The organism is Luteibacter aegosomaticola (assembly GCF_023078475.1).
Classification (GTDB): Bacteria; Pseudomonadota; Gammaproteobacteria; order Xanthomonadales; family Rhodanobacteraceae; genus Luteibacter; species Luteibacter aegosomaticola.
In genome coordinates this window covers 3,146,812-3,204,118 of the sequence record NZ_CP095741.1, presented here as the reverse complement: position 1 = coordinate 3,204,118, position 57,307 = coordinate 3,146,812, and the positions used below count along the sequence as shown (strand labels likewise).

Below are 57,307 nucleotides of genomic sequence, written 5' to 3'. Positions count from 1 at the left end.
CATCGGTATCCAGTGCTCCGAGCGTAACGGCAACCTCGTTGCTGCCACGCAGGTCACCGAAACCCAGCAGCTGATGCTCATCTCCGACCAGGGCACGCTCGTGCGCACCCGCGTGTCGGAAGTGGCTCAGGTTGGCCGTAACACCCAGGGCGTCACGCTGATCAAGCTGCCGAAGGACGAGACCCTCATTGGTGTCGTCCGCCTCGAAGCCGAGGAAGAAACCGAGGTGGAAGGCGAGGGCGAAATCACCAGCGGTGATGTGCCCGCCGGCGAGATCACGAGCGGGGAAGCCGCGGCAGATCTGCCGCCGGTGGAATCCGGCCCGGTCGACGGCGATAACGAGTAAAAGAAAAAACCCGCCGAAAGGCGGGTTTTTTTTAGCTGCGGCCCCGGATGCGCGCTCCTACAAAGGGGGTGTTCACGGCACCGTCGGGTGCCTGCGATTATCAGCCGTCGATCGCTTCGAGCATGGCTTCCGCGGCCGAAACCTTGAACTCACCCGGCGCCTCGACGTTCAGCACCTTCACGACGCCATCTTCCAGGTACATGGCAAAGCGCTTGGCGCGGATGCCCATGCCGTTCTTCGTGCCATCGAGCTCAAGACCCAGTGCCTTGGTAAAGGCCGCATTGCCATCAGCGAGCAGGTGCAGGTTCGCCGGGATGCCGCGCTCCTTGCCCCAGGCATCCATGACGAAGGCATCGTTCACCGAGACGCAGAACACCTTCACGCCGCGCTGGCTGAAATCATCCATGTGCTGGATGTAGCCCGGCAGATGCTTGTTCGAACACGTGGGCGTGAATGCGCCAGGTACCGCGAACAGCACGACCTTGCCGGTGCCCATGAGGTCGAGCGTGGAGGCGGTCTGGATGCCGTCCTGGAAGTAGGTGACGGTGGACTCGGGGATCTTGTCGCCGACAGCGATGGTCATAGGGGCCTGCCTCGTGTGGTGGGAATTCCCCGAGTGTAACGGCCCGGCTCCCCTTACGCCCCGGTAGGAGCCCACCCTGTGGGCGACGCCGTTCGCGGTAACGCCACAGGACATGGGGCGCAGGGCCTGGGCGGTGGGGCGAAAGATGTCGCCCACAGGGTGGACTCCTGCATGGCTTCGTTATAGGCCCCTTGAATCGGTCGCGGGCGCACCTATCTTTCATTCCAGACGGCCGCGGGGCCGAAAAACCTTATTGGAGTCAGACAGATGAACCAGGTTCGTCATGTAGCGTTTCGCCGTGCGCCGGTGTTTGGGAATGAACTGCGCCATGTGTTCGATCACTTCTTCGCGGGCGATGCCGCCGCGCCGGTCGCTGCCAGCGAGAATGCGTGGGCGCCGCGCGTCGATATCCGTGAAGAGGCCGGCCGCTTCCTGATCCTTGCCGATGTCCCGGGCGTGGCCCTGGATAGCATCGAGATCCAGATGGACAAGAACGTCCTTTCCATCAAGGGCGAGCGCACGGCCTACGCCAGCGAGGCCGAAGGCAAGTACGCCCGCGTTGAGCGCGTGGCAGGCACCTTCAAGCGCAGCTTCACGCTGCCCGAGAGTGCCGATGCCGAGGGCATCACGGCCTCCGGTGCCAACGGCGTGCTGGAAATCAGCATTCCGAAGAAGGCGGAAAGCGCACCGCGCCGCATCGCGATCAACGCCGCGGGCTGATTCGGTCTAAGCTTGGCTGCATGGCCCGCGGTGGTTTGGACCACCGCGGGCCTTTTCCATTTCATATTCAGACACAAGCCCGGCGGGAGAGCCTGTGGAGTTCAAGGATTACTACGAGATTCTTGGGGTAAAACCCGAAGCCACCGACGCCGAGATCAAGGCGGCGTATCGGAAGCTGGCGCGCAAGTACCACCCGGACAAGAACAAGGAAGCGGGTGCGGAAGAGAAGTTCAAAGCGGTGAATGAGGCCAACGAGGCCCTCAAGGATCCGGAGAAGCGTCGCCAGTACGATCAGTTCCGCGCTGGCGGCTACCGCCAGGGCGAGCAGTTCCGGCCGCCGCCGGGCTGGGGTCAGGGCGGCGGTGGCGGTTTCGATTTTGGCGACATGGGCGGTGGTGCCGGCCGCGGCGATTTCAGCGACTTTTTCGAAAGCCTGTTCGGCGGTGGCGGTGCCCGTGGCCGCTCGCAGCAGGCCCAGGCGCGCCGTGGGCGCGATATCAACGCGAAGATCGAGACCGACCTGCAGACGGCCTACAACGGCGGCAAGACGCGCGTGGTGCTGAACGATTCGTCGGGCGGCGAGCGCGTGCTCGAAGTGAAGATCCCGGCCGGCATCAGCAGTGGCCAGACCATCCGCCTTGGCGGGCAGGGGCATCCGGGTAGCGGCGGCGGTCCGTCGGGCGACCTGCTGCTGGAAATCGCCATTCGTGACGACGCGCGGTTCCGCCTCGATGGCCGTACCGTGACGCACACCCTGCCGATTTCGCCGTGGGAGGCCGCACTGGGCGCGACCGTGGCTGTGCCGACCCTGGGTGGAGCGGTGGACCTGCGTATCCCTGCCGGAACGCAATCCGGCCGCAAGCTGCGTCTGAAGGGGCGTGGCCTGCCGGGTAGTGAGCCGGGCGACCAGATCGTGGTGCTGGAAATTCGGGTCCCTGTGCCGGAAACCCATGAAGAACAAGCGGCTTACGCGGAATTCAAAGACGCATTCAAGGATTTCGATCCGCGCCGCTGATGGGGCTCGATGGGTGGCCCACGGCGGAGGAGCTCTGCCGTAGGAGCCCACCCTGTGGGCGACATCTTTCGCCTCACCGCCCAGGTCCTGCGGCGTTAACGCGAACGGCGTCGCCCACAGGGTGGGCTCCTACAGCGTTACGGCGAACGGCGTCGCCCACAGGGTGGGCTCCTACAGCGTTACGGCGAACGGTGTCGCCCACGGGGTGGGCTCCTGCGGCGAGCGTGCGTTCGGGAGAGGGGTCAGGCGGGCAGGTGGGTCTTGAGCGCTTTGACCAGCTCTTCTTCCTTGATCGGCTTGACCACGTAATCCCTCGCGCCCTGGCGGAGGCCCCATACCTTGTCGGTGTCCTGGTCCTTGGTGGTCACCAGGATGATGGGGATGTGCTTGGTGGTTTCTTCCTTGCTGATGGTGCGGGTGGCCTGGAACCCGTTGAGGTTCGGCATGACCACGTCCATCAGGATCAGGTCGGGAAGTTCGCGCTTGGCGGCTTCGACGCCGGCGGCGCCGTCTTCAGCCGTGAGCGCCTCATGGCCCAGCTTTTCAACGATGCGCTTGATGCCCAGGAGCTGCGACGGCGAATCGTCGACGATCAGGATACGAGCCATTAAGTGATTCCCCCGGGCTTTGCCCGATGATGTTCCTTTGATGCGGCCGCATTCCAGCGGCCGCCGCGTGTCTTTCGGCGACGTTAAACCGTCGCGCGTGTAGCCTTTGGCGATGGCCCATTCTACCGGCCCTCCGCCCTGTATCAATGGTGTGACGCCCGAAACCTGTCTGCGCAGGCACTTATCCGGCGATCTTCACCAGGGTTCGGCCGAAGGAGCCGCCGGAAAGCATGGTATCGAAGACGCTGGCGACATCGGCCAGGGCCACTTCCTTCGTGCAGATCGTGTCCAGGTGGCGCGGCTTCCAGTCACCACCCAGGCGGCGCCATACCTCATCGCGGATGTCGCGGGCCGTGCCGGCCGAAGCCACGCCCAGCACGCTGACGCCACGGATGATGAAGGGCATGACGGTAGTGGGCAGCTCAGGGCTGCCCGCCAGCCCGCAGATGGCGGCGTTGCCGTAAGGCGCGATGAGCGGGAGGAACCCGGCCAGCATGTTGCCGCCGACGTTATCCAGCATGCCGCCGTACTTCGCCGACTCCATGGGCTTGCCGCTGAAGGCGAGCTGGTGGCGATCGATGCATTCGGCCGCGCCGATGCCGCGCAGGACATCGAAGTGATCCGGTTTGCCGCTCACGGCGTGCACGGTGAAACCGGCGCGCGTGAAGATGTCGATGCCCAGCATGCCCACGCCGCCCGTGGCACCGGTGATGGCGATCGGGCCCATCTCCGGGCGTTGGCGGTTATCCAGCATGCGCAGCAGGGCCAGCGCTGCGGTGAAGCCCGCCGTGCCCAGGATCATCGCCTCGCGCGTGCTCAGCGTGGCGGGCAGGGGGATGGTGAGGGCGGCTGGCAGGAGGGCGTATTCCGCGTAGCCGCCATCGCGCGTCTCTGAGAGGCCGCTGCCGGTCGCCAGCACCTTATCGCCTTCGCGGAACGCCGGGTCGGCTGAGGCGACCACGGTGCCAGCCACGTCGATGCCACCGTTAAGCGGGTACTGGCGGAGAATCTTGCCCTTGCCGGTGCCGGCCAGCGCATCCTTGTAGTTCACCGAGGAGTACTCGGCCTTGACCAGGATCTCGCCGGGCGAAAGGGCGTCGGTGTCCATGGTTTCGATGGCGCCGCGGTAGCCGGCGTCGTCGTTGTGGATTCGGAAAGCCTTCATGGATGGCATCGGCTGCTTCTCCCGCCAGTTGCTGAGTTGTAGGAGCCCACCCTGTGGGCGACATCTTTCGCGATACCGTTGCAGGCCCTGTAGCACTGCCGCGAACGGCGTCGCCCACAGGGTGGGCTCCTACGGTGGGGCGTGCTTTATACCGACTCTTTGGTGATCCACTTGGGGGTGTAGGTGGATTCGTAGGTCTTCATCCAGTCGAAGACGGCGTCGATGCTGTCGCCGAACCAGACCTGGTCACGCTGCACGGACTTCACGAAGCCCTCGGCCACCATGTGGTCCATGCTCGCGGCCAGACCCTTGTAGAAGCCGAGCACGTCGAGGAAGGCGCAAGGGTAGGTGTGCAGGCCGAGCTGGGCCCAGGTGAGCATCTCGAACATTTCGTCCATGGTGCCGAAGCCGCCGGGCAGGGCGACGAAGGCATCGGAGAGTTCGTACATGCGCGTCTTGCGTTCGTGCATGGTCTCGACGACGTGCAGCTCGGACAGGCCGACGTGGGCCACTTCCTTCTCGACCAGCTGGCGCGGGATCACGCCGATGACCTTGCCGCCCGCGGCGATGACCGCATCGGCTACCGTCCCCATCAGGCCGACCTTGCCGCCGCCGTAGACGAGGGCGATGTTTTCCTTTGCGAGGCGGGTGCCGAAGGCTTTTGCCGCTTCGGTGTATTCCGGCCGTCCGCCGCTGCTCGAGCCGCAGTAGACGCAAAGGGCTTTGATATCACGCATGGTGCATTCTCCGATGTGCTTGTAGGAGCTCACCCTGTGAGCGACGCCGTACGCGAAAGAGCCGCAGGGCCTGCCGCGTCGTCGCGAGAGATGTCGCTCACAGGGTGAGCTCCTACAAAAACACCGTGCTAGAAACGAAAAAGCCCGCCCATGCTACTCGCATGGGCGGGCTTTGTTCACGCAGGCTTAGTTGCCCTTGTGGATGGCGCGCTTGTCGACCGAGAGGGCCGCTTCGTGCACCACTTCCGACAGCGCCGGGTGGGCGTGGACGATGCGGGCCAGATCTTCCGACGAGCCCTTGAACTCCATCGCCACGACGCACTCGTGGATCAGCTCGGAGACGACCGGACCAACCATGTGCACGCCAAGGATGCGGTCGGTTTCGGCGTGGGCGATCATCTTCACCTGGCCGATGCCTTCGTTCATGGCGACGGCGCGACCGTTGGCAGCGAACGGGAAGGCACCCGTCTTGTAGGGGATGCCTTCTTCCTTGAGCTGCTCTTCGGTCTTGCCAACCCAGGCGATTTCCGGCTCGGTGTAGATGACCCACGGCACGGTATCGAGGTTGACGTGGCCCGGCTTGCCGGCGATGAGCTCGGCCACCATGACGCCTTCTTCCGAACCCTTGTGGGCGAGCATCGGGCCGCGGACGGCATCGCCGATCGCCCAGACGCCATCGACGCCGGTGTGGTTGTGCTCGTCGACCACGATGCGGCCGCGCTCGTCGAGCTTCACGCCCGTGTCGTCGGCCAGCAGGCCGGCGGTGTAGGCGCGGCGGCCCACGGCCACCAGCAGCTTGTCGACGACCATGGACTGCGCGGCGCCGTCCTTGTCGGTGTAGCCGACGTGGACTTCATCGCCCTTCACTTCGGCCGAGGTGACCTTGGCGTTGACCTTGATATCGAGGCCCTGCTTGGCGAACTCGCGTGCGGCCATCTTGGCGATGTCCTGGTCGGCGACCTGCAGGAACTTCGGCAGGGCTTCGAGCACGGTGACTTCGGCGCCGAGGCGCTTCCACACGCTGCCCAGCTCCAGGCCGATGACGCCCGCGCCGATCACGCCCATGCGCTTCGGCACGGCGGTGAGATCAAGCGCGCCGGCGTTGTCGATGATGTGCTTGCCATCGAACTTGGCGAACGGCAGTTCGATGGGCACCGAGCCCGAGGCGAGGATGACGTTGGTCGCGGAGATCGTCTGCACCGAGCCATCGTTGCCGGTGACTTCGACGTTGTTGCCCTTCAGCAGCTTGCCCTTGCCGAAGAACGAGGTGATCTTGTTCGCCTTGAACAGCATCGTCACGCCGCCGGTGAACTGCTTGACGATCTTGTCCTTGCGGCCGATGAACGTGTCGATATCGATCTTCGGATTATCGACCGTGATGCCGTGATCCTTGAAGTTATGCGTCAGGTTGTGGAACTGCTTGGACGAATCCAGCAGCGCCTTCGACGGGATGCAACCGACGTTGAGGCAGGTGCCGCCGAGGGCTGCCTTGCCGTCCTTGCCGACGAAGGCGTCGACCACGGCGGTCTTCAGGCCCAGCTGCGCGGCGCGGATCGCGGCCACATAGCCCGCGGGGCCGGCACCGATGACGATGACGTCGAACTTCTCGCTCATAGCTCTTGCTCCGGATGTTGCTGGCGGTAGTTTTGCTACCACCCAATATGGGGTCGCTACATGAAAACGGGAGTCTTTCGACTCCCGCCTTCACATCTGGCGTTTAACCGGCCATCAGAGGCCGAGCAGCATCCGCTGCGGGTTTTCCAGCTGGTTCTTGATATCGACCAGGAACAGCACCGCGTCCTTGCCATCGATGATGCGATGGTCGTACGACAGGGCGAGGTACATCATCGGGGCGGCGATGACCTGGCCGTTCTCGACGATGGGGCGCTCCTTGATCGTGTGCATGCCCAGGATGGCGCTCTGCGGCGGGTTCACGATCGGGGTGGAGAGCAGCGAACCGAAGGTGCCGCCGTTGGTGATGGTGAAGGTGCCGCCCTGGAGGTCGTCCAGGCCAAGCTTGCCGTCACGCGCCTTCTTGGCGTAACCGATGATGCCCTTCTCGACATCCGCGAACGACATGTCCTGCACGTCGCGCAGCACCGGGGTCACGAGGCCCTTCTCGGTCGACACGGCGATCGAGATGTCCTGGTAGCCGTGGTAGATGATGTCCGAACCATCGACCGAGGCGTTGATGACCGGGTAGCGCTTCAGCGCTTCGGTCGCGGCCTTCACGAAGAAGCTCATGAAGCCCAGCTTCACGCCGTTGGCCTTTTCGAACTGCTCGCCCAGGGCCTTGCGCAGCTTCACCACCTCGGCGAGGTTCACTTCGTTGAACGAGGTGAGCATCGCGATCGAGTTCTTCGACTGCATCAGGCGCTCGGCGATGCGGGTGCGGATGCGGGTCATCGGCACGCGCTCTTCCGGACGCGAACCCGGGGTCGGCTTGGCAGCCGGGGCCGAAGCGGCGGCTGCCGGGGCGCTACCGCCCTTGCCGGCGTTGACCAGGTCTTCCTTGGTCACGCGGCCATCGCGGCCGGTACCTGCGACCTTGGACGGATCGATGTTTTCTTCGACGGCCACGCGGCGGCCGGCCGGCGAGAGCTCGTCCACGCCCTTCGGCGCGTCGGTCTTCTCGGCCTTGGGGGCTTCGGCAGCGGCAGCAGCCGGGGCAGCAGCCGGGGCAGCAGCGGCCGGGGCGGGCGCAGCAGCGGCGGCGCCTTCCTCGATCACGGCGATGACCTGGCTCGAGGTGACGGTGGAGCCTTCCTCGAACTTGATTTCCTTCAGCACGCCGTCGACCGGCGAGGGGACTTCGAGCACGACCTTGTCGGTTTCGAGGTCCAGCAGGTTTTCATCACGCTTGACCGCGTCGCCGGCCTTCTTGTGCCAGGTGGCGATGAGCGCGTCGGAGACCGACTCGGGCAGGACCGGGACTTTGACTTCGATGGACATGCTTGCCTTACTCCGCTGCGTGATCGGTGCCGACGGGCGCGACGAGCGCTTGCTCGACGAGGGCCGCCTGTTCGGCGAGGTAGGTATTGAGATGGCCCGGGGCCGGCGAGGGCGAGCGCGAGCGTCCAGCGTAGGACAGGCTCTGCTTCGACCCGATGCAGGCCTGCAGGTGGTGACGGATCTGGAACCATGCGCCCTGGTTCATCGGCTCTTCCTGGCACCAGACCACTTCCTTCGCGGAGGGGTACTTTTCCAGTTCGAGCGAGACTTCCGGACGCGGGAACGGGTACAGCTGCTCGACGCGCACGATGGCGACATCGGTGATGCCCTTCTTCTCGGCTTCTTCGAGCAGGTCGTAGTAGACCTTGCCCGAGCACAGCACGACGCGCTTGACCTTCTTGGCCTGCAGGTCGCGGTGCTCGCCGATCACCAGCTGGAACTTGCCGTTGGCCAGCTCATCCAGCGAGGACACGGCCAGCTTGTGGCGCAGCAGTGACTTCGGCGTCATGACGATCAGCGGCTTGCGTACCGGGCGCACCTGCTGGCGACGGATCATGTGGAACGCCTGCGCCGGCGTGGTCGGCACGCAGACCTGCATGTTGTCGAGCGCGCACAGCTGCAGGAAGCGCTCGAGGCGGGCGGAGGAATGCTCCGGGCCGGCGCCTTCCTGGCCGTGGGGCAGGAGCAGGGTGAGGCCGCAGAGGCGGTCCCACTTGGCTTCGCCCGAGCTGATGAACTGGTCGATCACGACCTGGGCGCCGTTGGCGAAATCGCCGAACTGGCCTTCCCAGATGGTGAGCTGGTCCGGCGAGGTGGTGGCTTCGCCGTACTCGAAGGCCATGACGGCTTCTTCGGAGAGCAGCGAATCGATCACGTCGACGCGGGCGTCCTTACGGACCGTGGCGAGCGGCATGTAGGTGTCATCGCTGTTCTGGTCGTGCAGCACCGCGTGGCGATGGAAGAACGTGCCGCGGCCGGCATCCTGGCCGACGATGCGCAGGTCGTTGCCTTCCTCGATCAGCGTGGCGTAGGCAAGGTTCTCGGCAAAGCCCCAGTCACCCGGGAGCTCGCCCGACGCCATCTTGCGGCGGTCGTCGTAGATCTTGGCGACACGGGCGTGCAGGGTGACGTTGGCCGGCACGTTGAGGATCGTGTCGAGCACCTTGGCGAGCTTCTCGCGCGGCACGCCGGTGTCCACGTCCATCGACAGCGAATTGCCGATGAAGCGGGTCCAGTCGACCGGGATGTCGCGGGTCGGGTTCGGATCGATCGAGATCAGCGAGGCGCCCTTTTCCAGGCGGCCACGGTAATCGTCGAGCATCTTCTGGCCGTCGTCGGCACTGATGGTCGAATCCTTCACGAGCGCCTGCGCGTAGAGATCACGCGTGGTCGGGCGCTTGCGGATGATCTGGTACATCAGCGGCTGCGTCGCTGCTGGCTCATCGGCCTCGTTGTGGCCGTGGCGGCGGTAGCAGACGAGGTCGATGACCACATCCTTTTTGAACTGCTTGCGGAACTCGTAGGCCAGGCGGGTGACCTGGATGACGGCTTCCGGATCGTCGCCGTTCACGTGGAACACCGGCGCGTTGACCATCTTGGCGAGGTCGGTGCAGTACAGGGTGGAGCGGGAGTCTTCACGCTTGGACGTCGTGAAGCCCACCTGGTTGTTCACCACCATGTGCAGTGTGCCGCCGATGGCGAAGCCACGGGCCTGCGACATCTGCAGCAGCTCCATGTTGACGCCCTGGCCCGCGAAGGCGGCGTCGCCGTGGATCAGCAGGGCCAGCGACTTCTCGAGCGCGGTATCGCGACGGCGGCCCTGGCGGGCGTGCACCGAGCCGGCGACCACCGGGTTGACGATTTCCAGGTGCGAAGGGTTGAACGCCAGCGCGACGTGCACGCCACCGTTCGGGGTTTTGACATCGGCCGAGAAGCCCATGTGGTACTTCACGTCGCCCGTGTGCATCGGGCTGTCGTCGTGCTCGAACTTGCCTTCGAACTCGTTGAAGAGCTGCGAGGGGGCCTTGCCGAGGATGTTGACGAGGACGTTCAGGCGGCCGCGATGGGCCATGCCGATGATGACTTCCTTGACGCCGTTGTCGCCGGCGGCGCGGACCACGTCATCCACCATGGGAATGAGGCTGTCGCCGCCTTCGAGCGAGAAGCGCTTCTGGCCGACGTACTTGGTGTGCAGGTAACGCTCGAGGCCTTCGGCCGCGGTGAGCGCTTCGAGCACGCGGACCTTCTCGCCCTTCTGCAGGCCCGGATTACCCGCAGCCTTTTCCAGGCGCGCGTAGATCCAGCTGCGCTGGTCGTAGTCGGAGATGTACATGAACTCGGCGCCGACGGTGCCGGTGTAGATCGCCTTGAGCTTCGCCCAGAAATCGCGCAGGGCCATGCGCTGGCCGCCACCGGCGAAGGTGCCGCAATCGAATTCGGTGTTCAGGTCGGCATCGGAAAGGCCGTGGAAGGCCAGGCCGAGATCGGGAGCGTCGACATCCGGGGCGGTGAGGCCGAGCGGGTCGAGCTTGGCGGCGAGGTGGCCGCGCGAGCGATAGGCGGTGAGCAGGCGGAGCACGCCGGCCTGCTTCTGCGCGTAAGCGTTGTCGGCCGGGGCGGCGACAGTGGCGCCAGCGGTGCGGCGCTGCTTCTGCGCGGCTTCGATGCGGGCAATGGCGCCGGAATGGGCGATATCACCGGCCTCGCGGCCCTTGAAGGATTTGAAATAGGCATCCCATTCGGCGGGAACGCTGCCGGAGTCGGAAAGCCACGCCTCGTAGATTTGCTCTACGTAATCGGCGTTGCCGCCGGCGAGTTGGGAAGATTCGGAAAACTCGCGGATCAGATTTGCGCTCACGTCACCACCGGCACACACGGAAAGGGCGGGCTGTCGCGGGTGGAGCGAAAGACGCGCCCGCGGCAAAGAATCCGTTAAGTATAGCCCCGTGACATTGCGCCGCGCCAAGCTTTTTGCCGTATGTCTGAGATATCAAATACCCAGTGGTCTTATCTCCCAGGCGGGCTCCGCGCGTTCCCAGACCTCATCAAAATAGGCCATTAATCGAGAGGTCTGGCCGAGGGCATCCAGGGACCCTTCGGCTTCGAACCGCGAAAACACGGGCCTGAACAGATAAGCCCCCGCGTCGTCGGCGGTGGTGAACGCCGAGCCGTAGTGGAGATGTGTCTCATCCGTTGGAACGCGGATCGATACGGCCGTGGGTAAACGCTGGCTGAGTGCGATCAGCCGGTGCCCGTCGCGGTGGGCCCGATTGGCATCATGGGTAAGGATGCGGATGCGGGCTGCCCGGCCACTGGTGGCCAGGCGGCGCAGTTCAGTGTGAACTTCGTCACTTTCCAGTACACCGGGGTCCATCACCGGCAGGTAGATCGACGCCCGGTAACGGGCGACCGAAAGGAGGCGGACATGGGCGGCGTCCAGACCGGCCCGGTCCTGCGCCACGAGAGCCATGTCCGCCGGGCCCGTCACCGGCGGCGGCCCTTGCGGATGCCGAGGTGGCCGTCGTTGACCAGGGCGAGCAGCACCGCCTTCGCAGCTGCCGGTGCCTTGTCGAAGGTCAGCTCGCGCTGGCCGGAGAGGGTTTCGGCCAGTTCGGTCGGGCACTCGTAAGCGGCGCCGCTCACATAAAGCGTGGCGTCCTTCTTGCCGCGGACCCAGGCAAGGCGGGCGAACGGATGGCGGACAAAGGTCGAACCGCCCTCGATCGCCTTATCCAGTGCCGCGGCCGTGGTCGCCTTCGGCGGCGGGACCGCGTCCTGGGCGTTGCGGTAGCGGGTGATGAAGCGGCCGAACCAGTCAGCGAGCAGGTCGCGGTCCAGCGCGGCCGCGAAGGGCAGGGCCGCACGCAGGCGGTTTAGCGCCGCCGAATCGATCTCGCCCGCGCGCTTGGCCGGGGCCAGGTCCGGGTCGGTGTAACGCAGTTCTTCCGGCATGCGCTCAGCCAGGAAGTCGGCGAGGTCACCGGTGAGCTCGGCCTGCGAGGGTGCGCGCATGCCCAGCGAAATCGTCATGCAATCGCCCAGGGCCACGCCGTCGTGCGGCACGCCCGGGGGCAGGTAAAGCATATCGCCCGGATCGAGCAGCCACTCATGGGTGGGCTCGAAGGTCTTCAGCTGCTTGAGTTCCACGTCATCGCGGAAATCCAGCGGGGCGTCCGGGTCGTTGCTGATCGCCCAGTGGCGCTGGCCGAGGCCCTGCAGCAGGAACACGTCGTACTGGTCGACGTGGGCGCCCACGCCGCCGCCGTCCTCGGCGTACGAGATCATGATGTCGTCAACGCGCCAGGTCGGCAGGAAGCTGAAGGTATCGAGCAGCGACGCCACGTCGGCATCCCACTTGTCGACGTCCTGGACCAGCAGGGTCCAGTCCCGCTTCGGGGTTTTGCCGAATTCGGCTTCAGTGAAGGGGCCGGTCTTCACCGTCCACTTGTCACGCTTCTCGTCATGAATGATGAGGCGAGCCAGCACGCCTTCCTCGCAGGCCAGGCCAGCCAGGTCGTTCGGCTCGATCGGCGCCTCGAAATTAGGGTAGGCATTGCGGATAAGTAGCGGCCGCTTCTGCCAGTAATCGCGCAGGAACTGCGTGGCACTCATGCCAAGGGGCTGCGAAGCCGAACCGCGGACTTCGATGGGGAAGGGCTTTTGGGTAGGGGTCTTGATGGCCATGGGCGGGATTGTAATCGCCCCGCGCTTGTAGCGTGCGACTCAAACGCCGCATCGCTATGACCTGCAGGGGCGCCGGGTGTGATCCCGGCGCCTTGTGGTCAGATCGCTTTTGCGAGCTTGTCGGCCAGGCCGATGTACGTTGCCGGGGTGAGCTCGGCGAGGGCCTTTTTCGCATCGGCCGGCATGTCCAGGCCGTCGATGAAGGCGCGCATCGAATCCTTCGTGATGCCCTGGCCGCGGGTGAGGGCCTTGAGCTGCTCGTACGGTTCCGGCAGGCCGTAACGGCGCATGACGGTCTGCACGGCTTCGGCGAGCACTTCCCAGCTGTTGTCGAGGTCGGCGGCGATGCGCTCGGCGTTGACGTTGAGTTTGCCCAGACCCTTGAGCAGCGATTCCAGTGCGACCAGCGAATGGCCGAACGCGGTGCCGAGGGCACGCAGCACGGTGGAGTCGGTGAGGTCACGCTGCCAGCGGCTGATCGGCAACTTCTCGGCGAAGTGGCCGAGCAGGGCGTTGGCGAGACCGAAGTTGCCTTCGGCGTTTTCGAAGTCGATCGGGTTGACCTTGTGCGGCATGGTCGAGGAGCCGACTTCACCGGCCTTCAGCGCCTGGCGGAAATAGCCGAGCGAGATGTAGCCCCAGATGTCGCGGGCGAGATCGATCAGGATGATGTTGATGCGACGAAGCACGTCAGCGAACTCGGCGATGCCGTCGTGCGGTTCGATCTGCGTGGTGTACGGGTTGAACGTGAGGCCCAGGCCTTCGACGAAGCCCGAGGCCAGCACCGGCCAGTCGACCGCCGGGTAGGAAATGACGTGCGCGTTGTAATTACCCACGGCGCCGTTGATCTTGCCCGGGATCTCGATGGCGACGAGCTGCTTGCGCTGGCGCTCCAGGCGCGCGACGACGTTGGCGAGTTCCTTGCCCATGGTGCTGGGCGAGGCGGTCTGGCCATGCGTGCGCGAGAGCAGCGAGAGGCCGGCATATTCATGCGCCTTGGCGCGCAGCACGCCGATGACCTGGTCGATGGCCGGGAGCAGCACGTCTTCGCGCGCATCACGCAACATCAGCGAGTAGGCGAGGTTGTTGATGTCTTCGCTGGTGCAGGCGAAGTGCACGAACTCCTTGGCCTGGGCCAGGGTCGGATCGTTGCCGATCTGTTCCTTGATGAAGTACTCGACGGCCTTGACGTCGTGATTGGTCGTGGCTTCGATCGCCTTGATCCGCTCACCGCCATCGACGGAGAAATCGTTGGCGATGGCTTCGAGCCGGGCGACCGACGCCGCCGGGAACTCAGGCAGCTCGACGATGCCCGGGTGGCGGGCCAGGGCCAGCAGCCAGTGGATTTCCACGTGCACGCGGCGGTGCATGAGGCCGAACTCGCTGAAGATGGGGCGCAGGGAGCCCGACTTGGAGGCGTAGCGGCCATCCAGCGGCGAAAGGGCGGTCAGCGTGGCGTGGGACATGGGCTTAGGTCCTGGGAAGCGAGAAGCGGGGCAGCCGATGATTATACCCGGGCGGGATGGATCCCGGCCGGCTGGCCCGAGGCGGGCTGGGGCGCGGTGACGAATGAACGGGAAAGGGTCTATCGTGAATGGGCTCCCACAACCCGGATTCCCCGCAATGACCAAGTTTCGTACCGAACGCGACAGCATGGGCGAGTTGAAGGTGCCCGCCAAAGCTCTTTACGGGGCGCAGACCCAGCGGGCCGTGGATAACTTCCCGGTCTCCGGCCTGACCATGCCGCGCGAGTTCATCCGGGCCCTGGGCCTGGTCAAGGCCGCAGCGGCCGAGGCCAATGTAAAGCTCGGCCAGCTCGACAAGGCCACCGCCAAGGCCATCCGCGCCGCGGCCGACAAGGTTGCCGCGGGCGAGGTGGATGAGCACTTCCCGATCGATGTGTTTCAGACCGGCTCGGGCACCAGCTCCAATATGAATGCCAACGAGGTGATCGCCCACCTCGCCGAGGCCGCTGGCGCCAAGGTGCATCCGAACGACCACGTCAACGCGGGCCAGAGCTCGAACGACGTGATCCCCACGGCAATCCTCGTCAGTGCCACCCTCGCCACCAGCGAGAAGCTGCTCCCGGCACTGAAGCACCTGCGCAAGACGATCGACACGCGCGCCAAGGAGCTGAAGAAGGTGGTGAAGACCGGCCGCACCCACCTGATGGATGCGATGCCGATCACCTTTGGCCAGGAGCTCTCGGGGTGGTCCGCGCAGATCCGCGATGCGGAGGAGCGCATCGGCGATACGCTCAAGCGCACCCGTCGCCTGCCGCAGGGTGGTAGCGCCGTCGGTACCGGCATCAACGCCGATCCGAAGTTCGGCCCGGCCGTCGCCACTGAGCTCGGCAAGCTCACCGGCGTGAAGTTCGAATCCTCGGACAACTACTTCTCCGGCATGGCTGCGCAGGATGCGCCCGTGGAACTTTCCGGCCAGCTCCGCGCCCTCGCGGTCGCGGTGATGAAGATCGCCAACGACCTGCGCTGGATGAACTCCGGCCCGCTCGCCGGTCTCGGTGAAATCGAACTGCCGGCGCTGCAGCCGGGCTCGTCGATCATGCCGGGCAAGGTGAATCCGGTGATTCCGGAAGCCGCCGCCATGGTCGCCGCGCAGGTGATCGGCAACGACGCCACCATCGCCATCGCCGGCCAGTCGGGCAACTTCCAGCTCAACGTCATGCTGCCGGTCATTGCGTACAACCTGCTGCAGTCGATCGAGATCCTGGCCAACGTCACTACGCTGCTCGCTGACAAGGCCATTGCGGGCTTCAAGGTCAACGAAGAGCACGTGCGCGAGGCGCTCGACAAGAACCCGATCCTGGTCACCGCGCTGAACCCGGTGATCGGCTACGAGAAGGGTGCCGCCACGGCCAAGCAGGCTTACAAGGAGAAGCGGCCGATCATGGAGGTGGCGCTGGAGACCACGGGTCTGTCGAAGGCGGAGCTGGCCAAGCTGCTGGATCCGGCCGCGCTCACGAAGGGCGGGATCCACGGTGGTGGCGGCGGCGGTGGCTGATCCGCTTCCGTAGGAGCGCGCACAATCTTACCTTGTGATTGCGAACGGTTCGCATTATCGTTCGTCGCGATTTTTCGCAATCCAGGGCTTACCCATGAAGGACCGTTTCGTCCGGCGGCAGCTTGCCGCCGCCACGATGCTTGCGCTTGCCGCGCACGCCGCCGCCGCGCAGGACAACGCCAGCGACGCTGCCCAGGACAAAGCTCGCAAGCTCGACACCATCATGGTTAGCGGCAGCGTCCTGGGTGCCTCCCGCGCTGACGATGTCAAAACCTATGCCGGCAGCCGCCAGGTTATCGACCGCGACGCGCTGGCTAAGGGTGCCAATCGCTCGCTTGACGATGCGCTCCAGCACGTCCCTGGGGTGAAGATCTTCGACGAAACCGGTACGGGGGTGCTGCCGCAGATCGCGTTGCGCGGCCTGTACGAAAGCCGCAGTGGCCGCGTGCAGGCGCTGCTCGACGGCATCCCGCTCTCGCTGGCGCCGTACGGACAGACCAGCCTCTCGCTGTTCCCCGTCACGATGAACCAGATCGACCGTATCGACATCGTGCGTGGTGGCGCGGCCGTGCAGTACGGCCCGAACAACGTAGGCGGCGTCATCAACTTCGTCAGCAAGCCCATCCCGGAGCAGTGGACCACCACGCTCGGCGAAAAGATCACCGCTTATGGCCGCGGGCAGATGCTGCGCGATACCTCGGTATCGACCGGCGGCTATCTCACGCCAAACTTCGGCATGCAGCTCGATGCGGATTACCTGAAGGGCGAGTACTTCCGCGACCACAGCGGCACTAACGTCAAGAACGTCCGCCTGCGCACCGAATGGTGGATCGCAGACGACAAGGTGCTCAAAGCCGATATCCAGCGTTACGTCGCGCACATGGACATGGCTGGCGCGCTCTCCGTGGCCGATTACCTCGACGACCCACGCCAGGCCACCCGCCCGCTGGATCACTTCCATGGCACGACCACGCGCGCCTCGCTCACCTACGAGCAGGATCTCGGTGCGTGGGCATGGTTCGATGCGTCCAAATTCAGCTGGTCGAACTTCAGCGCCGATAGCGAGCGCAACTTCATCGTCGGCATGCGCCGCTCATCGGCAGAAACGTGGCGCCCCGATCTTGCGCCGCAGCTGGAGCAGAGCGCGCCGCGCGGTTTCAAGGTGTATGGCACCCAGCCGCAGTTCAGCCTGGATATCGATGGCCCGGTGAGCCAGAAGTGGACCGTCGGTGCGCGCGCCGTGCGCGAGAACATTGATTTCCTCGTGGGTAATACCGGCCTCGACAATGGTGTCTACACGCTGGTCCGCGACTGGCAGTTCCGCGACCGCGCATGGGCCGGCTATGTGAGCGACGCCATCGGCTTCGCGGATGACCGTTTCGTCGTGACGCCGGGTGTGCGCTACGAGCACCTCGATGCCACGTACCGCAACCTCGCCAACGGCACCGCGTTCAACAACAACGTGCGCAACTGGCTGCCGGGCCTGACCCTGGGTTTCAAGGCCTCGGACAAGTGGTACATCTACGCCGATGCGCAACGCTCCCTGCGCGCGCCGCAGGTCACCCAGATCGTCTTTGGCGACAACCTGGAATCGGAGCTGGCGTGGAACTACGAGCTGGGCGCGCGCTTTCATCCGACCGCGCGTACGGAGATCCATGCCGACCTTTACCGCATCGACTTCGACAAGCAGATCCAGCTCGACAACACGACGCGCACCTACGGCAACATCGGCAAGACCGTGCACCAGGGTCTCGAGGCGAACATCGACTGGTCGCCGCTGGCCCTCGACGGTTTGAAGCTCAGCCTTGGCTACGCGTACCTCGATGCGGAGCAGCGCTCGGGCCAGTATGAAGGGCTGCGCGTGCCATATACCTCGCGCAACCAGGTGAATGTCGGGGCGTCGTTTACACGCGGCGACACGACCGTCGCGCTTTCCGGTTATTACTTCAGCAGCGCTTACAGCGATGCGGCGAATACGCGCCAGGAAAACGCGATCGCTTCCGTGGGCCGTCTGCCGTCGTACGCGGTGTGGAATGCGCAATGGACGCAGCAGCTCATGAAAAGCGGTACATCGGTGTTGACCGGCTCGCTGGCGGTGAACAATCTGTTCGACCGCAATTACTACTACCGCGGCGTCGATACGAGCCCGTGGGGCAGGCAGCCTGCGCCCAGCCGCAGCGTGACGCTGGGGCTGGAGCTCAGCTTCTGATAGCGGTGTGAGCCGTGGCGGCTAACGCCGCCGCGGCAGCCACAGTTCCAGGGTCGCGGCCTTACCCGTGCCCGGCGGCAGGGCCACCGCGCGTGCCTTCACGTGGGCCAGTTCGGGTAGCGTGGTGTTCGCCCACGTGACGAGCGCCGTGGCGCAAGCCGCTCCACTTGCCGGATAGAGCACGGTTGGTGCGCGCCATTCGAAGGGTGCGCGCGTGCCGTTGCGCGAGGCGCTGGTGCTGACGTTCTCGATACCTGGCACCACGACGCCCAGCGCCTGGATGCGTGCCAACACGGCCGTCGCAGCCGTGCGGCTCGCCTCGTCGTACACCTGCGTGTACAGCGTATACGGCTGGCCTGGCTGCCCGCAGGCCTGGGTGACCTGCACTGCAAGATCGGCGGTCGAAGGCTGCGGGGCCAGCTCCGCTGGCGGCGCCGCTGCCGCAGCCGTTTCGGTGATGGGGGCGGGCCGTTCCGTGGCCACGGCATGGCCTCGGTGTTCTCCGCCGCTGTCAGCAGCGGTGGGCGGTTCCGGCATGGCAGCGGCTTCGGGCGGCGGCGGAGGCGGAGGCTCCGCCATGGGCGGCGGTGGTGCGGGCGGTGGCGGTGTGGCAGCTGGCGTCTCGGTGCCCGTGTCCGCGAGGCTCGTGTCGATGGCCTGCGTCGGATCGCGCCAGCGGTCGTAATCGCGCATCGCCGATTGCCATGCCGTGGGTGGCACGCTGGTGCGCCATGCCAGCACGTTGGCGTAGTACTCGCAGCTGGCTTGTTGCTGCGCATCCACGGTGGCATCGCAGGCGTTCGACAGCGGCTGTACCAGGCCGGCAAGGCGTTCACGCAGGCGATCGGGCATCTGCACGGTGGCGAGGTCGTGCAGCAGGTCGTTAATCTTGCCGTCGAGCGTCCCGTCATAGGCCACGCCGGGTTGCAACGATCCGCCCAGCGCGACGGCCTTGGCGGTGATGTCCTGGGTCTTCTGCTGCGTGGCCGCTTCGGCGGCCGCATCCTGCTTGCGGGCCGTGTCGAACGCCTGCCAGCCGGCGAGCGCTGCGGTAAACAGCGCGCCCAGGCCGATCGACGTTCCCACCGTCGTCGCCATCTGCCGGAACCGGCTGGGTGGTGCGGTCGCGGCCGTGAGCGCCGTGGCCTGCGTGCCAACCACGGTCCCTTGCCATGCCCACGCATGCGCGTTGTCGAGGAGTTCCGCGGTCACGGAGCCGCCAAGACAGACGCCGAGCTGACAATAGCTCTCCCACTGCGATTCGCTGAAGAACTGCTGCGCCGTGCTCTGCTGCGGGAAGGTCGGCTCGCGATCGGCATAGCCCGCGACGTCCAGTGGCAGGCCCTCGGGTAGCCTGGGTTTCACGATCAGCAGCGTCCCCTGCGCGCCGCTGGCGTACGCGATACGTGCCAGCAGTAGATGCGCGGCGCCGGGATCCGAGGTCATTGTGTCGGGCGTGCCGAACAACGGGGCCGCAGGTCCTGCGATCTCGGCAAGCTGCAGCGGATCGACGAAGGCGATGCCAGCGTCGTAATCGATGCGCGCCTTACGCACCAGGTTCTCGACATCAGCGAAGCGGTAGTCGGGATCGGCGCCGCAATCCACCAGCACCACCAGTTGCAGTTCGCGCTTCAACAGCGTGTAAACGCCGGTGTTGTCGAAATGGCCGCCGTCGCTCAGGTACCAGTCCGCATCACGCAGGCCGGGGAAGCGCGCGAGCATCTCGCGCATCAACGCCTGGTACTTCGCGACGATGCCGCGTCGAGGCGGCGGTTCACTGGCGAGGTTGCGCTGCCAGTAACCCAGGCGCAGGCCGCTGAGGAAGAGCAGCGCAGCGGTGCCCGACTGGGTGAGCGAACCCATGCCGGAGCCGACCGCCGCGCCGGAGATGGCCACCCATTCGGCGAGCGTCGTCTTCGCGAGCGTGGGCAAGATCGATGCGTCCGGTCCGTGCGTGCCCGTTTCCACGCCGAGTGCACTCACCGAAAGGCTCACGCCTTTGCGATCCGCGTTATACGTGCCCGTGCGGTCGTCCACGGTCTGGTTGATGCAGCAGTTCACCAGGTGGATCGGTCCGCCATGGCGGTGCGGCGCGTAGTCCGTCAGCGCGACATCATCGCCGGGCAGCAGCTCGGTCACCTTGACGATGGCTTCGGTGGTATCGCGCGTCACGGGCGAAAGCATGGGCGAAGGGAAGCGCGTGCGCGCGGTGTTTCCCGGCGTGGGCGCATTCCCGACGGCGACGTAAGTGCGGGCGAGTCGCGAGCGATAGAACAGGTGCAGCGAGGATTGATTGAGCTGCCCCATCGAGCGGCCATTCATCAGCAGATACACCGTGACGACCAGCGCCGCGGCTAACCAACGCACCCACGCGTGCTGGAAGATGCCGCTGCCGCCCTGGTCGGGCGGGAACACGAGGAACTGGAAGATCGTGGTCCAGAACAGCACGATCAGGCCCAGGGTGAGCAGGCCGAGTATTTGCACGATCGTGCCGGTAGGCAGCTTCGTGCCCGATTTCCCGCCGTTGCCAGCCAGTGGCATGACGGCACGCACCACGGCAAGCAGCAAGGTCGCAAGGCCGGCGCTGGTGAACAGCCCAACGCCCGGATGCAGGCTGCCCAGGCGCGAGCGCACATACCAGCTGAGCAGGTCGATCGCGCCGAGTAACGCCACGAGGCCGAATAGCACGAGGAACCCGGCAAATGCGCGTGCATAGCGCACCCGGTTGGCCTCTTCACTGCGCAGCGCGGAGCTGATCCGCGCTGTGATCCACGCCAGCGGGGAGGGGCCGAAAAACAACGCGCACGCGGTCCACAGGCCCTGTTCCACGGGATCCTGCGCGGACCAGGCACGCCAGGCCAGCGCGACGCTGGCGAATCCCGCGGCGATCGCCGTCACGATCCCCGCGAGGGTGACTCGCCCTAGGAACCAGTATCCGTAGCAGGCGATGGCAGCCATGGCGGCGGGGATCGGCAGCAGCCACCACCACAGGCTGACGATCACGGGCAGCTCCCAGCGCCCTTCAGGCAAGGCGGTGTAGCCCAGGTGGGGAAGGGTGATCAGGCAGGCCAGGACGACGGCCAGTACGGCCACTTCGACCTGCGTGGCGAGAAAGCCCCGAAGTTGGGTGCTCCAGGTTTGGAACAGATCGCCGGCGCCCGCCGGTGCGAGGAAGCGGCCGTTGTTGCGAAGCCACCAGAGGAATGACGTGTCGTCCCGGGCAAGTCCTTCCTCGACGGCGTTGGCACCGCCGCCTTCGCCCGCATGGAATAGCCGTCCGAACGCCGAGCCGGCGTAGCCTCCACCGGACACCGTCGACAGGTAGTCGAAGCGATGCAGCAGCTTGTGCCGGGCAAAGGCACGCGCCACGCCAAGGCAGAAGGTCGCGCTGCGGATGCCCCCGCCGGAAAACGCCAGGCCGCTACGTGGAGCGTCGGAGGGAATGCCTGCCTGCGCGCGGCGCGCGGCCAGGGCCTCGTCTTCGAGCGTGGTCGCCATGCGCCTCTCCCCGGGCCGCGTACCAGCGGTCGGTTGTAGACCCGGGGGAGGGGCGGCCACAATCGGCCAGTTGGCTTACCCCTTCAGAGCGAACAGGCCGGATGGCGATCCGGGACGACCTTCTCGTTTTTCAGCCCGGGCTTGTCGTAGGGCAGGTAGCCCTCCCAATACCAGGGAAAGCAGGTCTTGCCGAGCGTGGCCTGCATCAAAGCCGGGAAAATCGACTCCGCATGGCTCGAGTTGCTCATGATGAGCACGCAGTCCTTCGATCGCTCCAGGCACACGAAGACGTTGTTGGTGCCATCATCGTGTCCTCCTTTGAAGAACGCTGGGCCGCGCGGTGAATTGAACGTCCCCACGCCCATGGCGTAGCCCAGCGAAATCGCATCGTTGTCGTTGCTGTCCGGCGTGCCGATGGTCGGGAACTGCTGCACCGACCGGATCCGCACCACCGGCTTCAGCCAGGTAGCGTACGCCGCCTTCGAGAGGCCGTCGCCGCGAACCATGGCGGCGACGAGGTTGGCGTAGTCGTGGATCGTTGTGTCCATGGAGCCCGCGGCGCGCACGGAGCCACGCTGGTTGTGCTTCACCGTCTTGCCGTCCATGTCGTAGCCGGTGGTGTTGTTGTCCGCGAAGTCATCCCGCCAGGTCATGCTGGTGCGGGTCATGCCGTAAGGCTTGAAAAGGCGATCCTGCATTAGCGTGCCGACATCGATGCCTTTGCCGTTCTCGATCACGAACTGCAGCAGGTTGATGCCTTCGCCGGAGTAGCCGTACTTCGTGCCCGGCGCCTGGTAGAACTTCAGTGGCGCGTTGGCGTCGTAATCCTTGCCTGGGGGCCAGAAGCGAAAGTTGGGAAGCCGGAGCGATGGCTGAGCAACAGCGCGGGCGTGAGTTTCCGCCAGCGTTCGTCGCCAGCGAGGTCCGCGTACTTGGGGTACTCGGGCAGCGGCTTCGGCAAATCGCCGGCGATGCTGGCATCGAGGTCGAGCTTCTTCTCGTCCACCAGGCCCATCAACGCGTAGGCGAACGCGGCCTTGGTCAGCGAGGCTGCGTACATCACCGTATCGGTGGTGAGCGGCAGCTTCTTTTCCGTGTCGCGATAGCCGTAGGCCTTCACCGAAACGACTTTGCCGTCGCGTATCACGGCGATGGCGAGGCCCGGTACGTCAGCGGCTTTCATCAGCCCCGGCACCGGATCTTCGGCGGCGAGGGCAGGGAAGGCGGTGGCCATGGCGGCCGTGAGCAGAAGGAAACGCAGCATCGCACCTCTCCTCATGAAGACGGCCTCCGAAGAGGCCGTCGCGTTGGGGTGGATCAGGAATCGTCGCGCCAGCGGCGGAACCATATCGCACCGGCGATCATCGCCACACCTGCCACGGCACCGATCCAGGTGGAGGGATTGGCCAGGGCGCTGTAGTGATACGCCAGGTCCAGGCTGTTCAGCACCGAGGCAGGATCGTCATGGCCATGCATGATGATCAGCTCGTTGTTCTGGCCGACCCAGCCACCCGGGACCAGGCTGCCCAGCATACGGCCCACCACATTCGTCCAGAACCAGGTGCTGCCGCGGTTGAACAGACCCATCAAACCGAACCAGCTGACTACGATGCCGGCGCCGACCGGGAGGGCGATCGCCCAGAGGAACGGCTTGCTGCGTGCCCAGGCAGAGCAGAGCATCAGCCAGCCCAGCGTGGGCAGTGCCCAGATGGCGTACAGCGGGAGCAGGGCCAGCAGGGTGAACACGACGCGGAACGGATGGGCTTCCATCAGCAGGCGCCAGGCCGGCACGCCGTGGAACGTAGCGAAAATGGACACCACGACCATCAGCAACAAGCCAGCGATCACGCCGGTGACCACCGCGATGGCCGGGGCCACCACCACCGCGCTTGCCGCCTTCGACAGCACCGTGTTCGTATCCGACAGCGGCAGCGACTTCCAGAACAGGATGCTGCGATCACGGCGGTCGTCGTACAGAGCGCCCAGGCAGTAGAAGAAGACCACGATGGCCATCACGCCCAGGATCAGGAAGGTGACGCCGTAGAGCGTCATGTCCAGCACGGCGCCGGCCTGCACGAGGTTGTCGGCATCGAAGGCGCGATCGAAGTTCGTGTTGAAGTGGTTGTCCGTTCCGGCCCAGCGGCGGCCCATCACCTCGGCGGTGATCAGCAGCATGACGTTGAGCACCAGCGCGATAAGCCCGGCCACGATGGGTGCCGTGATGAAGCCACCCTTGTGTTCCCAGAACTCGCGCCTCACCAGCCAGTAGAAGCTTTTCATGCGTAGGTACCCCTCATGGTGGCGACGAAGAGGTCGCCGATCGACGGGCGCCGCACCTCGCCCAGGTTCTCCAGCTCGCGGCGGCTGACGTTGTCGAACAGGAAGATGCTCTTGCCGAACACCTGGCGCTCATCCAGCGGCTTCAGCTCGCGGGCTGCCGCGGCCATCTCGGCATTCACCAGCACCTCGGCAAAACGCTCGCCCAGGCTGTCCATATCGGTGTCGAGCACGATCTTGCCGTCGCGGATGAACATCAGGTCGGTAAGGATGTGTTCGATCTCTTCCACCTGGTGGGTGGTGACGAGGATGGTCTTCTCCTCATCGAAGTAGTCTTCCAGCAGGGACTGGTAGAACTGCTTGCGGTAGAGGATATCCAGGCCCAGGGTCGGTTCATCCAGCACCAGCAGCTTCGCATCGATCGACATCACCAGGGCCAGGTGCAGCTGCACGATCATGCCCTTGGAAAGCTGCTTCACCTTCTGCCCCGGCTGCAGCTTGGTGCGGGCCAGGAAGGCATCGCACTTGGCGCGGTCGAAGCGGGGGTGGGTGTTGGCGACGAAATCCACGGCGTCGCGCACCTTCAGCCAGCGGGGCAGCACCGCCACATCGGCGATGAAGCACACCTGTTCCATCAGCTTGCCGCGATCCTTGCGCGGGTCCAGGCCCAGCACGCTCAGGTGCCCATCAAAGGTAGTGAGGCCGAGGATCGCCTTGAGGGCGGTCGTCTTGCCGGCACCGTTGGGGCCGATCAGGCCGACGATGCGGCCGGATTCGATCTGGAACGAAGCACCGTCCAGGGCGACCTGGTTCTTGAAGCGCTTGGTCAGGCCATTGGCGGTAACGACCGCTGTCATGACGGATCCTCCGTGGAGCCAGGGGCTTCACGCATCAGGGTTTTCAGGTCGAGGCCCATGCGCTGCAGGCGGGCGAACAAGGCCGGCCATTCCTCGCGCAGGAAGCGCTCCCTCTCACTCTTGAGCAGCGCATCGCGCGCTCCATCGATAACGAACATGCCAAGACCCCTCCGTTTCTCAACCAGTTGTTCGTCGACCAGCTCCTGGTACGCCTTGGATACGGTCAGCGGGTTGATCTGAAAATCCCCCGCGACCTGGCGCACCGACGGCAGCGGGTCGCCTTCATTCAAGGCGCCGTCCAGGATCATCGCCACGACGCGTTCGCGTAGTTGGCGATAAATCGGGACGCTGTCGTTCCAGGTGATGGACATGTAGTTATTCCTTAGCCGTGTGGCTCAATGCATTGCCAAACGAATAGTAGGGCATGGCGAGCTGCGCGCTGATAAGCGCTGCAGCGCGATCTTCCGCGCTGCGCCGCAGGGCGGCAGCTGCTGAATCCAGGGTGGCTTCGCTCAGGAGGGCGGCCTCGCGCACATCGGCGTCGGTGGGCCGCACTTCGAGTGCCGGCAGGTCGACGACACGGGTGCCGTTGACGAAGTGCGGTGCGGCGACCATCGCGGCAGCACGGTCATCGAAGGAGCGCAGGGCGAACACGCTGGTGCCGGCGATCAGGACGGAAGCGGTCAGGGCGATGAGGTTCGGCGCTTTCATGGGAATACTCCAACTCCGATGAGGTGCTGCGTGGTGCTGTGGGTTACAGGGACGCGACGTTGTCGCTGCTGTCGGCGTAAACGACGACCGGGGCGAGGTTCGTGACGTGGGTGCCGTTGATCTCAGTGAGCGGTGCGACGGCGACGGAGGTGCTGTGGAAGCCAACCAGTGCGGCGACGGCGATGGCGAACGAGGCGGCGAGGGCGGCGTAGTTCATGTTGTTGGTCGGGGTTTTCATGGTGCTCTCTCCTGTAGTGCTGTGGGTGACCGGTGTTGTAGTGAACTATAACACCTAATCAGAGGCCGTCAACTGAAATCTTCTGGATTTCCATATGACTTATGGCCTATGCCGGGTTTCGGGCTGTGCTGGTGCGGTAGCGAACCGGGCACCTCATCGGATGCGCCGACCCGCGAAATGGTTGCAATCCGGACATTGCCGGAACCTTGCGGCGTTTCGATACGGCTCGCCTTTGGCATCGCGTGGCTCGGCCTTTGGCCATCGCTTTGGCGCTCGGACGTGGTCGCAGGAGAGCCCTCGGCGCCCACCCTCGCTGCTCAGACAGGTCCTCGTCGTTCGAAAAGGAGTGCCGCTGACGCGGCAAATGTACTTATTGCCCTACGGGCGCGAACCGGTCGCCGGGCGGGGGTTTGAAACTCGCCATCCTGGCTCGGTTTCAAACGAGCGGCCCTCCATGGCCGCTCCCGCCTTCGGCGGCTGTTCCCGCCCGTCGCCCTCGCCTGCGAAACTCGCCTCGAGGGTGGGCGCCGAGGGCTCTCCGAGGCACTGAGGTTTCGTGAGAGGAAAGCCGGCAACGGGGCCGTCGCGGCATGCCTTCTCGCCAGAGGTACAAACCCACCCCCCGTAGGAGCCCACCCTGTGGGCGACGCCGTTCGCGGCAGACCCCGGATATTGCGGCGTTCGGCCCTTGATCGGTCGTGTCGTGCGACAGGGCCTGAGCGTTGAGGCGAAAGATGTCGCCCACAGGGTGGGCTCCTACTGTCGTTTGTCAGGTGTGGGGCGCCGCCAGGCCAGCCGTGCTGGCGGCGGTGGCTTTCCAACCGATCTGCCTCAGTGTGTCCGAGAGCCCTTGGCGCCCACCCTCGAGGCGAGTTGTCGGAGACGAGGCGGGCGGACGGGAACAGCCGCCACAGGCGGGGCCGGCCATGGATGGCCGGTCGTTTGAAACCGAGCCAGGGAAGGCGAGTTTCAAACCCCCGTCCGCACGCCGGTTCGCGGCCGTAGGCCAAATAGGTACACATGCCGCGGAGCGGCATTCCTTTTCGAACGTTGGAGACTTGTCTGAGCAGCGAGGGTGGGCGCCAAGGGCTCTTTCCGGAAACGTCCGAGCGCGAACGCGATGGCCAACGGCCGAGCCCCGCGAAGCCGAAGGCGAGCCGGATCGAGCCGCCAAAAAGAAAGGCCGCGATCTCTCGCGGCCTTTCCGGGAACAACGAAGCGAAGACGCTTACAGCTCGGCGCGGAACTCGATGCCGATGATGCGCGGGTCGTTCACGAACGCGGTCCGATTGTTGAAATCGATACCGCCCGTGATCACCTTCTTGTTCGTGATGTTGCGGCCGTACAGGGCCACCTCACGCTTGCCGAAGTCCCAGTTGTAACCGACGCGCATGCCACCTTCGAGGAACGGCTTGCTCTTGAACTCTTCCGAGTCGTACAGGAAGAAGTTCACTTCGCTGCGGTAGTTCCAGTCGGTGTAGATGAAGAACTCGCCGCTCTCGCCGTACGGGATGCCGTAGCGAGCCGTCCAGGTGCCGATCCACTTCGGCGCGTTCGGCAGCGGGTTGCCGTTGATCAGCGCATTGCCGTCGGCATTCAGCGGATCGATCACGGTGCAGCCACCGCCGCACGGAGCCACCGCCAGGTCGCGGTCCTTCAGCTCGGTGTGGTTGTAGCTGCCGCCAGCCGTCATGTAGAAGTTCGGGGTCAGGTAGGCCTCGAGATCGAACTCGGCGCCGTAGCCTTCCGTCTTCTTCGCATTGATCAGCTGGGTGACGTTGGTCGCACCGCCCACGGCCGTGAGCTGCTGGTTGTGCATGTTGTACTTGTAGACGTCCGCATTGAAACGGATCTTGTTGTCGTCCGAGGTCGACTTGTAGCCGATTTCATACGACGTGATCGTTTCCGGCTTCGCCGTCGAGATGCTGTTGGCGAAGTTGATACGGCCCTGCACGCTGGGCGCGCGGAAGCCATTGGCGACGCGGGCGTACACGTTGGAGTTCTTGGTGAGCTGCCAGGTGCCGGTCAGGTCGCCGCTCCAGCGCGAATCGGTCGGATCCGAGGTGAGCGGACCCACCGGGCCGGTGAAGCCCAGGGTGCGGTCGGCCTTGAAGTCACGCTTATCGTGCGACCAGCGTGCGCCGGCGCGGACATCGAACGTATCGGTGAAGTTGTAATCGGCCGAGCCGAACAGCGCGTACGCCTTCGTGCGCTGGGCCTGGTTCACCCAGCCGTTGAGCACGTGGTTGTTGAGCGTGTCGTACGAGAAGTTGGTGATCGCGATGTCTTCATCGAAGTAGTACGTACCGACCTGCCACTTCAGGCGCTCGGCCGTGTCGTTCGACAGACGGAACTCCTGGGTGATCTGGCGATCCTTCGGCAGCGCGTCGGCGGTTTCCGAGTAGAACGGGGTGGTGCGGTTCGTGTAGCTCGGCTTGGCCGGCGTTTCCGAGGCGTCGTAGCCGCCATCGACATCGCCGAGGCTGTACGTGGTCGCGCGCTCGAGGCCGGTGATCGACGCGAAGTTCAGGTCGCCGAAATGCCAGTTCAGGTGCAGGTTGCTGCCCCAGGTGAACAGGTGCTGCTTGTTGTTGCCATCCTGCGAGACCGAATCACGATCGAAGCCCGGCACGAACTGGTCGCCGCCCGGGGTGATCGAGTTGGCGCGGTTGACCATGGCGCTGCCATCGAGCCAGCGGGCGTGCACGTTGATCAGTGCATCGAACGCGTCGGTGGCCTTGTACAGGGCCTGCAGGCGCACGGCGCGGTCGTTGTAGCCGCCCAGGTCGTCCTTCTTGCCCTTGTAATCGTTATCGATCCAGCCGTCGCGGTGCTGGGCGAGGGCGGACACGCGACCGGCCCAGTTGCTGGCCAGCTTGCCGCCGAGCGCGGCTTCCGCGTTGGCGGTGCCGTACGAGCCGTACGAGACGCGCGCGTAGCCTTCGGTTTCCTGGGTGGGCTTGCGCGATTCGAACTTGATCACGCCGGCCGGCGAGTTACGGCCGAACAGGGTGCCCTGCGGGCCGCGCAGCACTTCGACCTGCTCGAGGTCGAACAGCGGGAAGCCCTTCAGGATCGGGTTCTCCTGCACGATATCGTCGTACACCATCGAGACCGGCTGCGAGGCGTTGAGATCGAAATCGCTGTTGCCGAGGCCGCGGATGTAGAAACGCGGGAACTCGCGGCCGTACGAGGTTTCGGCGTACACGCTGGGGGCGCGCGACGCGAGCTGCAGGACGCCATCACCGGCCTGGCCGAAGGCTTCGAGCTTTTCGCTCGTGAGCACGGTCATGGAGATGGGTACCTTCTGCAGGTCTTCCGTGCGCTTTTCAGCGGTAACGGTGACCGTTTCGAGGGTAGCGGTCTTCGCTTTGTTAGCGGGCGGCGTGGCCTGCGCGGTGTCCTGGGCGAACGCGGAACCGGCCGAAAGGACGGTGGCGATGCTCAGGGCAATAGCGAGGCGACGCGGCATGCGGCGCGTGCTTGCAAGGGACATGATGTTTTTTCCGCCTGGTGGGGGTACTGGGATGGAAACCGGCCCTCGCCAACGTACGAACCGACGTACGGTGCCAAAACCCCTGACGGGGGCCGAGCTTCGCAAATTATCCCCCGTGACGCGGTCATGACGGAAGTGTTGCGTTTACGTAACTTGCGAAATTCCGCGCTTATTTCCGGGTGTGTCATGGGAGTGACATACAGCCGCTCTAACGTGCCGCTCCGTTCGGCCTTCGAACACGATGCCGACAGAAGACGTCGGTATCGCCGACGTTTGAGTATTTTCTCAAACCTTTCGGAGCAGCTCCCCCATGAAGAGACTTCCCCTGGCCGCCGCCTTCTGGACGATGTGCGGAACCGCGGCCGCTGAGGGCGCCCCGCAGGCGGCCATTGAGTTGTACGTGGATACGGCAACCCGACAAATCTTTGCGGAGCCGGGCCCTGGCAGGCAGCGTCTGGGCAAGTTCGTGCAGGCCTCGGATGAGGCTCCCTCCGTCAGTGGCGCGGTCGTGGCGGCGCCGGCTCGGGCCGAAGCACCGGCGGCCGTGGCGGCCTCGTCGGGCGTGGCCAGTGCCACCGCCCCGGCGGGCGCGAGCGCCAAGCCGGGCGCTTCGGCGGCAGCGGCCAAGGCGTGGTACGAGAAGCTGTCGATTCGCGGCTACGTGCAGATGCGCCTCAACGAGGGCCTGGATGATGGGGCGAAGGACCTGAAGTCGCCGGGCGATCGCTTCACGGGCCGCGACCAGGGCTTCGGCATCCGTCGCGCCCGCGTGGTGATCAGTGGCGACGTGAGCGACAGGATGTCGATTTACCTCCAGCCCGACCTGGCCAGCACGCCGTCCGGCTCGACGACCACGCATTTCGCCCAGCTTCGCGACGCGTACGCCGACCTCTGGCTGGATAAGGCGAAGACCTGGCGTATCCGCGCGGGCCAGTCGAAAGTGCCGTATGGCTGGGAGGATCTCCAGTCGAGCCAGAACCGGATCGCGCTGGATCGTGCCGATGCGTTGAATTCGGGTGTTCGCGACGAGCGCGACCTGGGGCTGTTCGCCTACTGGTCGCCCGGCGCAGCGAAGGAGCGTTTCAGTTACCTGCAGAAATCCGGGCTGAAGGGCTCGGGCGACTACGGCATGTTCGGCATTGGCGTGTACAACGGGCAGGGCGCGAACCGTCCTGATCGCAACGACCAGCTGCATACCGTGGTGCACTTCTCCTACCCGTTCAAGTTCGACAACGGTCAGTACCTTGAAGTCGGTGCCGATGCGTATACGGGGCGCTATGTGGTGACGACGGGCTCGGCCACGATCAACGGTGCCACGTTCACCCCGCGTGTCGATGCGCCGGAAGAGGGCAGTGTGGATCGGCGCGTCGCCGCGCACGTCGTGTACTTCCCGCAGCCGTTTGGCTTCCAGGCCGAATGGACCGTGGGCAAGGGCCCTGAACTCGACGTGGCCCGTCGCATCATCCGCACCAAATCACTGCGAGGCGGTTACGCGCAGCTGATGTACAAGTTCGAAAGCAGCTACGGCCAGATGATGCCGTACGCGAAATGGCAGACCTATCGCGGTGCTTCCAAGTTCGACACCAATGCGCCGCATATGGAGGTCAACGAACTGGAAGCTGGTGTGGAATGGCAGCCGAGCAGCGCGGTGGAACTGGCCGTGGCGTTTGCCAACATGCATCGCACCGATGTGAGCACCGCGCCGTATGCCATGGTGAAGGGCAAACTGATGCGCGTGCAGCTGCAGGTGAACTACTAACCGCTGTTGTAGGAGCGCGCTTGCGCGCGATTGGGGCCTTGTCGCGAGCCCCGATCGCGCGCAAGCGCGCTCCTACAGGTCATTTCTTGCTTTTGGTGGCCAGGGATTTTTCGCGGGCGGCCTTGAACTCGCTGCCGTCCTTCCAGGTGGGCCATTCGTCGCTGTTCGCTAGCTTCTCACCCACCTTGTAGTACGCCATGACGTTTTGCATCACGCCGGTGAAGTCCCAGCGCAGGTCGTAGACGTCGGTGGGCTGGTGGTAGCGGTTCTTGTTGTAATCCTCGGCGGCCGCCTGGCCTGCTGCCTTGCCGCCGGTCACCATGTCGATGCCGCCGCCTGCTGCGAGCGCAGGCACGCCTGCTTTGGCGAAGTTGAAGTGATCCGAGCGGAAATAGTGGCCTTTCTCCGGCGTGGCATCGCCTGCCACCACACGGTTATCGCCCTTGAGTACGTCGGCCAGGGTGTCTTCCAGCGTGTTCTGGCCCAGGCCGGTGACGATCATGTCCTTTGTCGCGCCACCGATATCCAGGGCATCCATGTTGATGTCCGCGACGGTCTTGTTCAGCGGGAAGGGCGGGTGCGCCACGTAGTAAGCCGAGCCGAGCAGGCCCGATTCCTCCATGGTCACGGCGGCGAACACCACTGAGCGCTTCGGCTTGTCCTGACCGAACTTCGCCGCGATCTCCAGCATGGCCGCGATGCCCGTGCCGTTGTCGACGGCGCCGTTGTAAATCTGGTGGCCCTTCAGCGAGGGGTCGTGGCCCAGGTGGTCCCAGTGCGCCGTGTACACCACGGCCTCATCGGGCTTGTCGGTACCCTTGACCATGCCGATCACGTTGTTGCTCAGCGAATGCGTGATGTTGCTGTGCAGCTGGATGTTCGCCTTGGCATCGAGCGGAATAGCCTTGAAGCCGCGCACATCGGCCTGCTTCGCCAGTTCGTCGAAGTTCTTTCCGGCTTTTGCAAACAGGCGCTGCGCAGCCTCGTGGGTCAGCCAGCCTGCAACCGGCACGCGCGGTGCGGGGTCTTCGCTCTCCGGGAGGTCGAGTCGCGGCGTGGTCCAGCCGCTCTGCACGACGTTCCAGCCGTACGCGGCCGGCTCGGTCTGGTGCACGATGAAGACAGCGGCAGCGCCCTGGCGTGCGGCCTCTTCAAACTTGTACGTCCAGCGGCCGTAGTAGGTCATTTCCCGGCCCTTGAACAGCTTGGGGTCGTTGCCGTTCCAGCCGGGGTCGTTCACCAGCACGATCAGCGTTTTGCCCTTCACGTCGACGCCGTCGAAATCGTTCCACTGCGCCTCGGGCGCATCCACGCCATAGCCGGCGAAAACGATGTCGGAATCCTTGAGTTCCACGTCGGCCTTGGCCTGTAGCGTGCCGACGACCATGTCCTTGCCAAACGCGAACGCTTCGGTGCCGCCACCCTCGGCGACATCGAGCTTCAGGCTGTCCTGCCCGGTCAGCTCGGTGGAGACGGCGGGTACGGTCTGGACCCACTCGCCCTTATTGCCAGGCTGCAGGCCGGCGGCCTTGAAGGCGGCGATGATGTAGTTCGTGGTCAGGCGCTCGCCGAGCGTGGCTGGTTTGCGGCCGTCGTACTCGTCGGACGAGATCACACGCAGGTGCGCCGCGAAATCGGCCGCGGTGATATCCGGGGTGAAATCATGCTTTTCCGTCGCCACGGCCGGGAGTGGGGGGGGCGGCGAGGTCGACGGTTTGGCGGGCGCCGTGCTGGCGGCGGCCGGGGCGTTCTTGTCCTGGTCGTGGTTCTGGCAGGCGGCCAGGGCCAGGGCGGAGAAGCAGGCGAGGGCGATTCGGCGCATCGGTCGGGGATTCCCTATGGCGTCTGTGGCTCGGTTCCCGAGTGTAACGATATCCGTCCCGCTGTCGCCTGATACCAAGGCGAGTCATAATGGACGGTTTTCCCCGTCTGGAAAGTGCTTCTCCATGCGCATCGGCATCGACTTTGGTACCAGCTATTCCGCCGCCGCGGCCGTGGTGGACGGCCAGCTCCAGCTGGTTCGCTTTGGCGAGGAGCGCCAGTTTCGGACCGCCGTGTTCTTCCCCGAGGTCGTCCCTGACTTCGATGATTTCGTGCTGACCCCGGTACTGGAAGGCCAGGTCGACACCATCATCCGCGCCACCCGGGCCGACGAGCGCCGCACAGGGCGCACACCGCGCCCCGAGGGTGAGGTGCGCCGCGACGCGATCCGCGTGGTTCGCCGCCAGTGGATGGAAGAGCGGATTCGCGAGGCATCGGCGTCGTCGGTGGCCAGCTTCCAGGATGCCCTGTTCGGCCAGGAAGCGGTCCAGGCCTACCTGGAAGAGGGCACGGGCAACCTGATCGAATCGCCGAAATCCATGTTCGGCTACAAGCTTGACCCACGCGTCCGCAAGACGATCGTGAGCATCGCGGCACACATCCTTGAGCATGTGCGCCTGACGGCGACGCGCCAGTTCGGCGCACCGGTCCGCGAGGCCGTGATCGGCCGTCCGGTCGAATTCCGCAGCTCCATGGGGGCAGCGGGTGGCGAGCAGGCCCTGGGCATCTTGCGCGAGGCGGCCGGCGTGGCCGGCTTCGACAGCGTTTCGTTCCTGGAAGAGCCGGCGGCGGCGGCCATGCACTACCACCTGTCGCTGGCTGATCGCCAGCGCGCCCTCATCGTCGACATCGGCGGCGGTACGACCGACGTGGCCTACGCGGAGCTTGGCGCAGGCGAGGCACCGGTGATGCACCGCAGCTGGGGCTTGCCCCGCGGTGGTACCGACCTCGACGTCGGCATGAGCCTGCACAGCCTGATGCCGCTGTTCGGGCGGGATGATTCGGGCGTGCCTATCCACCACTTCGTGGAGGCCGCGAGCGTCCACAACCTGCCCAAGCAGCGCGAATTCCGTAAACAGGACTACCGCCGCATCGATGAGCCGTATGCCTCGCGACTGCGTGCCCTGCAGGGCACAGGTGCCACGACGCGGCTTAACCAGCAAGCTGAGCGAATGAAAATCGAGCTGTCCGGCGCGCCGCTGGCGATGGCTGACCTCGATTTCATCGAGCCGGGCCTTTCCAGCCAGGCCGTGAGCCAGGATTTCCAGGTGGCATCGGAGGATTTCCTTGACCGGATGGCCCGTTTGCTTACGGAAGCCCAGGGCGATATCGCCGAGCCGCCAGCCAGTATTTTCCTTACCGGCGGTACATCCCGCTCCCCGCAGGTACGTGAACGGGTGGCTGCGAGCTTCCCCGGCATTCCCGTGGTTCACGGTGATCCCTCTCTTGGTGTGGTTTCCGGACTCGCTCAGGCGGCACTTTTGCCAGATTCATCAAATGTTTCGGCGACCCTGTAAGCTAAATCGGCAGATTCACAAATCGCTGGCATTTCCTCCCTTACACGGTTAGTTATAGCGACCGGGCACTCGCTTTTTCGGCGAGTGTCAGGGTGCCGAGGGAGTAAAGTGCGGGCGTGGGCCCGCCTGGGTCAACGCGGGGGTGCGTATGGGACAGTGGAGTGGATCAATCGGAGGCGGTGGCATGAGGGGTGCCATTCATATCAACCACAGGACGCAGGAGGGGCTGGCATGACGCGCCCCATCGACGTGCAAGGTCTTGAGGATTTCGATCTCGTCACGCTGGGTGCCGCCATGGGCGTCTGCGAGGTCGACCTCCTGACGCTAAGTCCCGCGAGGCCGCGGGCGGCAATTTCGTCCCGATCATTCGACGGGGTCACGTATTTCACGGCGCATCTGGATTTTGATGTGCGTGGATCGCTGACCGTGCCGGACGACTCGTGCATCCTCATCTACATGCACGAAGCCGGTGAGCGCAGCTGGTGCCAGGGCGTAGGCATTGAATCGGAAATGGCGGTGACGCTGCTGCGTGGCACCCCGACCGATTTCATGTTCGAGCGTGGCACGCGTTTCACGCTGGTGGTCGCGCCCTACGCGCGCTTCCGCTCGCGCTTCATGGCATCGGACCATGCGGACGTGGATATGGCGGCGCAACGCCTTCGCCTGTTCGCGGTGACGTCCGATCCGTTGAAACGTGCGTGGCGGCAGATTCGTGACCGCGTGCGCGATAGCGAAGACGATGGCTTTGGGCCGATTGAGGATTTGCTCGACGAGCATATCCGCGTGGCTCTGTCGTCTTCCTCGGAAGATCGCCCCGTGGCGTCGCGAGGGCGCCGTGCCCACTATCAGGTCATGCGCCGCGCCGAACGCTTCATGCGGGCGAACCTGCGCCGGGACATTTATTCGCAGGAGCTTTGCCAGGCGGCAGGGGCTAGCGAGCGTGGCCTGCGCTACGCGTTCGACGACCTGCTTGGCATCCCGCCTAACCGCTACCTGGCCATGCTTCGCCTGTGCACGGCCCATCGCAGCCTGGTTACCGCGGAAGCGGGTCGCCGCTCGGTCAAGTCGGTGGCGCTCAGCTGCGGCATGTGGGATCTCTCGCGCTTTGCCGAGAAGTACCGCAGCGTGTTTGGCGAACAGCCGCGCGAGACGCTCACCCGTAGCGTGCCGGATGACCTCGCCCTTGAAGAGCTGGACGATCTGTAAATCGGTGCCCGGCACGCCGCTATGCCGTTTAGGCGTAGTGGCGTGCCGTCATTGATTACCTCGTTCATCCACGATCGCGTCTAATAGTCCCTTCAGTGCGCATCGGCGCACACAGGGGAAATCACGATTGTGAAGGCCAGGGCGACGGCGGGACAGGAGTCAGTCAACTTCGGGTTGCCTTTCTCGGGGCGTAGCGGTATTGGTAGCGCAAGTCCAAACTTGCATCACATGCCGAAACGACTTGATATCCGGCTTTTAGCCCCCTCCGGTTATGCGGAGGACCGTGCCGCCTGCCAGCGCGCCATCGAACGACTGCAAGCCGCCGGGCATACGGTGCTCGGCAGTGGGGTGGTAGATCGCGTGGCGTTGCGTTTCGCCGGCAGCGATGCCGAACGCGCGGCCGACATCAACCGCCTCGCTGACCCCGACCATCCCCTGCCGGATGTCGCCATGGCGATCTGCGGTGGTTATGGCGCCATCGCCTTACTTGATCGCCTCGATTACGACGGCCTGAGAGCGCGTTTCTCGGAAGGCCAGTGCGTGCTCGTGGGCCACGGTGATTTCACGGTCATCCAGTGCGCAATGCTTGCCCGCTGCGGCGTCGGGAGCTTGCATGGGCCCATGCTCGTGCAGGACTTCGGCGGCGGATACCTCCGTGAAAGCACCTGGCGGCAGTTCTGGCAGACCCTGCAAGGCCCGTCGATGGAAGTGGGTTGGGCGTGTTGCGAGCGCGATGCGCCGATGCGCCTGGAAGGCACCCTCTGGGGCGGCAACCTGTCGGCGCTGTGCAGCCTGGTGGGGACGCCCTACATGCCTACGGTCAAAGGCGGCATCCTGTACATCGAGGAGACCGGTGAGCAGGCGTACCGCATCGAACGGATGCTCTACGAGTTGCTCCTGGGCGGTGTGCTCAAGGACCAGCGCGCCATCCTGGTCGGTGGCCTGGGTGGCCAGCGGGTGAGTGAATACGATAACGGCTACGACATCGACCACGCGCTGGAGCGTTTCGGCCAGGCGTGCGGCTTACCGATGTTGCGTGGCCTGGCGTTTGGCCATGGGCCCGAGAAGTGGACTCTGCCGTTCGGCGCGCATGGCGTGCTCGAGGTACGCAACGGTAATGCCGTGCTTACCGCACACGATTACCGGCATGTCATGGCGGCCGCTGGCTCCTGAGCCAGCGGCCGGTCCGTCAGGCTGTGACTTGCGTGGCGCCGATGACGCCGATGAACACGATGGACAGCATCCAGAAACGTGCGGGATCGCGCCACACGCACACACCCAGGCAAACCACGCCGAGCGTGCAGGAAACGATGCCAGCGGCCGTGAGGCCGAGCGCAGCCAGTGAAGGATCGCCGCCCGAAGCGATAAGCATGGGCCGGAAGATCGCGTACCAGGCCAGGACGAGGCAGGCACCACCAACGATGCCGAGTAGCCAGTTGGATGGATGGTTCTTAGGAAGGAGCTGGACGCCAAGATAGATGGCAAGAACGACGACAGCGAAAACCATGAGCAGCAAAGCCATGCATTAACCCCTTTGTCGTGGCTCGCGGTCCCCACCGCTTGAGCCGTCCGACCGAGCATGGACCATGATGTGGCTCAGGTCATGCTGCGCCGCGCCACCCGAAGTTGCCCTCCATGCCCCGGTTTCGTCGCCCCTCGTGGCGTTTCGTCGGATAACCGGAGCCGCCGGGCGAGTGGCGAAGTATGCTCGCGGCCATCTTCAAGGAGTTCCACGCATGGCCAGCATTCGTTTCCTTGTTCGCTTGATCGCCGCCTGGGTGGCCGCCCTGTGCGTGCTCCTGGCGACGTGGAGCTCCCTGGATATCGATCGTGACTTTCCGACGATATTCACGCTCATGTGGTTCGTGGGCCTGCTGCTGGCGCTGGCGCGTGGCGTAAGCCATCTGTACCGCGTCCGCACGATCGCGGGGCGCATCGATGCGGAGACCATGGCGAACCGCCAGCGCCGCCGCGTGGAGGTGCCCTACGACAGCGAGGAAACGCTGGATATCGTGGAAACCGTGGTGCGCGGGGTGCCCGATATCCAGGATGTTTCAGCGGCCAGGGGCGGCCTCCAGGTCCGCGGTGTCATTCACCATATCGCCCAGGCAGCCACCGGCGTGCCCCTGCGGAAGCGCCGCCCGAGCGACCCGTTCCAGCGCAATACCCGGATCAGCGCATCGGTCGTACCCGCCGACGGTACCTGTACCGTCCTGTTCGTCTGCGAGCCGGATAGCGGTGCGTGGACCGACTGGTTCAATCCGGATGGTGGCGTGTCGCTCGAGTACGCCGAGATACTGGTACGTGCGCTGACGCAGCGGATCAACGAGCGCCGCCATCGCGAGCGCGCGGACGCAAGGCAAACCTCGATGGAAAAGGAGCTCACCGCGGCGCAGCTGAGCCTTCTGCAGGCGCAGGTTGAACCTCATTTCCTCTACAACACGCTGGCCAGTGCGCAGGAGCTCGTGCGTACCGATCCGGCCCGCGCCGACAAGATGCTGGGGCACCTCATCGATTACCTGCGCCGCTCCCTCCCGCGGATGGATGGCTCGCTGTCGACCGTGGGCCAGGAGCTGGAGCGTTCGACGGCCTGGCTGGAAATCATGCGGTTACGCATGGGTGAGCGGCTTTCCGTGCATGTGGACGTGCCGGAGTCCTGTCTCGCTTACGCCATGCCCTCGATGATGCTGCAGACGCTCGTCGAAAACGCGATCAAGCACGGGCTTGAGCCCAAGCCCGGTGGTGGTGGCATCTGGATTCGTGCCGCGTGCGATCCGGTCGGCCTCTCGCTTACGGTCGCGGACGACGGCATGGGCTTGCGCATAGACGGCAGCGGCAGCGGCATCGGCTTGAAGAACCTGCGCGAGCGCCTGCGCCTGACCTACGGAAACGCGGCATCCTTCACGATCGGGAACAACTTCCCCAGCGGCGTGGCTGCCACGATCACGCTGCCGGTCATGGAGGGTGCTCGTGCCTAAGTGCATCCTCGCCGAAGACGAAAAGCTGCTCTCCGCCGCCTTGCAGCGTGAGCTGGCGAAGGCGTGGCCTGACCTGGAGGTTGTGGCGGTCGCCGAAGACGGTGGCACGGCGCTCGATGCTATCGTCGAGCACGCGCCGGATGTCGCCTTCCTGGATATTCGCATGCCGGGTTTGACGGGCATGGAAGTGGCAGCCGCTGCCGCGGATGTGAGTCCGCGTACCCTGGTCGTATTCATCACCGCGTATGACCAGTACGCCGTCGATGCTTTCGAGCGTGGTGCGGTCGACTACCTGTTGAAACCCGTATCGGCGGACCGGCTTGCGCAAAGCGTGACACGCTTGCGCGCGCGTCTGGCCGAGGTCGAGAAGCACGCCGCCAGGGCAGGGCGCCTGGCGAAGGATATGCGCGACCAGTTCGATAACGCGCCGCCCGAGCCGCTCACATGGATCACGGCAAGCACAGGGCGCGCTACGCGATTGATCCTCGTCGAGGACGTGATCTATTTCCGTGCCGATAACAAATACACGCTCGTAGCGACCGTCGATGGTGATGCGCTCCTCAGCCGCCCCATTCGCGAACTGCTTGAGCAACTCGATCCGCGAACGTTCCGGCAGATCCATCGTTCGACCATCGTCAACCTGCGCCAGGTGGCGTCGGTGGAAAGGGACGACGGCGGCAGGGGCTGCCTGCATCTGCGCGGACGTCCCGAGACTCTCACGGTGAGCCAGCCGTTCATGGCCATCTTCCGGGCCATGTAAGGAAAGGAGACCCCCATGAGCTTCCTGCTAGCGATTGCGTACTGCTTCCTGAATTTATTTGGCTACCTGCACTGGCAACACGACGGCCGGATGGTCGCTTTCACGCCGGTATCGGCCTGCGTGGCGTCGCCAGCCCCGGGCGGCAGCCCGGGGCCGGCCCACGTCAGGGGTTACTGGCGGGGGACCACCGTGAAGGTGATCTTCGACGGGTGTTCGGCATCGTGGTGCACCACGTTGTGCGCGATGACGCCCTTGGTCTCGTCGTAGTTGTTCCCGCCCGTATTGAGGTTACGGTCGAAGCGCGGGAAGTTGCTGCTCGACACCGCCACGCGAAGCTTGTGGCCCGGGAAGAAGAAGTTGCTGGTATCGATCGGCTGGAAGGTGACCTTGTAGGTCTCGCCATCCTTCATCCACACCGGCGGCTTGTCGTAGCCCTCGCGGTAACGCATGCGCTGGATGTTCTCGGTGAGGTTGAACGCGCGGCCATCCGGGTAGACGTCCATCACCTTGAAGGTGAAGTCGGTGTCCTTCGCATCGGACGACACGTACAGCGTCACCGTGATCGGGCCGGACACTTCCGTGCCTTCCTTGAACGGCTCGGAGTCATACACCAGGATGTCGTTGCGGGCGAGCTGGGTGTTCTGGTCGAACGAGCCGAACTTCACCGCGTTGCCCTGGCAGCAGCCGCCACCACCGAACGTGGTCACCGGATTCATCGGGTCGTAGAGGAAGCTGTCCGGGTGGTCGGTGCCACCGGCTGCCGCGACGAGCTTGCCGTCGCCATACAAGGTGTTCGCCTTGCCGCCGCTCGTGAAGTACAGGTCGTGGGTGACCGCGCCCACCGGCGGCCAGGTCTGCGTGTTGTGCCACTTGTTCTCGCCCATCACGTAGTACATGACCTTGGGCTGCTTATCGACGACCGGGCTGTCGACACCCTTCAGCCACTTGTCGAACCAGCCGTAGACGAGCGCATCGACGTCGAACCGCGCATCGCCGACATCGAGGTCGCCGATCATGGTGTGCTCGGTGGCTCGCGAGTAGCCGCAGTGCAGTGATGGCGAGATCACCGCGTACTGCTGATCCGCGATGTCCTTGGGAGCCGTGGCGCGCACGTGGTTATACGCGGCGAGGTTCGGTGACACCGAAACGTCGAACCAGCTCATGAACCACAGGCCCGGCTTGTTGATCTTCATGTTGTCGTGCCACAGGCCGCCCTTGTACCAGGCCGGGCTGTTCGGCGTACGCGCGATCATGTTGCCGCCCGTGGGCACGTCCATCGCATCGGCGAAGATGCCCTTCGGGCCGCCGGCGTTCTTCATGATGTCCTTCTCGGGCAGCGTCCAGAAAGCCTTGTCCCAGTCGATCTCCGGCGGCTGCGAGTCGAGGTCGAACAGCTTGGACGCGGCGATGAGGTCGGCCTGCGAGGTGTTCGCCGGGAAGCTTGGGCGTACCTGGTTCTGTTCCTTGGTGAGCCAGGCGATGAACAGCATCTGCACCGCACCACCGCGGTACCAGTTGCCTTGCTCGAAGTAGGGCCCCACGCGGCCGACGCCGGCGCCGAAGCCCTGGACGTTGAACGTAGCGAGACCCGGGGTGTTCTGGGCCACCACGGCCATCTGCCATTCGGCGGTGGACGAGCAGCCGGTGGTGCCGACCTTGCCGTTAGACCACGGCTGGGCGGTGATCCAGTTCACGGCATCCACGCCGTCGGACAGCGGCGCGCCGAGGATCTCGTAGTTGCCTTCCGAGAAGTAGTGGCCGCGCTCGTTCATGTCGATATACGCGTAGCCGCGCTTCACCGCTTCGAGCTGGCGGGTCATGTCACGCGGTGCGCCGAGCTTCACATCCCAGAAATTGAAGTTGTACGGGGTGCGCACAAAGATCGTCGGAACCTTGCCGCTGGCGTTCTTCGGGCGGTACACGTCGGCGGCCATGCGCTTGCCGTCACGCATCTTCACCATCACCTTGCGGTCGATGACGGCGATGTCTTCAAGCTTTTGTTCGGTGTCGTTGCGCTTGGCGATCATCGCCTTCTGTTCGGGCGTGAGCACGGCCTGCGCAGCGACCGGGGCCGCGATAAGGGCAAGGGCGGTGGCGCCTAGTGCGACCGACAGCGCGGTCCTGGCGAAGTGGAGGGCAGGGCGCTTGGGTCGCATGGGCAGTGGCCTTTGGGCTCGGGACGATCATCCGAGTCTGGCAAACGCACCATGGCAGGTAAATCGTGACTTCCGGCAGGGTCAGGCTTCGGGCACCGGTATGCCGTAGCGAGCCAGGATGGCCGAGACCTCCGAGCTCACCCAGTCGAAGTATTCCGGCCCGGCGGCTTCGAGCACGGCATTGGATTGCGTCGCGAAGGTCGGCCAGAACGCGTCCGGATCCGGATTGTCGCGCAGCCCGGCGGCCACCTCGGTGTCGAGGCGCGTGAGCATGCTTTGCAGGTCGTCACGGTGGCTCATGGCGCACAGGGTAACGCGCGTATATGTCCGCAAGTCGTGTACAAACCTGCTTCACCTCAACTTTAGACGAAGCGTGCCAGTGTCGTCGTGACCAGCGCGTGGTCTTCGGCCGAGGGGAGACCGGATGCGGTGATGGCGCCGATGACCCCGAGCCCGCGCAGGCGCAGCGGATAGCCGCCGCCGTCGCTGGCATGGTCGGCTGGGGCCAGGCCGTAGCGCTCCTCGAGGCTCTGGTTCGCCTTTGCCAGCTTCATGCCCACGGCAAGCGTGCTGGTGCCCAGGGCGAGCACGGTGTTGCGCTTGCGGCTGATCCAGTTGCCGTGGGAAACATCCGTGCCGGGCAGTGCCGTGTGGAACAGCGGCCGGTCGCGCAGGCTGATATCGATGGCGATGGCGGCGCCCTGGGCTACCGCAGCCTCGCGGAGGGCGTTACCAAGCGCCCAGGCCAGCTCCAGCGTGAAGCGATCGAACTGGAGGGCCTGCTCCTCGGCGGCGAGCGATTCGAGCGTATGTTCAATCATGCAGCGATTGTATGCCGGTATGCTCCCCGGCACGTCCCATCATTCGTGCCGGCCATGTCATCGACCACGACCTTCGAGTTCGTCCTCATCCTGCTCGTGGCCATCGTGGCGCTGGAGCTCATTGCCCGGAAGCTGCGCCTGCCCACCGCCGCGGCACTGCTGGCCGGTGGGGCGGGGATCGCGTTCCTGCCGGGTGTGCCGGCAGTGAGTTTCGATCCGGAGCTGGTGCTGATCGTCTTCCTGCCCCCGCTTCTTATGGACGGCGCCTACTACACGGTGTGGTCGGATTTCCGCCGGTACCTGGGCGGGATCCTGTGGCTGGCGGTGGGGGCCGTGATCTTCACCACGCTGGTGGTGGGTGCGGCCGTGCACTGGATCGTGCCGTCCCTGCCGTGGGCCGCGTGCTTCGCGCTCGGTGCTGTCGTGTCGCCGCCGGATGCCGTGGCGGCAAAAGCGGTGCTGGGGAAGGTACGGCTGCCGCGCCGGCTGATGGTGTTGCTCGAGGGTGAGAGCCTGCTCAACGATGCGACGGGGCTGGTCCTGTTCCGCTTTGCCGTGGCCGCGGCGCTCACCGGGGCGTTCAGTGCGAGCGGTGCGTTGATGAGTTTCGCCGGCCTGGCGGTGGGTGGCATTGCCGTGGGCGCTATCGTCGGCGCACTGGTGGTGCTGGTCCTGCGCCGCATCGACGATGTGTTCCTGGCGATCACCGCCTCGTGCCTGGCGCCGTGGGCGGGCTACATCAGCGGCGAAGCGTTGCATGTGTCGGGCGTCATGGCGGTGGTGACCACGGGCATCATCTTCGGCTGGTTCCAGCACGAGGTGTTCTCCGCCAATGCGCGCGTCCGTGGCGGCTCGTTCTGGGCGGTGATGATCTTCATCCTTGAAGCATTGGTCTTCATCCTTATCGGCTTTTCGCTGCGCGGCGTCATCGAGCGCCTGGGTGGCGTCGGCAATACGATCGACCAGCTCGGCGTGCCGATCCTGGTGGTGGTGGGCGCCGTGGTCGTTTCACGCTTCGCTTGGGTGTATGCGACCGATTACCTGCGCGTGCCGGTGCTGCGAGCGTTCGGCAAGAAGCCTTCGCCGCCATCGCCGAAATCCTCGTTCCTGCTCGGTTGGGCGGGTATGCGCGGCGTGGTGACGCTGGCCATTGCCCTATCCCTGCCGGAAAACATGCCGGGCCGAGACCTGACCCTTGCCGCGGCATTCGCAACGATCCTTGTCACGGTGGTGGTGCAGGGCGGCACCATGGGGCCGGTTATTCGCTGGCTCGGTCTGGATCGCAACGTCCACGCCGAGGGTAATCACCTCAACGAGATGCAGGCCTATATGCATGTCGACGCGGCGCAGCTCGAGGCCGTGAAGGCCCATGCATACGATGCGGATGGCAAGCTAATCCACCCGCGTCTGCTGGAGCAATACACGTACCGCGCGGAAATCGCGCAGCGCGTGGTGGATGAAGCCCGCTCGATCACCGATGACCGCGAGGCGCATTACGACGTGGTGCTCGCGGCGCTGGCCGCAGGGCGCGTGGAACTGCTCCGCCTGCACCGCGCGGGGCATATCCACGACGACTTGCTGCACTATCTCGAGCGCGACATCGATTTCCAGCAGATCGCGGCCGAAAACGACCGCCAGGGCCCGGGGGACTAAGTCCCCTCAGGCGACCTTGTTGGGCCCGCGCCTTGGCTGGTCGCTGATCGAATCGACGAATTGCGCGGCGCGGCCCAGGGCCTGGGCCATCGCCTGCAGGCGGTCCATCGGCACGGAGACCACGGCGAGCTCTTCACGCTGCGGATGAATGTGTGGCTCGGCCCGCCCCCAGGCAAACTCCACCTCGTTCGGCGCGGTCGAGCGCGACGGCACGTCATCGTGCGTGATGCGCTGCGTTTCCCTGAAGAAATGCAGGTGGACGAAACCGTCGTCCGTTGGCCCGGTGATGGCAATGCCCGTGGCCACGCCGGACGTGAAATTCGGCGGCCGCACGTGCAGGATGTTCTTCTTTTTTTCGTCCATGGACTCCCCCTTGGGGGCGAGCATACGCAACCCCCGGTTGCCGGTCTATCGGCCAGAGGGGCGGGTCGCGGGCTTTGTGCGCCGGTCGACGGATTCCGGGTGGGTGAGGAGGGGTTAGCCGCCGTCCTGATCGATGGGGGCCAGTTCGTAACCGGTGCTGCGGCCACCGCCCTCGGTCCGGCGGAGCATCCCCAGGGTCACGAGCTCCGTGATGTCGCGCAGTGCGGTGTCCGTCGACGATTTGGCGATCGTCGCCCACTTGCCTGATGTGAGCTTGCCCTCGAAGCCGTTCAGAAGGCGATTCACCAGCTTCGTCTGGCGGGCATTCATCGGGAAGCTACCCCAGTGGCGCCAGAAACGCGCCTTATACAGCACGCGATCAAGGGTGGCCTGCGCAGCCGCAAGCGCGCCATGGAGTGTCATGAGAAACCAGGCTAGCCATTCATCGACCTCAAGCGAGCCTTTTTGCGTTCGCTCAAGGACATCGTAATAGGCGGATCGGTGCCGCTGGATTTCCGCGGAGAGACTGTAGAAGCGCTGCGGACTGCCGTCGGCACGGGCAAGGAACAGGTCGCCGACGGCGCGCGTCATGCGACCGTTGCCATCGTCGAAGGGGTGGAGGGTCACGAACCAGAGATGCGCGAGGGCCGCCTTGATCACCGGCGGTTCGCTGGTACGAGCATTCGCCCAGGCAAGGAACCGTTGCATCTCTTGCTCCAGGCTGTCAGCGGGCGGGGCCTCGAAATGCACGGTGTGCCGGTGCATGGGGCCGGAAACGACTTGCATGGGGCCTTTGGCGTCGTCACGCCAGGCGCCCACGCGGACGCGCGTCAGGTGGCTGTAGCCCGTCGGAAAGAGGGCGGTATGCCATGCGTGAAGGCGCGCGGTCGTAAGGGTTTCGTCGCTGTGCAACGTGGCGTCGAGGATCATGTCGACGACGCCCTCGACATGACGATCGACGGGCGCCAACGCGCCGATCTCCACGCCAAGATGGCGGGCGATGGATGACCTGACCGAGGCGACGTCCAGGTGCTCGCCCTCGATGGCACTGCTCTTGACGACGTCGTCGGTGAGGGCGGCGAGGCTTGCCTCGCTACGCAGGGCCATGCCGACATCGGCCAGCCGACCTAGCAGGCGGCCTTGGGCGAGGCTGACTTCGGCTAGGGGGCCGGCCAGCCGCGCCTGGTCGTACCGCCAGGTCGGCCAGTCGTCGCGCTGCCAGATATAGGTGTATTCACCGCTTCTCATGCGGCGAATATGGCCTGTATTCGCCGCTTGGTCAATTAATCACCGCATTTTGTGCGGCGATTAGATCCGCTATTCACCGCAAGCGGGCTCAGTAGGGCGCCTTGGCGGGTACGAAAGGCGAAACGGGGTCGCTCGCCGGGAAGGTCTCTTCCAGGGCCTGATCCTGGTTTTCGCTCTCGTGTGCCTTCCGCTCCTTCTTCTCCTGCGCGGATTCGGGCTTGCCCGGCGCGTGGTGGTCGGGGTGGTTGATGTCGTGGCGATCGTGATTCATGGCGGCCTCCCGTGGTGGTTCGCCACCGTCTTGGACCCGCAGGGGTGAATGGCGGGTGGTGGATGCGTCATGGGGCATGAGCGCTCTAGAATCGCGCGCATGCCGATACCCACAGCAGGACGCTCTCACTTCGCCGAGGTCTTCCACTGGTCCCGTGAAAGCCGGATTACGGGCAGGCGTGCACTGATCGGTGTGCTTGGCATGGCCGTGCCTGTCGCCGTGGGTGTCTGGCTGGGCAGGCCGGCACTGGGCTACGTGATCGGGCTCGGTACGATGTTGCTGGCCGGAGAGCAGGGTGATCGCGGCACTGGAAAGCACGGTTCGGTCTTGATGTCGCTGGTGCCGGTGGTGCTCGCTATCGCTGTCGCGCTCGGGCTGTCGTCGTTGCCGTTTGCGGATGTGCTGATGGTCGCGCTCGCCATGCTTGCGGCCACGCTGGTGAATTACAGCCGGCCTTTTGCAGTGGCAGGTATCCGGTTCATCGTCTTCCTTGTGCTGAACCTGGGGATCGTTGGCGCGCACGGGCCGAATGGTCGAGGTGCTGCGCTGCTTTTTGGCGTGGGTGCGGCCTGGCGTGTGTTATTGCGTACCGTTGCCCGCTTTACGTCTCGTAAGGCCGAGGCTGGCGATCACGTGCCTTCGCCCGCTACACGCGAGCCCACCCCGAGCCAGCGCCGCGCCCATATGAAGCGCGTTTTGCGCACCTTGCCCGGGTGGCAGTATCCGCTGCGCCTCGCTTTTGGCCTGGCGGTAGCGTGCCTGATGCGCGATGCATGGCCCGCGCATCACTTCGACTGGATGGTGTTGAGCATCGTGCTGCTTACGCCGCGTGCGCTGGAGCACTTTCCCGTGCATATCACCCAGCGCGCCGTCGGTACGTTGGCCGGCGTGGTGGTGGCAGGGATCATCATGGCCTGTGCGCCGGGGCACCTCGCGATCGCGGTGCTGGTTTGCCTCTTCGGCGCCGCGGCCCCGTTGGTGCGGCCTGGTAACTACGCGGCGTACTGCGTACTTGCTACTCCGCTCATTCTTTTGGCGATGGACGCCGGAACGGGCATCGCGCCGACGATGCTGGCCGATCGCCTGGTGGCGACGCTGGCAGGCTGCGCCATCGTGCTGGGCGCCAACGGGTTGATGGATTGCGTGTTGCGGTGGGCGTTACAGACCGAATAGATCTATTCACGAATCTATTCAAGACCTCGTGCAGATATACGGCAATGCATTGATATTGAATGCGTTCGGGGCGAGGAATCTATTCAAGAATCTATTCACGATGACGGCGTGGTCGCTTCTGGTGCGCCCACGTGCGACCAGAGTGGGCTCACCAATGCCCCGTCAGATAGTTGCCCTGCATAACCAGCGAAACCTCGCCGAGGCCGCCATCCTGCGCAGTGCTCCATGCGGCGATCGCAATCGTGTTCTTGCCCTGCGGGTTCAGTAGCCCGGCCGGCAGTTCGAAATCGGTTTGCGGGCCCACGTCACTGATGTAGCGGCCGATCTGCCAGCCGTTGATGAAGATGATCGCCCGATAGTGATGGGGTGCCGCATCGCGGATGCGTAGCGCGATCGGTACATCCTGGTTCTTTGGGATATCCAGCGTGAACGTGGTGCGGTACCAGTCGACGCCAGGCTTATCCGTGGCGTGGGGTAGGGTGGTTTTAGCCCACGCTGCGTCACTGAATCCAGGCAGGTGCCAGTCTTTCCGTTCGCCGTAAAGGCCACCGATGTTGAACGGGCCACGGACCGGGTCGGGCAGGTCTTCACCGCCGACGTTGCCCTGCAACTTCCAGGCGATGGGTGCCTGTGAGCCCTGCAACGTTGCGGACATGAGGCCGCGCATCTCGCGGAACGCGCCGTTATGTTCTTCCTGCAGGTGGCCGGTGTTTTCCACGAGCACGGCGACCACGTTGTCGCCACCTTTCTTCAGCCAGCTTGGGTCGATCGGGAACTGTTGCGAGCCGCTCGGGTTGTTACCCAGGAAGTGGCCATTGAGCCACGCAGTAAAGATACCGTGGTTGCCCAGATGCACGCCCATGCTCGCGGAAAGCCGGATCGAGGTTTCCTTCCCGGTGGCCTTGAAGTGCCCGCGATACCACACGTGGCCGTGATGGAATCCATAGTCATCGCTATCCAGGATGGGTAGCTGGTGTTCCCAGTACGGGTTAGGCGTGCTCGTCTTGTTGGCGGCCTGCCACGCGTGATCGTCGAACGTCGTCTCGATCTCGGGAGCGCTGTTGGCGATGTGCCAGTCATGCAGGGTGGGCAGTGTGACGGGCGCCGGACCGTCGAGCTTGCCGAGCAGCGTTGTCGAAGCGGTGCGCGAGGTCTGGATCGGCTTGCCGTTCCACGTGACAGTGCGGACATCCGGGGCCGCGAACACTTCCAGTTCGCTGGCTTTGTCGGTGTCACCGGTGAGTGCGAGGGTGTCACCGGACGGCGTGGCACTGCGCGCCAGGTACGGTCCGCGCAGCAGTACAGGGCCCGCGGCAGTATCGAGTTGCCAGAAGCGCGTCGCGGCTTCGTTATCACCTAGCAGGAGCAACAGGGAGTGCTCGCCTTGGGTGATCGTGACGCGCGAAAGGCCGTGGTGGCGGTAATTGAGTCGGAGCATGTGCGCCTTCTCATCCCAGGCGCTCGCTACCTGGCCATCGAGCACCTTCACCTCCGGCTGCCCGGCGTAACGCAGCACGGTCTCGCCGTCTTCGCCGTCGCGCCCGTAGAACACCGCGATATCCCTGCCTCCGGTATGCAGTTGTGTCAGTAGTTCCGAGGTGGAGTAGGCCAGGTCCTGCTGCCCGATGTGCGCGTCGGCCAGGAGTACCTTCGAGTCACGGCCATTGACGCGCAGGTCCGTGCCCGGTGCCTGGGGGATCCTGATGGCGCCTGCGTCGCGTAGCGTGATGGAGAGATGGGTTGCATCGTTCGTGGTATCCGCGGCTTCGGCGTGGCGCAGGATGTAGAAGCGTGTGCCGTCGTCGGGATTGATGCGCGCATTCACTCTCAACCGGCGATTCTCCGCGACCGCGCTGCCCACGGCATCTGTGCGCGCCAGCGACGGCGCGGCATGGATCATGTAGCCCAGCAACTTCTGCTGATCGTACTTCGACGTGAGCTGGCGGCTTGTCGTGATCGCTGCGCCGTAGTCGTACGAGGTATACACGCCGGGGGACGAGAGCCAGCCCCAGTTGATGCCGCCGTACGTCATGTAGAAGTTCTGCATGGTGGAGCCGGAGGCCATGGTCGCCTCGTAGAACACGCGCTCGAATTCGGGGCCGGTAAGCTTGCGGCAGGCTTCGTAGCCTGGGCCGCCCCAGACGTCGAATGCGCCACCCTGATACTCCGGGAAAAAGAGTGGCGTGTGTTTCAACCCCTCGCGTTCGCTGGCGAAATCGTAGACCGAGTTCCAGCGCTCCGGGCGCGTGCAGTCGAAATCCATGGGGTACGAGTCGTACCCGGGCATGTCGAGCTTGCCCACGCCATCGAAGAAGTTGGTGTTGTGGTTACCGAAGAGCGGCACCGTAATGCCGTCGGCGCGAGCCTTGTCTTCGAGGGCCTGCATATAGGCGCGGCCATCGTCAGAATCGTTGTAGAACTCGTTTTCAACCTGGTAGAGAAGGACCGTGCCGCGACCGTCAGTGACCTGGTGGCGTGCGAGGATCGCGTCGATCGCCGTCATCCACTCGCGGTAGGCGGCGGTGTACTCCGGTGCCGTCGAGCGAGGCTTGCCCGCCGTGTTGACCAGCCAGCCCGGGAATCCGCCCGCGTCCGTTTCGGCGTTGATGTAGGGGCCCGGCCGAGCGATCACGTAAATGCCCACATCGCGGGCCATGTCGAGCAGCCGGTCGACGTCGCGGATACCGGTGAAGTCGTAGACGCCGCGCTTGGGCGAGTGGTAACCCCAGTCAAAATAGATTTCGACGGCGTTGAAGCCGGCGGCTTTCATCTTCTGCAGCACATCCTTCCAAAGCTCGGGGCTGGGGAGGCGCCAGTAGTGGAAGGAGCCGGACCAGATGTAGGTCGGTTTGCCGTCGATGATCAGGGAGTGGCGGTCATACGTGACCGTGTGCGAGGCGGCTGGCGCGTCGGCTGCGGCTGCGGCTGTCGTCGCCATGGCCGCGGCGAGCAGGGTGAGCCCGGCATAGCGGACAGTACGGCGGCCCTGCGGCCGGTTGGAACGCGACATCCCCATCTCCCATGGTCTTCGGCATGCGACGTAGGCCGCCGCCGAAGCGTGGGGTAATTTGGGTATATTTGCAAATGTGTGCGTTTGTGACAGCGGCGTGGCAGGGCACCGCTGCCGCCGGGCTCAGTGGTCTTTCGGTGCGGGCTTGTACGGCACGAACGGTCCGAGGACCACGAAGCCGCGAAGACCGCCGCCGTACCGGTCCACCATCCTGATGGAGTCCAGTGCGCACAACTGGGCGCCGAAGGTCTTAGTCACCATCAGGTCGTCTGAATTCAGTGCTTCCGCGCCTGAGCGGGGCTGGTTGACGTAGTAAGTCGCACCGATCCGGTAGGCGATGGTCGTCTTGTCGATGACCTGGGTATTGCTCACCTGTGGCAGGTCGATGCATTGCTGCGCGGGGCCGGCCACGCGACCCTCGGTGATCTTCGCGAGTTGGGCGGCAGGATCGTCCTTGCGTGCCCAGGCGGGGCTGGTGGCGAGGGCGGCGATAGCCACCGAAAGCAGGAGGCGGGTGGGGGTCGACATGGCGGTCACCGAGGGGAGTGGGGACGCCATCATTGTAGGCCGATGGAATTGTGGTGATGCGCCTACGTGAGGACTAGTGGAGGGCCTACACGACCTTGGGCGAGCGCCGATGGAGCGCCTCGCGACCAGCGCATACGATCCTGTCTCCTGCCATATGCGGTGCAATGGTTGCACTGACGGGGCGTCATAAGTAGGATCCTGCATTGCCCGCCATCATGCGCTTTACCCGTTCCACGATTTGTATGTACGCCAACGACCATCCACCACCGCATTTCCACGTCAGGGGTAGCGACGGGCGCGAGGCCGTCGTGAAGCTCGCGGGCTTCACCATCCTGGCGGGTACGCTTTCCGCCCGAGACATCGTCGAGCCCCTGGCGTGGGCGAAGCGCAACGCACGCGAGTTGTTCGATACCTGGCAGGAGCTGAACTCATGACCCACATTCATCAACCACAATTCTTGCTTCGGTCCGTCGAGGCCATCGAGCCTGGTGTGCTTTCCCTAGGGTTCGGCGATGGCTACGAAGGCACCGTGGATCTCAACGCTGCGATGGGTCGCCTGCGTTCCCTCGCGCCTCTTCAGGATTGGGACCTCTTCCAGCGCGTGGCGCTCGACGAATGGTCGCGCGGTGTGATCTTCGGCGGTGATGACAGCCTCAGTCTCGCCAGCGATAACCTGCGTGCTAGCGCGATTGAGCAGGAAGGCGAGTTCTCCCACCAGCAAGTCATCGCATGGATGGACCGCCACGGTTTTACGCTGGACCGGGCGGCGCATGAGCTTGGGCTGAGCCGACGCATGCTCGCGTACTACCGCAGTGGCGAGAAGCCCGTACCGAGAACGGTAGGGTTGGCCTTGCTTGGCTGGGATGCCCTTCATGACACCATGCCCAACCGGGGGGGCGGGAGCCGTTCGGGCCCCCGCCCGCCGATGTCGCCGGAGCGGCCTTCGGTATCCGCCCGGCGCGTCCACGAGCGCTGACTTGCCTAGAAGTGCCGTTCCACTTCGAACATGATGCTCCGCGGCGTGCCCCAGGCGGTGCGGTCGCTCGATGCCGTGACGAAGTACTTCCTGTCGAAGAGGTTGCGCACGTTGACCTGTGCATCCCACGGGCCATGTGTGTAGTAAACCGCCGCGTCGAACAAGGTGTAGGGCTTGATCAGGAACGGCTTGCCGTAAATGGGATCGGTGGGCTCGTAGTTACTGGCCAGCTCGTTGCTCTGGTAGGTCACGCCACCGCCGACGCCCCAGCCAGCCAGCGCGCCGGCCTGCACCATGTATTTCGCCCACAGGTTTGCGTTGTGTCGCGGAATACCCGCCAGACGCACGCCCGTCGGCAGCGTGTTGTCCTTGGTAATCTGAGCCTTGGTCCACGCGTAGGCGAGGGTGATATCCAGGCCTGCCGTAGGGTGGATGCCACCTTCCAGTTCGAGACCCCGGCTGCGCTGCTCGCCGGTCACCACGTAGAAATTCGGGTGTTCGAAATCCTCGGTCGCCACGTTCTGGCGAGTGAGCTGGAACGCGGTGACCATGCCGTGCAGGCTGCCGTCGGAGGATTGCACCTTCAGGCCGGTCTCGATGTCACGGCCACGCTCCGGCGGCACATTGCCGCCGTCCCAACGCGGATAGCCGCCCTGCGGGTTGAATGACTTCGACCAGTTCGCGTACCACGCGGCGCTCTCACTGATCGCATAAGTGAGGCCGACGCGTGGGCTGATTGCCGTGTCGGAGACCTGGTCCTCGCCAGTGCCTGTCCGTGCCTTATCGATGCGCGCGCCGAACGTGGCTGTCCATTTGCCCCATTTGGCGTGGTCCTGCACGTACCAGCCCAGCTGCTTGGTGTCGCCGCGCGAGTGGGTGATGTCGAGATTCACGGGCGCCGGGACGATTCCGTATTGCGGCGCGTAGATATCGACCGGGTAGGGTCCGTAGTCGAAGTTATTGGACCAGCTGTTCATGCGCCGCGCGAAATCGACGCCGACCAGAACCTCATGCTCGATGGCACCTGTGCTGCCGGTCATCGTCAGGTTGTTGTCGATGCGCAGCGCGTGCCCATGTTCGTTGTAGGGGCCGTAGTAGAAGCGGTCGAGCGTCCGCATGTCGTCTTCATGAAGGCCGCTGGCAAATAGCCAGTGGTCCCATGTGTTGTGGAAATCCTCGTAGCGCACGCCTTGATGGAATGAAAGCCAGTCGTTAAGGCGCTGGTCGAGCTGCCAGCCGATGGCCTTCAGATCGCGCGCCTGCTCCGCCGGATAGTCCGTGTCGTTCACGGCGCGGCTGCGTGGGAGGCGGCCGTTCGGGTTGTACAGCAGCGTGCCGTAGGCGGTGGTGGGCGACCAGGGATGCATGCGATCGCGCTGGTACGTGCCGAGGAAGGTCCAGGTCGTGTCGGAGCTCGGTGCCCAGGTGAGGGCTGGCGCGATATACGTACGCTTGGCGTCCGAACCGTCGACGAAGTAGTCCTGCTCGCGGCGGATGATATTCAGGCGTCCGAGCCAATGGCCGTCCTTCGAGAGCGGGGTATTTGCGTCGACCCCCAGTTCGCGGAAATCGTCCGTGCCGACGGCCGCACGGACATCCACGAACGAGTCGTTGCGCGGCCGCTTGCTCATCAGGTTCACCAGCCCGGACAGCGGGCCCTGGCCGTACAGCCCGGAGGCCGGCCCCTTGACCACTTCGATCCGCTCGAGACCGCCCAGTTCCGTGCTGGCCATTTCATTGGTCAGCGCTAGCCCATCCAGGTACGTCGCCCCCTGCGAGGCATCAAAACCGCGGATATTGAAGCCGTCGAAGAAACCATAGACATCACTGCGCGACACGCCGGCGACATTGCGTAGCGCATCGGGCAGGCGGCGCACGCCCTGGTCATCGATCAGCTGGCGCGGGATCACCGAGACGGCCTGGGCGGTTTCAAGGTTCGGGATATCGATCTTGCTTCCCGACGACGTTGCATCGAATGTCGTTGCCTGCACGGCAACCTTGTCGAGGGTGGTCGTCTCGGAACGCTTCTTCTTCGCTTCGCTGTCGGCGTCCGCTGCGGCGGCGGCCGTATGCGCCAGGGCCAGTGCCAGGCCGAAGCAGAGGGCAGAAACGCGAGGCGCAAGCGAGCGCCTGGACAGTTGAGAGTCCATGGGTAGGGGCCTTGTGGTCGATGGCCGGCTACCCGGGCAGGGATGGCTTGGCGTTACGTGTGAGCCTGAGATTATCCTTAGAATGCGAACGATTCGCAAATAGATGCGAGGCCGGCCGTGCGTGTTCGCCGACCGGCCGCGCGATCAGAACCGGTACATCAGTGCCGCGGAGTAGCCAACCGTGCTGTCGCCGTGGACCATGGGGCTGTCACTGATCTCGTCAGCGAGGCGGCTGTAGCGGAACGTACCGACGGCCGACCAGCGCGCACCCAGTTTGATAAATGCCGATGCACCGGCGTATGGCGCGGATGACGAACCACTACGGTAGGCAGGAAGGCCGCTGCGCAGCGCTTCTTTCCGGCTCACGCCGTAGTAGTAGTCGTTGAGTGCGCTGCTCGTGTATGCCACGCCGACCATCGGGGTGATGACGACGGCGGAGCCGAAGGGCATGGCATACGAGTAATTGGCATCGAACACGTGGCCGCCGCCGTGGCCGGTGACCTCCTTCTGCGCGGCGAGCGCGACGCGGCCCCAGGTGCCTTTCGTCTGCCACTGCAGGCCGAGCTGCGCGGAGAGGTCGCGATCCTTGAGCTGGCGCAGCTGTGAGTTTCGGCTGTCCTCGTGCCGGAAGCGATTGCCGATGGGTGACAGTGCCACCGCCAGTTCGCTGGACGACGAGTTCCACAGCCGGGCGCCGAAGCTCGGCCCGCGAAGGAAGAAACGCTGGCCCTCGTAGCTGGCCACCGGGAGCGGCCACGCCTTGTTGTCATACGAGCGATACGGGCTCGGGCTCCATGCCACGCCCAGGCCAAGGCTGAGCTTGCCCTGCTCGCTGCGGTCCTGCGCGTGCGCCGTGAAGCACGACGCCATCGTGAGTACGGATACACCGCAGAGCATAAGTTTACGTGCCATCAACCAGGCTGCCTCTGTTTCGAAAGCGCCGCATGGTGATGGGTGAACATTGCCTCAACATTGCCTGTTCGCGGGCTTATCATGGAGCCCATTGATTGGCTTGCTCCTGGATTTCCCATGAAGGCTCTTGTGTTTCGCGAGTTTGGTGCCGCTGATGTACTGCAGTGGGAGGACATCGCTGATCCCGTGCCCGGCCCGGGCCAGGTGCTCGTGCGCATGCGCGCCGTGGGGTTGAATTTCGCCGACGTGTACCGTCGTAACGGTACGTACCATCTCGCGGGCGCGGCGCCGTGGATCCTTGGGTACGAAGGGGCTGGTGATGTCGTCTCCGAAGGTGGCCCGTTCCCACCGGGCACGCGCGTCGGTTTCGCCGACATGCCACATGCCAATGCGGGGAAGGTGGTTGTCGATGCAGACAAGCTGATTCCGCTGCCTGATCACATCACCTATGAAACAGCCGCCGCCGTCCTGTTGCAGGGTTTGACCGCGCAGTACCTGGTGACCGATAGCTCGCGCCCTGTGGCGGGGCAAGTGGCGCTCGTGCATGCGGCAGCGGGCGGTGTAGGGTTGCTATTGGTGCAGATGCTCCGGGCGAAAGGCGTCCGCGTTATCGGCGTGGCGTCATCGGACACCAAGCGCGCGGCGGCGCGCGATGCAGGCGCGGATGTCACGCTCGGCTACGACCACCTGGTCAAGCGCGTGCACGAAGCAACGGAAGGGTTGGGCGTGCACGTCGCCTATGATTCCGTCGGCCGTACGTTGGGTGAGAGCCTCGCCGCGACGCGAACCGGCGGTACCGTGGTGTTCTACGGCATGGCTGCAGGTGATCCGGACTTCGTCGACCCTCGTCTGTTGATGGACCGTTCGCTGACACTCACCGGCGGCGATCTGTGGAATGTGCTTACGAGTGCATCCATTCGCCGGGAGCGTGCGGCCGCGTTGTTCAAGCTGATCCGCGAGGGTGAGCTGACACCGACGCTGGCGGCGACATTCGCACTGCATGATGGCGCAGCGGCACATCGGTTCCTCGAAAGCCGTGGAGCCATCGGCAAGGTCGTCATGACTACCGATATTGCATAGTCCTGGCGGGCCGCGCGCCGGTCTCCCTATGCTACGGTCGATGACGCCGCGTAGGGCGGCCTACTAACTTCGGAGCGTTATCATGGAAAAGCGCGAACAGCCGATGCACGACGTCAACGTTTTTGGTGTCCAGATGGATGGTCCCATCCAGGCAAATACGATGGCCATGAAGTGGGCGCCGAAGATTGACGATGTGGGCGATATCGGTCGCATCGGTTCCACGCACAGCGGCGGCGATTGGGGCTGAGCCCCGGGGCCTTGCCCCATCCGCTGCAACGCCGAAGCCGCCTCGTTCCCGGGGCGGCTTTTTCATGAAAGGAGTTCGTTGGTGATCAAGGCCGAGATCGCATTATCCGATGTGGCGTTCGCGCCCACGTGGCATGAAGCAAGGCTGGCTATCGGAGCGAGCCGCATCACGCCGCATGCGCACCCGATGCTTGAGACGGTCGTTGTTCGGGCATCCGGCCGCTGGTTCATGGTGACCAGGGAGCGCCAGGCCGGTGCCACGTCGCGGGACTCCGCAAGCCCGCTCACTATCGTCGATGTACGCGACGACGGCGAGTTTCACGCGCTTCACCAGGCATGCCTGCTCTGGCCCCTGGACTACATCATGGTCGAAGGCGCCCAGGCAGGGCATCGTCTTCGCATCCGCGCGGGTGTGATTGGGTCGGCGCCGGTGTATTGCGCAGCGGTCGACGACCACGTCTCCATCTCGTGGGATTCCGCGGATTTCGCTGACCGCCCGGCGATGATCGATACGGAAGTGGCGAGCCACCAACTCGCCTTGCATACCAGCTACGCGGCAAGGCAGCTGTACACAGGCGTTGTCATGCTCACCGAGCGCGCGGCGATGGAGGTGGAGCCGGGCAGGGCACGGTTCCGTTACCCCGAGCCCATGGCAGATGGCGCGCCCACCGAGGACGACGGTGAGGATAGGTTGCCGCGCTTTGCTGAAGCGCTTGCGAGTGCCGTTTCGTCGCGTCCGTGGGCCGAAGGCAGTGTGTCCCTCGAACTCAGCGGCGGCATGGATTCGGCGACCGTTGCCGTCGCGCTTGCGCAGCTGCACGGAGATATCGATAGCAAGGGTATCCTTCTCGACGGCGAGGTACGCGGGCCGCAAGTGCAGAGGCGCAGGTTTATCGCGGAGCGCCTTGGCCTTGCCGACCATACGGTGGATATCTCGGCACTGCCGCCCGGCCTCGATCTGGATGCGCCGCACGAGACTTACGGGTTCTGCCGCGAGTTCTACCTCGAGGCCTGCTCGGCCTTGTGGGCATCCGCGCGCGACAAAGGCCGCCATACACTCTTCACGGGCATAGGTGGAGATGAGCTTTTCCCGGCGTACCTCGATGAAGTTTCCGCCGGCGCTGCCAAAGGGCCGCTATGGGCACGCGATGCCCGCAGCTATGCGGAGGGCTTGCTGACGCCACGCGCGCTGGCCGCGTCGCGTAGCCGCCCGCTTTTCGACGCGCCCGCCAGCCCGGTGCCGGTAACGTCGTTGCTTGCCAGCGCATGCCGCGCCCCCGACCTGCTCAAGCATGGCCAGTGGCCGGTCAACCCGCTGAGCGATCCGCGCCTCGCGTACCTGTGCCATCGCTTGCCACGGAGCAGCCGCGAGGGCAGGGAGGTGATGCGGCGTTACCTCGAAAGCCACCTTGGCGGCGATGTGTTTCCGAAGGGCTACCTCAAGGAGACCTTTGCCAACGTGCTGCCGCCGCTGATAGCGACCCACGCGCCCCGCCTTGCCGGCCAACTGCGTGAGTGCGCGCTGGCCGACCTGGGGCTGGTTGACCGGAGAGCGGTCCTTGC

The 57,307-nt window shown here is 64.7% G+C and carries 47 protein-coding genes and 1 pseudogene (2 of these 48 running past the window's edge); 18 read left to right on the top strand and 30 right to left on the bottom strand.

From position 1 onward, the window contains the following. Positions 1-346 carry the final stretch of a DNA gyrase subunit A gene (gyrA, locus tag L2Y96_RS14100; protein WP_247327312.1) on the top strand. It extends 2,309 nt beyond the left edge of the window, so the window shows 346 of its 2,655 coding nt (coding positions 2,310-2,655); the start codon falls outside the window, past its left edge; the stop codon is at positions 344-346. A gap of 100 nt (positions 347-446) precedes the next feature. Here the strand turns inward: gyrA and L2Y96_RS14095 are convergent, their stop codons facing one another. Continuing rightward, positions 447-929 carry a peroxiredoxin gene (locus tag L2Y96_RS14095; protein ID WP_247327311.1) on the bottom strand — a complete coding sequence of 161 codons (483 nt, stop codon included), beginning with the start codon at positions 927-929 and terminating at the stop codon, positions 447-449. 267 nt (positions 930-1,196) lie between these two features. Here L2Y96_RS14095 and L2Y96_RS14090 point away from each other — a divergent pair, with 267 nt between their 5' ends. Then, entirely contained in the window at positions 1,197-1,649 is a 453-nt protein-coding gene (locus L2Y96_RS14090; RefSeq protein ID WP_247327309.1) for an Hsp20/alpha crystallin family protein, read from the top strand. Positions 1,650-1,743: 94 nt separating this feature from the next. After that, positions 1,744-2,664 (top strand): DnaJ C-terminal domain-containing protein, encoded by a 921-nt coding sequence (locus L2Y96_RS14085; protein ID WP_247327306.1) that lies wholly within the window; start codon positions 1,744-1,746, stop codon positions 2,662-2,664. Between the two features lie 242 nt (positions 2,665-2,906). Here the strand turns inward: L2Y96_RS14085 and pilH are convergent, their stop codons facing one another. The 9 genes from pilH to purB form a co-directional block, all read right to left on the bottom strand. After that, positions 2,907-3,272 (bottom strand): twitching motility response regulator PilH, encoded by a 366-nt coding sequence (gene pilH / locus L2Y96_RS14080; protein WP_247327304.1) that lies wholly within the window; start codon positions 3,270-3,272, stop codon positions 2,907-2,909. A 181-nt stretch (positions 3,273-3,453) separates the two neighbouring features. Continuing rightward, positions 3,454-4,446 carry an acrylyl-CoA reductase family protein gene (locus L2Y96_RS14075; RefSeq protein WP_247327301.1) on the bottom strand — a complete coding sequence of 331 codons (993 nt, stop codon included), beginning with the start codon at positions 4,444-4,446 and terminating at the stop codon, positions 3,454-3,456. Between the two features lie 137 nt (positions 4,447-4,583). After that, a complete protein-coding gene (locus L2Y96_RS14070; RefSeq protein WP_425492425.1) occupies positions 4,584-5,174 on the bottom strand; it encodes an LOG family protein in 591 nt (196 codons plus the stop codon). A gap of 186 nt (positions 5,175-5,360) precedes the next feature. Further along, complete coding sequence (lpdA, locus tag L2Y96_RS14065) at positions 5,361-6,788, bottom strand: dihydrolipoyl dehydrogenase (protein WP_247327284.1); 1,428 nt, start codon at positions 6,786-6,788, stop codon at positions 5,361-5,363. 114 nt (positions 6,789-6,902) lie between these two features. Continuing rightward, complete coding sequence (gene odhB, locus L2Y96_RS14060; RefSeq protein WP_247327282.1) at positions 6,903-8,126, bottom strand: 2-oxoglutarate dehydrogenase complex dihydrolipoyllysine-residue succinyltransferase; 1,224 nt, start codon at positions 8,124-8,126, stop codon at positions 6,903-6,905. Between the two features lie 7 nt (positions 8,127-8,133). Then, entirely contained in the window at positions 8,134-10,983 is a 2,850-nt protein-coding gene (locus L2Y96_RS14055; protein WP_247327280.1) for a 2-oxoglutarate dehydrogenase E1 component, read from the bottom strand. A gap of 132 nt (positions 10,984-11,115) precedes the next feature. Beyond that, a complete protein-coding gene (locus L2Y96_RS14050; RefSeq protein ID WP_247327278.1) occupies positions 11,116-11,595 on the bottom strand; it encodes a DUF7931 domain-containing protein in 480 nt (159 codons plus the stop codon). 14 nt (positions 11,596-11,609) lie between these two features. Beyond that, on the bottom strand, positions 11,610-12,809 hold the full coding sequence (locus L2Y96_RS14045) for a cupin domain-containing protein (RefSeq protein WP_247327276.1): 1,200 nt from the start codon (positions 12,807-12,809) through the stop codon (positions 11,610-11,612). Between the two features lie 98 nt (positions 12,810-12,907). Beyond that, positions 12,908-14,275: an adenylosuccinate lyase gene (purB, locus tag L2Y96_RS14040; protein ID WP_247327267.1), complete on the bottom strand. Its 1,368-nt coding sequence runs from the start codon at positions 14,273-14,275 to the stop codon at positions 12,908-12,910. 157 nt (positions 14,276-14,432) lie between these two features. Between purB and L2Y96_RS14035 the strand changes: the two genes are divergently transcribed. Together L2Y96_RS14035 and L2Y96_RS14030 are read left to right on the top strand one after the other, a co-directional pair. Beyond that, positions 14,433-15,830 (top strand): class II fumarate hydratase, encoded by a 1,398-nt coding sequence (locus L2Y96_RS14035; RefSeq protein WP_247327265.1) that lies wholly within the window; start codon positions 14,433-14,435, stop codon positions 15,828-15,830. A gap of 94 nt (positions 15,831-15,924) precedes the next feature. Beyond that, positions 15,925-18,039, top strand: a complete 2,115-nt coding sequence (locus tag L2Y96_RS14030) for a TonB-dependent receptor family protein (protein WP_247327263.1) — start codon at positions 15,925-15,927, stop codon at positions 18,037-18,039. 21 nt (positions 18,040-18,060) lie between these two features. On the opposite strand, the gene L2Y96_RS14025 is transcribed toward L2Y96_RS14030, so the two are convergent. From L2Y96_RS14025 to L2Y96_RS13990, 8 genes and pseudogenes are all read right to left on the bottom strand, one after another. Then, positions 18,061-21,537 carry a patatin-like phospholipase domain-containing protein gene (locus L2Y96_RS14025; RefSeq protein ID WP_247327260.1) on the bottom strand — a complete coding sequence of 1,159 codons (3,477 nt, stop codon included), beginning with the start codon at positions 21,535-21,537 and terminating at the stop codon, positions 18,061-18,063. 83 nt (positions 21,538-21,620) lie between these two features. Then, positions 21,621-22,720, bottom strand: a pseudogene (locus tag L2Y96_RS14020) (serine hydrolase domain-containing protein). Between the two features lie 134 nt (positions 22,721-22,854). Then, entirely contained in the window at positions 22,855-23,817 is a 963-nt protein-coding gene (locus tag L2Y96_RS14015; RefSeq protein ID WP_247327257.1) for a hypothetical protein, read from the bottom strand. Further along, positions 23,814-24,671, bottom strand: a complete 858-nt coding sequence (locus L2Y96_RS14010) for an ABC transporter ATP-binding protein (RefSeq protein ID WP_247327254.1) — start codon at positions 24,669-24,671, stop codon at positions 23,814-23,816. Before L2Y96_RS14010 ends, L2Y96_RS14015 begins: the two co-directional genes overlap by 4 nt. After that, the gene (locus tag L2Y96_RS14005) at positions 24,668-25,042 is read right to left on the bottom strand and encodes a GntR family transcriptional regulator (protein WP_247327251.1); all 375 of its coding nucleotides are present in this window, start codon (positions 25,040-25,042) and stop codon (positions 24,668-24,670) included. The genes L2Y96_RS14010 and L2Y96_RS14005 overlap by 4 nt, the downstream gene beginning before the upstream one ends. A gap of 4 nt (positions 25,043-25,046) precedes the next feature. Continuing rightward, complete coding sequence (locus L2Y96_RS14000) at positions 25,047-25,382, bottom strand: hypothetical protein (protein WP_247327248.1); 336 nt, start codon at positions 25,380-25,382, stop codon at positions 25,047-25,049. Positions 25,383-25,425: 43 nt separating this feature from the next. Beyond that, entirely contained in the window at positions 25,426-25,620 is a 195-nt protein-coding gene (locus tag L2Y96_RS13995) for a hypothetical protein (RefSeq protein ID WP_247327237.1), read from the bottom strand. A 1,228-nt stretch (positions 25,621-26,848) separates the two neighbouring features. Further along, the gene (locus L2Y96_RS13990) at positions 26,849-29,116 is read right to left on the bottom strand and encodes a TonB-dependent receptor (protein WP_247327236.1); all 2,268 of its coding nucleotides are present in this window, start codon (positions 29,114-29,116) and stop codon (positions 26,849-26,851) included. Between the two features lie 310 nt (positions 29,117-29,426). Here L2Y96_RS13990 and L2Y96_RS13985 point away from each other — a divergent pair, with 310 nt between their 5' ends. Next, positions 29,427-30,875 carry a porin gene (locus L2Y96_RS13985; RefSeq protein WP_247327234.1) on the top strand — a complete coding sequence of 483 codons (1,449 nt, stop codon included), beginning with the start codon at positions 29,427-29,429 and terminating at the stop codon, positions 30,873-30,875. A gap of 79 nt (positions 30,876-30,954) precedes the next feature. Here L2Y96_RS13985 and L2Y96_RS13980 read toward each other — a convergent pair whose 3' ends face one another. Then, entirely contained in the window at positions 30,955-32,697 is a 1,743-nt protein-coding gene (locus tag L2Y96_RS13980; RefSeq protein WP_247327232.1) for a M28 family metallopeptidase, read from the bottom strand. 124 nt (positions 32,698-32,821) lie between these two features. On the opposite strand from L2Y96_RS13980, the gene L2Y96_RS13975 reads away from it, so the two are divergent. From L2Y96_RS13975 to L2Y96_RS13965, 3 genes are all read left to right on the top strand, one after another. Next, a complete protein-coding gene (locus L2Y96_RS13975; RefSeq protein ID WP_247327230.1) occupies positions 32,822-34,213 on the top strand; it encodes an Hsp70 family protein in 1,392 nt (463 codons plus the stop codon). A gap of 231 nt (positions 34,214-34,444) precedes the next feature. Further along, positions 34,445-35,419 (top strand): helix-turn-helix domain-containing protein, encoded by a 975-nt coding sequence (locus tag L2Y96_RS13970; RefSeq protein ID WP_247327228.1) that lies wholly within the window; start codon positions 34,445-34,447, stop codon positions 35,417-35,419. 228 nt (positions 35,420-35,647) lie between these two features. After that, positions 35,648-36,592, top strand: coding sequence for an LD-carboxypeptidase (locus L2Y96_RS13965; RefSeq protein ID WP_247327226.1), 945 nt, complete (start codon positions 35,648-35,650; stop codon positions 36,590-36,592). A gap of 16 nt (positions 36,593-36,608) precedes the next feature. Here L2Y96_RS13965 and L2Y96_RS13960 read toward each other — a convergent pair whose 3' ends face one another. Next, a complete protein-coding gene (locus L2Y96_RS13960; protein WP_247327223.1) occupies positions 36,609-36,941 on the bottom strand; it encodes a hypothetical protein in 333 nt (110 codons plus the stop codon). Positions 36,942-37,155: 214 nt separating this feature from the next. Here L2Y96_RS13960 and L2Y96_RS13955 point away from each other — a divergent pair, with 214 nt between their 5' ends. Together L2Y96_RS13955 and L2Y96_RS13950 are read left to right on the top strand one after the other, a co-directional pair. Further along, complete coding sequence (locus L2Y96_RS13955; RefSeq protein WP_247327221.1) at positions 37,156-38,397, top strand: sensor histidine kinase; 1,242 nt, start codon at positions 37,156-37,158, stop codon at positions 38,395-38,397. Next, entirely contained in the window at positions 38,390-39,157 is a 768-nt protein-coding gene (locus tag L2Y96_RS13950; protein WP_425492424.1) for a LytR/AlgR family response regulator transcription factor, read from the top strand. Before L2Y96_RS13955 ends, L2Y96_RS13950 begins: the two co-directional genes overlap by 8 nt. Positions 39,158-39,327: 170 nt before the next feature. On the opposite strand, the gene L2Y96_RS13945 is transcribed toward L2Y96_RS13950, so the two are convergent. From L2Y96_RS13945 to L2Y96_RS13935, 3 genes are all read right to left on the bottom strand, one after another. Continuing rightward, positions 39,328-41,313, bottom strand: a complete 1,986-nt coding sequence (locus tag L2Y96_RS13945; protein WP_247327216.1) for a CocE/NonD family hydrolase — start codon at positions 41,311-41,313, stop codon at positions 39,328-39,330. A gap of 81 nt (positions 41,314-41,394) precedes the next feature. After that, complete coding sequence (locus L2Y96_RS13940) at positions 41,395-41,613, bottom strand: hypothetical protein (protein WP_247327215.1); 219 nt, start codon at positions 41,611-41,613, stop codon at positions 41,395-41,397. A 62-nt stretch (positions 41,614-41,675) separates the two neighbouring features. Continuing rightward, positions 41,676-42,134 carry a heme-degrading domain-containing protein gene (locus tag L2Y96_RS13935; protein WP_247327213.1) on the bottom strand — a complete coding sequence of 153 codons (459 nt, stop codon included), beginning with the start codon at positions 42,132-42,134 and terminating at the stop codon, positions 41,676-41,678. Positions 42,135-42,188: 54 nt separating this feature from the next. On the opposite strand from L2Y96_RS13935, the gene L2Y96_RS13930 reads away from it, so the two are divergent. Beyond that, positions 42,189-43,787, top strand: coding sequence for a Na+/H+ antiporter (locus L2Y96_RS13930; protein WP_247327211.1), 1,599 nt, complete (start codon positions 42,189-42,191; stop codon positions 43,785-43,787). A 6-nt stretch (positions 43,788-43,793) separates the two neighbouring features. Here the strand turns inward: L2Y96_RS13930 and L2Y96_RS13925 are convergent, their stop codons facing one another. From L2Y96_RS13925 to L2Y96_RS13915, 3 genes are all read right to left on the bottom strand, one after another. After that, complete coding sequence (locus tag L2Y96_RS13925; RefSeq protein WP_247327208.1) at positions 43,794-44,174, bottom strand: hypothetical protein; 381 nt, start codon at positions 44,172-44,174, stop codon at positions 43,794-43,796. Positions 44,175-44,264: 90 nt separating this feature from the next. After that, positions 44,265-45,398: a Fic family protein gene (locus tag L2Y96_RS13920; protein ID WP_247327206.1), complete on the bottom strand. Its 1,134-nt coding sequence runs from the start codon at positions 45,396-45,398 to the stop codon at positions 44,265-44,267. A gap of 88 nt (positions 45,399-45,486) precedes the next feature. Then, on the bottom strand, positions 45,487-45,669 hold the full coding sequence (locus L2Y96_RS13915) for a hypothetical protein (protein ID WP_247327196.1): 183 nt from the start codon (positions 45,667-45,669) through the stop codon (positions 45,487-45,489). Between the two features lie 69 nt (positions 45,670-45,738). Here L2Y96_RS13915 and L2Y96_RS13910 point away from each other — a divergent pair, with 69 nt between their 5' ends. Then, a complete protein-coding gene (locus tag L2Y96_RS13910; RefSeq protein ID WP_247327193.1) occupies positions 45,739-46,842 on the top strand; it encodes an FUSC family protein in 1,104 nt (367 codons plus the stop codon). A gap of 148 nt (positions 46,843-46,990) precedes the next feature. On the opposite strand, the gene L2Y96_RS13905 is transcribed toward L2Y96_RS13910, so the two are convergent. Both L2Y96_RS13905 and L2Y96_RS13900 read right to left on the bottom strand, forming a co-directional pair. Continuing rightward, positions 46,991-49,852 (bottom strand): glycoside hydrolase family 35 protein, encoded by a 2,862-nt coding sequence (locus L2Y96_RS13905; RefSeq protein WP_247327192.1) that lies wholly within the window; start codon positions 49,850-49,852, stop codon positions 46,991-46,993. A 123-nt stretch (positions 49,853-49,975) separates the two neighbouring features. After that, positions 49,976-50,380: a hypothetical protein gene (locus L2Y96_RS13900; protein WP_247327188.1), complete on the bottom strand. Its 405-nt coding sequence runs from the start codon at positions 50,378-50,380 to the stop codon at positions 49,976-49,978. A 242-nt stretch (positions 50,381-50,622) separates the two neighbouring features. On the opposite strand from L2Y96_RS13900, the gene L2Y96_RS13895 reads away from it, so the two are divergent. Together L2Y96_RS13895 and L2Y96_RS13890 are read left to right on the top strand one after the other, a co-directional pair. Beyond that, entirely contained in the window at positions 50,623-50,814 is a 192-nt protein-coding gene (locus L2Y96_RS13895; RefSeq protein WP_247327177.1) for a DUF4160 domain-containing protein, read from the top strand. Further along, the gene (locus tag L2Y96_RS13890) at positions 50,811-51,356 is read left to right on the top strand and encodes a helix-turn-helix domain-containing protein (RefSeq protein WP_247327175.1); all 546 of its coding nucleotides are present in this window, start codon (positions 50,811-50,813) and stop codon (positions 51,354-51,356) included. The genes L2Y96_RS13895 and L2Y96_RS13890 overlap by 4 nt, the downstream gene beginning before the upstream one ends. A 5-nt stretch (positions 51,357-51,361) precedes the next feature. Here the strand turns inward: L2Y96_RS13890 and L2Y96_RS13885 are convergent, their stop codons facing one another. Both L2Y96_RS13885 and L2Y96_RS13880 read right to left on the bottom strand, forming a co-directional pair. After that, complete coding sequence (locus L2Y96_RS13885; RefSeq protein ID WP_247327164.1) at positions 51,362-53,506, bottom strand: TonB-dependent siderophore receptor; 2,145 nt, start codon at positions 53,504-53,506, stop codon at positions 51,362-51,364. Positions 53,507-53,650: 144 nt separating this feature from the next. Further along, positions 53,651-54,418, bottom strand: coding sequence for a MipA/OmpV family protein (locus tag L2Y96_RS13880; protein WP_247327161.1), 768 nt, complete (start codon positions 54,416-54,418; stop codon positions 53,651-53,653). A 117-nt stretch (positions 54,419-54,535) separates the two neighbouring features. On the opposite strand from L2Y96_RS13880, the gene L2Y96_RS13875 reads away from it, so the two are divergent. The 3 genes from L2Y96_RS13875 to L2Y96_RS13865 all read left to right on the top strand — a co-directional run. Next, positions 54,536-55,498 (top strand): quinone oxidoreductase family protein, encoded by a 963-nt coding sequence (locus tag L2Y96_RS13875; RefSeq protein WP_247327159.1) that lies wholly within the window; start codon positions 54,536-54,538, stop codon positions 55,496-55,498. 82 nt (positions 55,499-55,580) lie between these two features. Next, positions 55,581-55,745 (top strand): hypothetical protein, encoded by a 165-nt coding sequence (locus L2Y96_RS13870; RefSeq protein WP_247327157.1) that lies wholly within the window; start codon positions 55,581-55,583, stop codon positions 55,743-55,745. An 81-nt stretch (positions 55,746-55,826) separates the two neighbouring features. Beyond that, positions 55,827-57,307, top strand: the 5' portion of a protein-coding gene (locus tag L2Y96_RS13865; protein WP_247327155.1) for an asparagine synthase-related protein. The gene runs 100 nt beyond the window's last position; only the first 1,481 of its 1,581 coding nucleotides appear in the window; it begins with the start codon at positions 55,827-55,829; its stop codon lies off the right edge, out of view.

Excerpts from the sequence above, each read along its gene's own strand:
- L2Y96_RS14095 (WP_247327311.1), bottom strand. The coding sequence starts at position 929 with ATGACCATCGCTGTCGGCGACAAGATCCCCGAGTCCACCGTCACCTAC.
- L2Y96_RS14090 (WP_247327309.1), top strand. The coding sequence starts at position 1,197 with ATGAACCAGGTTCGTCATGTAGCGTTTCGCCGTGCGCCGGTGTTTGGG.
- pilH (WP_247327304.1), bottom strand. The coding sequence starts at position 3,272 with ATGGCTCGTATCCTGATCGTCGACGATTCGCCGTCGCAGCTCCTGGGC.
- L2Y96_RS14075 (WP_247327301.1), bottom strand. The coding sequence starts at position 4,446 with ATGCCATCCATGAAGGCTTTCCGAATCCACAACGACGACGCCGGCTAC.
- L2Y96_RS14070 (WP_425492425.1), bottom strand. The coding sequence starts at position 5,174 with ATGCGTGATATCAAAGCCCTTTGCGTCTACTGCGGCTCGAGCAGCGGC.
- lpdA (WP_247327284.1), bottom strand. The coding sequence starts at position 6,788 with ATGAGCGAGAAGTTCGACGTCATCGTCATCGGTGCCGGCCCCGCGGGC.
- odhB (WP_247327282.1), bottom strand. The coding sequence starts at position 8,126 with ATGTCCATCGAAGTCAAAGTCCCGGTCCTGCCCGAGTCGGTCTCCGAC.
- L2Y96_RS14050 (WP_247327278.1), bottom strand. The coding sequence starts at position 11,595 with ATGGCTCTCGTGGCGCAGGACCGGGCCGGTCTGGACGCCGCCCATGTC.
- L2Y96_RS14045 (WP_247327276.1), bottom strand. The coding sequence starts at position 12,809 with ATGGCCATCAAGACCCCTACCCAAAAGCCCTTCCCCATCGAAGTCCGC.
- purB (WP_247327267.1), bottom strand. The coding sequence starts at position 14,275 with ATGTCCCACGCCACGCTGACCGCCCTTTCGCCGCTGGATGGCCGCTAC.
- L2Y96_RS14035 (WP_247327265.1), top strand. The coding sequence starts at position 14,433 with ATGACCAAGTTTCGTACCGAACGCGACAGCATGGGCGAGTTGAAGGTG.
- L2Y96_RS14030 (WP_247327263.1), top strand. The coding sequence starts at position 15,925 with ATGAAGGACCGTTTCGTCCGGCGGCAGCTTGCCGCCGCCACGATGCTT.
- L2Y96_RS14025 (WP_247327260.1), bottom strand. The coding sequence starts at position 21,537 with ATGGCGACCACGCTCGAAGACGAGGCCCTGGCCGCGCGCCGCGCGCAG.
- L2Y96_RS14015 (WP_247327257.1), bottom strand. The coding sequence starts at position 23,817 with ATGAAAAGCTTCTACTGGCTGGTGAGGCGCGAGTTCTGGGAACACAAG.
- L2Y96_RS14010 (WP_247327254.1), bottom strand. The coding sequence starts at position 24,671 with ATGACAGCGGTCGTTACCGCCAATGGCCTGACCAAGCGCTTCAAGAAC.
- L2Y96_RS14005 (WP_247327251.1), bottom strand. The coding sequence starts at position 25,042 with ATGTCCATCACCTGGAACGACAGCGTCCCGATTTATCGCCAACTACGC.
- L2Y96_RS14000 (WP_247327248.1), bottom strand. The coding sequence starts at position 25,382 with ATGAAAGCGCCGAACCTCATCGCCCTGACCGCTTCCGTCCTGATCGCC.
- L2Y96_RS13995 (WP_247327237.1), bottom strand. The coding sequence starts at position 25,620 with ATGAAAACCCCGACCAACAACATGAACTACGCCGCCCTCGCCGCCTCG.
- L2Y96_RS13990 (WP_247327236.1), bottom strand. The coding sequence starts at position 29,116 with ATGTCCCTTGCAAGCACGCGCCGCATGCCGCGTCGCCTCGCTATTGCC.
- L2Y96_RS13985 (WP_247327234.1), top strand. The coding sequence starts at position 29,427 with ATGAAGAGACTTCCCCTGGCCGCCGCCTTCTGGACGATGTGCGGAACC.
- L2Y96_RS13980 (WP_247327232.1), bottom strand. The coding sequence starts at position 32,697 with ATGCGCCGAATCGCCCTCGCCTGCTTCTCCGCCCTGGCCCTGGCCGCC.
- L2Y96_RS13975 (WP_247327230.1), top strand. The coding sequence starts at position 32,822 with ATGCGCATCGGCATCGACTTTGGTACCAGCTATTCCGCCGCCGCGGCC.
- L2Y96_RS13970 (WP_247327228.1), top strand. The coding sequence starts at position 34,445 with ATGACGCGCCCCATCGACGTGCAAGGTCTTGAGGATTTCGATCTCGTC.
- L2Y96_RS13965 (WP_247327226.1), top strand. The coding sequence starts at position 35,648 with ATGCCGAAACGACTTGATATCCGGCTTTTAGCCCCCTCCGGTTATGCG.
- L2Y96_RS13960 (WP_247327223.1), bottom strand. The coding sequence starts at position 36,941 with ATGGCTTTGCTGCTCATGGTTTTCGCTGTCGTCGTTCTTGCCATCTAT.
- L2Y96_RS13955 (WP_247327221.1), top strand. The coding sequence starts at position 37,156 with ATGGCCAGCATTCGTTTCCTTGTTCGCTTGATCGCCGCCTGGGTGGCC.
- L2Y96_RS13945 (WP_247327216.1), bottom strand. The coding sequence starts at position 41,313 with ATGCGACCCAAGCGCCCTGCCCTCCACTTCGCCAGGACCGCGCTGTCG.
- L2Y96_RS13940 (WP_247327215.1), bottom strand. The coding sequence starts at position 41,613 with ATGAGCCACCGTGACGACCTGCAAAGCATGCTCACGCGCCTCGACACC.
- L2Y96_RS13935 (WP_247327213.1), bottom strand. The coding sequence starts at position 42,134 with ATGATTGAACATACGCTCGAATCGCTCGCCGCCGAGGAGCAGGCCCTC.
- L2Y96_RS13930 (WP_247327211.1), top strand. The coding sequence starts at position 42,189 with ATGTCATCGACCACGACCTTCGAGTTCGTCCTCATCCTGCTCGTGGCC.
- L2Y96_RS13925 (WP_247327208.1), bottom strand. The coding sequence starts at position 44,174 with ATGCTCGCCCCCAAGGGGGAGTCCATGGACGAAAAAAAGAAGAACATC.
- L2Y96_RS13920 (WP_247327206.1), bottom strand. The coding sequence starts at position 45,398 with ATGAGAAGCGGTGAATACACCTATATCTGGCAGCGCGACGACTGGCCG.
- L2Y96_RS13915 (WP_247327196.1), bottom strand. The coding sequence starts at position 45,669 with ATGAATCACGATCGCCACGACATCAACCACCCCGACCACCACGCGCCG.
- L2Y96_RS13910 (WP_247327193.1), top strand. The coding sequence starts at position 45,739 with ATGGGGCATGAGCGCTCTAGAATCGCGCGCATGCCGATACCCACAGCA.
- L2Y96_RS13905 (WP_247327192.1), bottom strand. The coding sequence starts at position 49,852 with ATGTCGCGTTCCAACCGGCCGCAGGGCCGCCGTACTGTCCGCTATGCC.
- L2Y96_RS13900 (WP_247327188.1), bottom strand. The coding sequence starts at position 50,380 with ATGTCGACCCCCACCCGCCTCCTGCTTTCGGTGGCTATCGCCGCCCTC.
- L2Y96_RS13895 (WP_247327177.1), top strand. The coding sequence starts at position 50,623 with ATGTACGCCAACGACCATCCACCACCGCATTTCCACGTCAGGGGTAGC.
- L2Y96_RS13890 (WP_247327175.1), top strand. The coding sequence starts at position 50,811 with ATGACCCACATTCATCAACCACAATTCTTGCTTCGGTCCGTCGAGGCC.
- L2Y96_RS13885 (WP_247327164.1), bottom strand. The coding sequence starts at position 53,506 with ATGGACTCTCAACTGTCCAGGCGCTCGCTTGCGCCTCGCGTTTCTGCC.
- L2Y96_RS13880 (WP_247327161.1), bottom strand. The coding sequence starts at position 54,418 with ATGGCACGTAAACTTATGCTCTGCGGTGTATCCGTACTCACGATGGCG.
- L2Y96_RS13875 (WP_247327159.1), top strand. The coding sequence starts at position 54,536 with ATGAAGGCTCTTGTGTTTCGCGAGTTTGGTGCCGCTGATGTACTGCAG.
- L2Y96_RS13870 (WP_247327157.1), top strand. The coding sequence starts at position 55,581 with ATGGAAAAGCGCGAACAGCCGATGCACGACGTCAACGTTTTTGGTGTC.